51 protein-coding genes (1 of these 51 cut by a window edge) are annotated in these 57,671 nt (G+C 39.0%); 26 read left to right on the top strand and 25 right to left on the bottom strand.

Features of this window, described 5'->3' with window-relative positions:
• The first annotated feature begins 194 nt into the window (after positions 1 to 194).
• Positions 195 to 2,075: a tRNA uridine-5-carboxymethylaminomethyl(34) synthesis enzyme MnmG gene (gene mnmG / locus EG365_RS01160; RefSeq protein WP_000559183.1), complete on the top strand. Its 1,881-nt coding sequence runs from the start codon at positions 195 to 197 to the stop codon at positions 2,073 to 2,075.
• 386 nt (positions 2,076 to 2,461) lie between these two features.
• Here the strand turns inward: mnmG and EG365_RS19355 are convergent, their stop codons facing one another.
• Positions 2,462 to 3,469 carry a helix-turn-helix transcriptional regulator gene (locus EG365_RS19355; RefSeq protein ID WP_000117146.1) on the bottom strand — a complete coding sequence of 336 codons (1,008 nt, stop codon included), beginning with the start codon at positions 3,467 to 3,469 and terminating at the stop codon, positions 2,462 to 2,464.
• A gap of 225 nt (positions 3,470 to 3,694) precedes the next feature.
• On the opposite strand from EG365_RS19355, the gene EG365_RS01150 reads away from it, so the two are divergent.
• Genes EG365_RS01150 through EG365_RS01135 form a run of 4 tightly spaced genes read left to right on the top strand, consistent with a single transcriptional unit; the run spans position 3,695 to position 7,397 of the window.
• Positions 3,695 to 5,245 (top strand): circularly permuted type 2 ATP-grasp protein, encoded by a 1,551-nt coding sequence (locus EG365_RS01150; RefSeq protein ID WP_001295011.1) that lies wholly within the window; start codon positions 3,695 to 3,697, stop codon positions 5,243 to 5,245.
• Between the two features lie 22 nt (positions 5,246 to 5,267).
• Positions 5,268 to 5,864, top strand: a complete 597-nt coding sequence (locus EG365_RS01145; protein WP_000243521.1) for an alpha-E domain-containing protein — start codon at positions 5,268 to 5,270, stop codon at positions 5,862 to 5,864.
• A gap of 2 nt (positions 5,865 to 5,866) precedes the next feature.
• Complete coding sequence (locus EG365_RS01140; RefSeq protein ID WP_000772588.1) at positions 5,867 to 6,646, top strand: transglutaminase family protein; 780 nt, start codon at positions 5,867 to 5,869, stop codon at positions 6,644 to 6,646.
• Positions 6,647 to 6,662: 16 nt separating this feature from the next.
• On the top strand, positions 6,663 to 7,397 hold the full coding sequence (locus tag EG365_RS01135) for a proteasome-type protease (RefSeq protein WP_000220477.1): 735 nt from the start codon (positions 6,663 to 6,665) through the stop codon (positions 7,395 to 7,397).
• A gap of 52 nt (positions 7,398 to 7,449) precedes the next feature.
• On the opposite strand, the gene alr is transcribed toward EG365_RS01135, so the two are convergent.
• From alr to ppsA, 12 genes are all read right to left on the bottom strand, one after another.
• A complete protein-coding gene (alr, locus tag EG365_RS01130) occupies positions 7,450 to 8,520 on the bottom strand; it encodes an alanine racemase (RefSeq protein ID WP_001248169.1) in 1,071 nt (356 codons plus the stop codon).
• A 32-nt stretch (positions 8,521 to 8,552) separates the two neighbouring features.
• A complete protein-coding gene (gene dnaB, locus EG365_RS01125; protein ID WP_000075891.1) occupies positions 8,553 to 9,998 on the bottom strand; it encodes a replicative DNA helicase in 1,446 nt (481 codons plus the stop codon).
• A 200-nt stretch (positions 9,999 to 10,198) separates the two neighbouring features.
• Entirely contained in the window at positions 10,199 to 10,645 is a 447-nt protein-coding gene (rplI, locus tag EG365_RS01120; protein WP_000382591.1) for a 50S ribosomal protein L9, read from the bottom strand.
• Positions 10,646 to 10,653: 8 nt separating this feature from the next.
• On the bottom strand, positions 10,654 to 10,881 hold the full coding sequence (gene rpsR / locus EG365_RS01115; protein WP_000090661.1) for a 30S ribosomal protein S18: 228 nt from the start codon (positions 10,879 to 10,881) through the stop codon (positions 10,654 to 10,656).
• An 11-nt stretch (positions 10,882 to 10,892) separates the two neighbouring features.
• Positions 10,893 to 11,276: a 30S ribosomal protein S6 gene (gene rpsF, locus EG365_RS01110; RefSeq protein WP_001216679.1), complete on the bottom strand. Its 384-nt coding sequence runs from the start codon at positions 11,274 to 11,276 to the stop codon at positions 10,893 to 10,895.
• 184 nt (positions 11,277 to 11,460) lie between these two features.
• Entirely contained in the window at positions 11,461 to 12,339 is an 879-nt protein-coding gene (gene cyoE, locus EG365_RS01105; RefSeq protein WP_000915319.1) for a heme o synthase, read from the bottom strand.
• A gap of 10 nt (positions 12,340 to 12,349) precedes the next feature.
• A complete protein-coding gene (locus tag EG365_RS01100) occupies positions 12,350 to 12,679 on the bottom strand; it encodes a cytochrome o ubiquinol oxidase subunit IV (RefSeq protein ID WP_000094534.1) in 330 nt (109 codons plus the stop codon).
• Positions 12,679 to 13,299 carry a cytochrome o ubiquinol oxidase subunit III gene (gene cyoC, locus EG365_RS01095; protein WP_000852577.1) on the bottom strand — a complete coding sequence of 207 codons (621 nt, stop codon included), beginning with the start codon at positions 13,297 to 13,299 and terminating at the stop codon, positions 12,679 to 12,681. The genes EG365_RS01100 and cyoC overlap by 1 nt, the downstream gene beginning before the upstream one ends.
• Positions 13,300 to 13,303: 4 nt before the next feature.
• Entirely contained in the window at positions 13,304 to 15,295 is a 1,992-nt protein-coding gene (gene cyoB, locus EG365_RS01090) for a cytochrome o ubiquinol oxidase subunit I (protein WP_000367186.1), read from the bottom strand.
• Between the two features lie 3 nt (positions 15,296 to 15,298).
• A complete protein-coding gene (gene cyoA, locus EG365_RS01085) occupies positions 15,299 to 16,351 on the bottom strand; it encodes a ubiquinol oxidase subunit II (protein WP_001250044.1) in 1,053 nt (350 codons plus the stop codon).
• Between the two features lie 316 nt (positions 16,352 to 16,667).
• Positions 16,668 to 17,423: an RDD family protein gene (locus EG365_RS01080; RefSeq protein ID WP_001167811.1), complete on the bottom strand. Its 756-nt coding sequence runs from the start codon at positions 17,421 to 17,423 to the stop codon at positions 16,668 to 16,670.
• Positions 17,424 to 17,487: 64 nt separating this feature from the next.
• Positions 17,488 to 19,875 (bottom strand): phosphoenolpyruvate synthase, encoded by a 2,388-nt coding sequence (gene ppsA, locus EG365_RS01075; protein ID WP_000853480.1) that lies wholly within the window; start codon positions 19,873 to 19,875, stop codon positions 17,488 to 17,490.
• A 146-nt stretch (positions 19,876 to 20,021) separates the two neighbouring features.
• Here ppsA and EG365_RS01070 point away from each other — a divergent pair, with 146 nt between their 5' ends.
• The 5 genes from EG365_RS01070 (at position 20,022) to pgaD (ending at position 27,219) form a co-directional block, all read left to right on the top strand.
• A complete protein-coding gene (locus EG365_RS01070) occupies positions 20,022 to 20,858 on the top strand; it encodes a pyruvate, water dikinase regulatory protein (protein ID WP_000004354.1) in 837 nt (278 codons plus the stop codon).
• Positions 20,859 to 21,243: 385 nt separating this feature from the next.
• Positions 21,244 to 23,682 (top strand): poly-beta-1,6 N-acetyl-D-glucosamine exporter porin PgaA, encoded by a 2,439-nt coding sequence (gene pgaA, locus EG365_RS01065; RefSeq protein WP_000913306.1) that lies wholly within the window; start codon positions 21,244 to 21,246, stop codon positions 23,680 to 23,682.
• Positions 23,682 to 25,511: a poly-beta-1,6-N-acetyl-D-glucosamine N-deacetylase PgaB gene (pgaB, locus tag EG365_RS01060; protein WP_001061322.1), complete on the top strand. Its 1,830-nt coding sequence runs from the start codon at positions 23,682 to 23,684 to the stop codon at positions 25,509 to 25,511. Before pgaA ends, pgaB begins: the two co-directional genes overlap by 1 nt.
• On the top strand, positions 25,511 to 26,758 hold the full coding sequence (pgaC, locus tag EG365_RS01055; RefSeq protein ID WP_000866237.1) for a poly-beta-1,6-N-acetyl-D-glucosamine synthase: 1,248 nt from the start codon (positions 25,511 to 25,513) through the stop codon (positions 26,756 to 26,758). Before pgaB ends, pgaC begins: the two co-directional genes overlap by 1 nt.
• Positions 26,755 to 27,219: a poly-beta-1,6-N-acetyl-D-glucosamine biosynthesis protein PgaD gene (pgaD, locus tag EG365_RS01050; RefSeq protein WP_000786639.1), complete on the top strand. Its 465-nt coding sequence runs from the start codon at positions 26,755 to 26,757 to the stop codon at positions 27,217 to 27,219. The genes pgaC and pgaD overlap by 4 nt, the downstream gene beginning before the upstream one ends.
• Positions 27,220 to 27,252: 33 nt before the next feature.
• On the opposite strand, the gene EG365_RS01045 is transcribed toward pgaD, so the two are convergent.
• From EG365_RS01045 to EG365_RS01020, 5 genes are all read right to left on the bottom strand, one after another.
• Positions 27,253 to 27,816: a hypothetical protein gene (locus EG365_RS01045; protein WP_000020770.1), complete on the bottom strand. Its 564-nt coding sequence runs from the start codon at positions 27,814 to 27,816 to the stop codon at positions 27,253 to 27,255.
• Between the two features lie 146 nt (positions 27,817 to 27,962).
• On the bottom strand, positions 27,963 to 28,967 hold the full coding sequence (locus EG365_RS01040; RefSeq protein ID WP_001257202.1) for an LLM class flavin-dependent oxidoreductase: 1,005 nt from the start codon (positions 28,965 to 28,967) through the stop codon (positions 27,963 to 27,965).
• Positions 28,968 to 29,101: 134 nt separating this feature from the next.
• Positions 29,102 to 29,605 (bottom strand): hypothetical protein, encoded by a 504-nt coding sequence (locus EG365_RS01035; RefSeq protein WP_000783724.1) that lies wholly within the window; start codon positions 29,603 to 29,605, stop codon positions 29,102 to 29,104.
• A gap of 234 nt (positions 29,606 to 29,839) precedes the next feature.
• Positions 29,840 to 30,262 carry a glycine zipper domain-containing protein gene (locus tag EG365_RS01025; protein ID WP_000772605.1) on the bottom strand — a complete coding sequence of 141 codons (423 nt, stop codon included), beginning with the start codon at positions 30,260 to 30,262 and terminating at the stop codon, positions 29,840 to 29,842.
• Positions 30,263 to 30,459: 197 nt separating this feature from the next.
• On the bottom strand, positions 30,460 to 31,362 hold the full coding sequence (locus EG365_RS01020; protein ID WP_000089868.1) for a LysR family transcriptional regulator: 903 nt from the start codon (positions 31,360 to 31,362) through the stop codon (positions 30,460 to 30,462).
• Positions 31,363 to 31,481: 119 nt separating this feature from the next.
• On the opposite strand from EG365_RS01020, the gene EG365_RS01015 reads away from it, so the two are divergent.
• The 3 genes from EG365_RS01015 (at position 31,482) to prmC (ending at position 34,415) form a co-directional block, all read left to right on the top strand.
• Positions 31,482 to 32,321, top strand: coding sequence for a type 1 glutamine amidotransferase domain-containing protein (locus tag EG365_RS01015; RefSeq protein WP_000735893.1), 840 nt, complete (start codon positions 31,482 to 31,484; stop codon positions 32,319 to 32,321).
• Positions 32,322 to 32,511: 190 nt separating this feature from the next.
• A complete protein-coding gene (prfA, locus tag EG365_RS01010) occupies positions 32,512 to 33,600 on the top strand; it encodes a peptide chain release factor 1 (protein WP_000648005.1) in 1,089 nt (362 codons plus the stop codon).
• Complete coding sequence (gene prmC, locus EG365_RS01005; RefSeq protein ID WP_001017503.1) at positions 33,600 to 34,415, top strand: peptide chain release factor N(5)-glutamine methyltransferase; 816 nt, start codon at positions 33,600 to 33,602, stop codon at positions 34,413 to 34,415. Before prfA ends, prmC begins: the two co-directional genes overlap by 1 nt.
• Before the next feature lie 2 nt (positions 34,416 to 34,417).
• On the opposite strand, the gene EG365_RS01000 is transcribed toward prmC, so the two are convergent.
• From EG365_RS01000 to EG365_RS00990, 3 genes are all read right to left on the bottom strand, one after another.
• Positions 34,418 to 35,257: an ABC transporter permease gene (locus EG365_RS01000; RefSeq protein ID WP_001285156.1), complete on the bottom strand. Its 840-nt coding sequence runs from the start codon at positions 35,255 to 35,257 to the stop codon at positions 34,418 to 34,420.
• 3 nt (positions 35,258 to 35,260) lie between these two features.
• The gene (locus tag EG365_RS00995) at positions 35,261 to 36,235 is read right to left on the bottom strand and encodes an aliphatic sulfonate ABC transporter substrate-binding protein (RefSeq protein WP_000054103.1); all 975 of its coding nucleotides are present in this window, start codon (positions 36,233 to 36,235) and stop codon (positions 35,261 to 35,263) included.
• A gap of 243 nt (positions 36,236 to 36,478) precedes the next feature.
• On the bottom strand, positions 36,479 to 37,507 hold the full coding sequence (locus tag EG365_RS00990) for an AraC family transcriptional regulator (RefSeq protein WP_000226533.1): 1,029 nt from the start codon (positions 37,505 to 37,507) through the stop codon (positions 36,479 to 36,481).
• Positions 37,508 to 37,673: 166 nt separating this feature from the next.
• Here EG365_RS00990 and EG365_RS00985 point away from each other — a divergent pair, with 166 nt between their 5' ends.
• The 3 genes from EG365_RS00985 to EG365_RS00975 all read left to right on the top strand — a co-directional run bounded on the left by EG365_RS00985 (position 37,674) and on the right by EG365_RS00975 (position 41,463).
• Positions 37,674 to 38,444, top strand: a complete 771-nt coding sequence (locus EG365_RS00985) for a 3-hydroxyacyl-CoA dehydrogenase (RefSeq protein ID WP_000701540.1) — start codon at positions 37,674 to 37,676, stop codon at positions 38,442 to 38,444.
• 18 nt (positions 38,445 to 38,462) lie between these two features.
• A complete protein-coding gene (locus EG365_RS00980) occupies positions 38,463 to 39,599 on the top strand; it encodes an acyl-CoA dehydrogenase family protein (protein WP_000602467.1) in 1,137 nt (378 codons plus the stop codon).
• Between the two features lie 220 nt (positions 39,600 to 39,819).
• On the top strand, positions 39,820 to 41,463 hold the full coding sequence (locus tag EG365_RS00975) for an AMP-binding protein (protein ID WP_000853316.1): 1,644 nt from the start codon (positions 39,820 to 39,822) through the stop codon (positions 41,461 to 41,463).
• Positions 41,464 to 41,507: 44 nt separating this feature from the next.
• Here the strand turns inward: EG365_RS00975 and EG365_RS00970 are convergent, their stop codons facing one another.
• The gene (locus tag EG365_RS00970; protein ID WP_000083685.1) at positions 41,508 to 42,086 is read right to left on the bottom strand and encodes a flavin reductase family protein; all 579 of its coding nucleotides are present in this window, start codon (positions 42,084 to 42,086) and stop codon (positions 41,508 to 41,510) included.
• Between the two features lie 169 nt (positions 42,087 to 42,255).
• On the opposite strand from EG365_RS00970, the gene EG365_RS00965 reads away from it, so the two are divergent.
• The 9 genes from EG365_RS00965 (at position 42,256) to EG365_RS00925 (ending at position 53,235) form a co-directional block, all read left to right on the top strand.
• Entirely contained in the window at positions 42,256 to 43,032 is a 777-nt protein-coding gene (locus EG365_RS00965; protein ID WP_000137905.1) for a HesA/MoeB/ThiF family protein, read from the top strand.
• Positions 43,033 to 43,090: 58 nt separating this feature from the next.
• Positions 43,091 to 44,389 (top strand): ABC1 kinase family protein, encoded by a 1,299-nt coding sequence (locus EG365_RS00960; RefSeq protein ID WP_000739369.1) that lies wholly within the window; start codon positions 43,091 to 43,093, stop codon positions 44,387 to 44,389.
• 15 nt (positions 44,390 to 44,404) lie between these two features.
• A complete protein-coding gene (gene folB / locus EG365_RS00955; RefSeq protein WP_000338780.1) occupies positions 44,405 to 44,785 on the top strand; it encodes a dihydroneopterin aldolase in 381 nt (126 codons plus the stop codon).
• A complete protein-coding gene (locus EG365_RS00950) occupies positions 44,742 to 45,179 on the top strand; it encodes a 2-amino-4-hydroxy-6-hydroxymethyldihydropteridine diphosphokinase (RefSeq protein ID WP_000993387.1) in 438 nt (145 codons plus the stop codon). The genes folB and EG365_RS00950 overlap by 44 nt, the downstream gene beginning before the upstream one ends.
• 258 nt (positions 45,180 to 45,437) lie before the next feature.
• Positions 45,438 to 47,147, top strand: a complete 1,710-nt coding sequence (gene kdpA, locus EG365_RS00945; RefSeq protein WP_000891197.1) for a potassium-transporting ATPase subunit KdpA — start codon at positions 45,438 to 45,440, stop codon at positions 47,145 to 47,147.
• An 8-nt stretch (positions 47,148 to 47,155) separates the two neighbouring features.
• Positions 47,156 to 49,195 (top strand): potassium-transporting ATPase subunit KdpB, encoded by a 2,040-nt coding sequence (gene kdpB / locus EG365_RS00940; protein WP_014462729.1) that lies wholly within the window; start codon positions 47,156 to 47,158, stop codon positions 49,193 to 49,195.
• A gap of 13 nt (positions 49,196 to 49,208) precedes the next feature.
• The gene (kdpC, locus tag EG365_RS00935; RefSeq protein WP_000860563.1) at positions 49,209 to 49,814 is read left to right on the top strand and encodes a potassium-transporting ATPase subunit KdpC; all 606 of its coding nucleotides are present in this window, start codon (positions 49,209 to 49,211) and stop codon (positions 49,812 to 49,814) included.
• A 38-nt stretch (positions 49,815 to 49,852) separates the two neighbouring features.
• Positions 49,853 to 52,507 (top strand): sensor histidine kinase, encoded by a 2,655-nt coding sequence (locus tag EG365_RS00930; protein WP_001191598.1) that lies wholly within the window; start codon positions 49,853 to 49,855, stop codon positions 52,505 to 52,507.
• Between the two features lie 11 nt (positions 52,508 to 52,518).
• On the top strand, positions 52,519 to 53,235 hold the full coding sequence (locus tag EG365_RS00925; RefSeq protein WP_000625744.1) for a response regulator: 717 nt from the start codon (positions 52,519 to 52,521) through the stop codon (positions 53,233 to 53,235).
• A gap of 78 nt (positions 53,236 to 53,313) precedes the next feature.
• On the opposite strand, the gene EG365_RS00920 is transcribed toward EG365_RS00925, so the two are convergent.
• Complete coding sequence (locus tag EG365_RS00920) at positions 53,314 to 54,735, bottom strand: glutamine synthetase family protein (protein WP_000103616.1); 1,422 nt, start codon at positions 54,733 to 54,735, stop codon at positions 53,314 to 53,316.
• A gap of 407 nt (positions 54,736 to 55,142) precedes the next feature.
• Here EG365_RS00920 and EG365_RS00915 point away from each other — a divergent pair, with 407 nt between their 5' ends.
• On the top strand, positions 55,143 to 55,691 hold the full coding sequence (locus EG365_RS00915; protein WP_000789247.1) for a DUF2799 domain-containing protein: 549 nt from the start codon (positions 55,143 to 55,145) through the stop codon (positions 55,689 to 55,691).
• A 46-nt stretch (positions 55,692 to 55,737) separates the two neighbouring features.
• Here EG365_RS00915 and coq7 read toward each other — a convergent pair whose 3' ends face one another.
• Both coq7 and EG365_RS00905 read right to left on the bottom strand, forming a co-directional pair.
• Positions 55,738 to 56,373 carry a 2-polyprenyl-3-methyl-6-methoxy-1,4-benzoquinone monooxygenase gene (gene coq7 / locus EG365_RS00910; protein ID WP_001216787.1) on the bottom strand — a complete coding sequence of 212 codons (636 nt, stop codon included), beginning with the start codon at positions 56,371 to 56,373 and terminating at the stop codon, positions 55,738 to 55,740.
• Between the two features lie 3 nt (positions 56,374 to 56,376).
• Positions 56,377 to 57,671, bottom strand: partial view of an MFS transporter gene (locus EG365_RS00905; RefSeq protein WP_000977592.1) — the 3' portion only. The gene runs 28 nt beyond the window's last position; 1,295 of the gene's 1,323 nt are visible here — the last part of the coding sequence; its start codon lies off the right edge, out of view — the gene reads right to left on this strand; the stop codon is at positions 56,377 to 56,379.

Genomic DNA, 57,671 nt, shown 5'->3' with positions numbered 1-57,671 from the left:
GAAGTGCTGTACGTTTTTTATTCTAAAATGAAAAAGTTTTAAAAACATTCACTTTGTATTGAATTCATGAAACAAAATGTCAAAACATGTGGCTTACCGTAAATCATGTCACGACAATTTTGTAATTATGTACATCTATAAGCAGATAATTTTGCTATAATGTTCCGTCTTTTTTTTCTGGTGTTTTTGTACTCATGCACTATCCTAAAGTTTATGATGTTATCGTTATCGGTGGCGGTCACGCAGGTACGGAAGCGGCGCTTGCTGCTGCGCGTATGGGACGACAGACTTTGCTTTTGACCCATAACATTGAGACTTTGGGTCAGATGAGCTGTAACCCAGCAATTGGTGGCATTGGTAAGTCGCACTTAGTTCGTGAAATTGATGCGCTTGGCGGTGCAATGGCTTTAGCTGCCGATAAAGGCGGTATTCAATTCCGTATTTTAAACTCGCGTAAAGGTGCAGCAGTACGTGCAACGCGTGCTCAGGCTGACCGTGTTCGCTATAAAGCTGCGATTCGTGAGACCTTAGAAAATCAAGCAAATCTTGATATTTTCCAACAAGCGGCTGATGACCTGATTGTTGAAGGCGATACAGTTAAGGGTGTTGTGACCCAAATGGGTATCCGCTTTGATGCAAAAACTGTTGTGTTAACTACTGGTACATTCTTGGGCGGTGTTATTCACGTTGGTTTAGAGAAATCAAGCGGCGGTCGTGCTGGTGATCCTCCTTCTATTGCTCTTGCTCAGCGTCTTCGTGAGTTGAAATTACCGGTAGGCCGTTTAAAAACAGGTACACCTCCACGTATTGATGCACGTTCAGTTGATTTTTCTGTTATGACACCACAACCAGGCGACTTCCCGTCTCCGGTAATGTCGTTCATGGGTGATGTGTCTATGCACCCAGAACAAGTGAACTGCTATATCACGCATACTAACGAAAAAACTCATGACATTATTCGTGGTGGCTTAGACCGTTCACCAATGTATACCGGTGTTATTGAAGGGGTAGGTCCACGTTACTGTCCTTCAATTGAAGATAAGATTCATCGTTTCTCTGATAAAGACTCGCATCAGGTATTCTTAGAGCCAGAAGGCCTTGATACACATGAGCTTTATCCAAATGGTATTTCGACTTCATTACCATTTGATGTTCAGTTTGAACTTGTGCGCTCGATTCGCGGTATGGAAAATGCCCATATCTTACGTCCGGGTTATGCAATCGAATATGACTATTTCAACCCGCAAGCTTTGAAATTTACCCTAGAAACTAAAGCAATTAACGGCTTGTATTTTGCAGGGCAAATTAATGGTACTACCGGTTATGAAGAAGCTGGTGCCCAAGGTTTACTTGCAGGCTTGAATGCTGCACGCCGTGCATGGGAACAAGAAGAATGGACACCTAAACGTGACCAAGCTTATATGGGTGTATTGGTTGACGACTTGATTACCCTAGGTACGAAAGAGCCATACCGTATGTTCACTTCACGTGCGGAATATCGTTTGATGTTACGTGAAGATAATGCCGATCAACGTTTAACAACTATTGGTCGTGAGCTTGGTTTGGTTGATGATGTTCGTTGGGCAGCTTATTGCGAAAAAATGGAAGCTGTTGAGCGCGAAACATCTCGTCTACAACATTTATGGGCGGCACCTAACAACCCAATGGGTAAAAAGTTTGTTGAAATGACAGGTGCTGATTTAAGTAAAGAATGTAGTGCGATTGACTTGCTTAAACGTCCTAATATTAATTTTGGCCAAATTGCGGAACTTACAGGTTCTGAAGTATCACAGCAAGTCGGTGAGCAAATTGAAATTGCTGTTAAATATGAAGGTTATATCAACCGTCAGCATGAAGATGTGGCTCAATTAAAACGTCTTGAAGAAACTAAAATTCCTGCTGATTTTGATTATGACGTCGTTTCAGGTTTATCTCGCGAAATTACTCAGAAGTTGAAAACAGTTCGCCCGGAAACATTAGCTCAAGCGAGCCGTATTCCTGGTGTTACCCCAGCTGCTGTTCAGCTTGTAATGATCACGATTCGTAAAAATAATATGACGAAAAAAACGGCTTAATTATTTAAGCGTGTAAAAAAGCCCGGTTAAGACTGGGCTTTTTTATTTTCTGATCAAAAAATATCTGGAATTTTCCTAAGCATCAAAAGAGATTTTGCATCCTTTTTTTCTTATTTCACAAGTTTTAAAGCGAAAGTTATATTAAATTCACGTTCAAACAAGAGGGCTTTAAACATGACAATGAAATCAATTCGCTACAATGGATATGAAATGGCATGCCAATGCTCATGTTCAACATAGCGCAAAAGAAAGAGCAGATCATTTTTGGTGGGGGAAAACATATTGATCTGAAAATAAATAAAAGTATAAATGCCAATATAAAATTAAGAAAATTACAATTCAAAATCTAAAGAGAACCATATGGTTCTCTTTTTTATATCTACTGATTATTTGCTATCAGGCTCAATTTCTCGCACAGCATTGTGTACTTGGGCTGGCTCAATATGAAGCAGTTTTTTACCAAAACTCCGTAACCACCATACGAGTTGGGACGTAAATGGAACGGTCGCCGTAACTTCGACAATATTTTCTTCAATTGGGGTAATGGTCTGATCTTTACTTAACTGACTTTCATAAAAAGTTTTAGCAGTTTGCTCGGTCATGGTTAAAGTAAGCTGAATAGATTCAGTGGGTTGGTTGTAATCTACTCTGAAACCTAAAGCCCCTGAGTCAATATAATGGTCAATATCGAAATTGACAGGGTGTAAAGCCCGACTTTCTAAAACTTTAGCAGATTTGAATCGGTGCAAGGCAAATGTTTGTACTTCAGTTTTATCATGGCGCGTACAAATTAAGTAAATCACAGCACCTTTTTGGACCAAAGCAAGAGGATTTAAAATATAAGTTTTATCTTCGCCTTGATTTACACGGGCCCGATAGACACACTCAATCTGTTTGTCTTGTAGTAGACCTTCATAAATTGCCTGCTGAGCGGCACGGTCCACTACAGGTGGAATAAGAGGTTGGCTTGCTGGCACAATACGGACACGATTAATCCACTGTCTTACATTATTTTGTGTAGATAGACTACGTTTTGCCAAATCGAACCAAGGCCCCATCTCATCAAGTAGACTGGGTGGAAGTAAATGTTTGAGATGTTCCTCAACCATCATAAAAGTTACAGCTTGAGAGCTTGTCATATGCGGTAAGCTTTGAATTGGTGCATCTGATTGCCAACGCCAGCCTTGAGGTACAGCTTTATTACTTTCAATTGGAAAACGCTGAGCAATTTGGTTTAAATCACGCTGAATAGTCCTTAAACTGATTTCAATACCTTCACGCTCAAGCATTTCTTGCAATTCTCGAGTTCCGATCCATTTACCGGTAGGAAGGCGAGATAGAATCTGCCATTGGCGATATAAACTATTTGAAGTTTCTTTTTCTGTTACAGACATAAGCGTAATACATCTATATCCAATTGCTTTGGTGTCAACACAATAAAAAAACTTTACAGATTTAGCAAGTTTGTCAGATTCGGTTTATAGCAGCTTTTACAATCAATGCTAAAATTTAGAAGAAAGTTATAACAATGATATTCAATAAGCATTATAGATATATAAGTGGCACTGAAATTGCTTATTTAAAAATGAAATATAGATAAATGATAAGACGAGGTTGCTATGTCAGAACAAGAGAAAGACCTACAAGCCGATATTGATTATTTTATACAGGAACAGGCGACCAACGCATTACTTAACCAAACTTCGTTTATAGAAAATCTTTCCGTACAGTCGAACCTATTTGAACAACTAAAATCGCAGTTTTTTAATGAGATGTTGGATGATGCGACGTCTAATGGTGTGGCCTCTAAAAAAATTGAACAATGGCTGAGCATTCGTACTTTGGATGAGTTGAAACAATTAAATGCGGAGGCTAAGCAACATTTTCTCTATCACGGCATTACATTTAACGTATACGGTGATAAGGAGGGAGTGGAGAGAACGATACCTTTTGATCTCATTCCAAGGGTTATTGAAAAAAAACAGTGGGAAAAAATCGCAGCTGGCTGTGCACAGCGAGTTAAAGCGCTTAATTATTTTTTAGATGACATCTATCATGGTCAACATATTTTAAAAGAGCAATTAATTCCGGAAAGTCAGATTATTTGTCATGAGGCTTTTCAGCCCCATATGCTTAAACACACGCTCAAAGGCAAAATTTATTCTCAAATTAGCGGAATAGATATTATTCGTGACAGTGAAGGCGAGTTTTTTGTACTTGAAGATAATTTAAGAACACCATCTGGCGTATCTTATATGATTGAATGCAGGAATATTAGTCAACAACTCATGCCTGAGCTCTGTGCTGCTAACAATCTGCAAGGTATTGAACACTACCCAAGCTTATTAAAAGAAATACTTCAAGAAAACTCTGAGATTGATCAGCCTTTTATTGTGGTCTTAACGCCAGGACGTTTTAACAGTGCTTATTATGAACACGCTTTTTTAGCACGTGAAATGGATGTGCCACTGGTCACCAATCGAGATTTATTTGTAGAAAATGATCAAGTATTTGTAAAAACGATTCGCGGCCGTCAAAAGGTTGATGTGATTTATCGCCGTTTAGATGATGATTTTTTAGATCCACTTGCATTTAGACCTGATAGTGCTTTAGGTGTGGCAGGTTTAATGTCTGCTTATTTACAGAAAAACGTAGTGATTGCCAATGCTCCCGGCACTGGAGTAGCTGATGATAAATCGATTTATCCATATGTTGATCAGATGATCCAATATTATTTGGGTGAAACACCAATTTTGAAGAATGTACCTACTTACCAGTGCCGTGAGAAAGAACATCTGGACTATGTACTGGCTCATTTAGATCAATTGGTCATTAAAGAAGCTCAAGGATCGGGTGGATATGGCATGTTAATTGGTCCTAAAGCAAGCTCATGTGAAATTGATGAATTTAGACAAAAACTGCTTGCTACACCGCATGAATATATTGCCCAGCCAACATTGGCTTTATCGGTTGCACCGACTTTAACTACAGCAGGGGTGGCTGAGCGCCACATCGACCTACGCCCGTTTGTACTCAGTTCTCCTTATCGGACCGAAATTGTGCCCGGAGGTTTAACACGAGTAGCCATGCAGGCAGGTTCTTTAGTCGTTAACTCCTCACAAGGAGGAGGTATTAAAGATACATGGGTCGTTGAAACGCTACATTCTTAATGGTTGGTTAAAGAGGAAATTTATGGTTTTACTCAATTCGAGTGCGCACCACATTTATTGGTTGGGTCGTTATTTAATGCGAATTCAATTTGCTGTATCACATTTGCCATTTACAGATGATGCTAAAGCAGCCCAATTTGCAGCAGCATTTGGGCTAGTCATTGATCAAGCAGAATTACTGAATTGCTATATGTTGGATACGAAACAAACATATTCATTACTGAATCAGTTCGCTATTGCTAAAGATAATATTCAAGAGTTAAGAGGAATATTATCTTCAAATGCCTATGCAGAATTAAATCATGCGATTAAGGGAGTCCAAGCTCATCCTGATTCATTAAAGCAGGCTTTAGCGAAATGTAATCAAATACTTGATACTGAACATGAAGATATAGCGTTATTTCTGCATTTAGGACAAAAGATAGAATTATTTGATATACGACTACGTTTTCAGCAAGACCTTACACAGCTCTTGCAGGAGTTAGAACAATTACTTCAACAGCTGAATGACTTAGGGTGGAATAAATTAACTCAACCATGGCAATTATTAAAAGATCATCCAAATTGGGAAGCTTATTATAATTTTACCCAGCAGTTGGAATATATGTTCGAGGCATAATTATGAAATTGATGGTTAATCATCAAACGCATTATAACTATACTGAAACTGCTAAAAACAGTATTCAGTATATCAAGATGATGCCTCAAACATCGCTGCATCAACATGTTATGAATTGGGCAATCAGCGTGCCTGGTGACAAGACGCTCAAAAGAGATATTTTTAATAATATTTGGATAACGGCTAGCCAGCGTTATGAGTATCAGCACCTTACTTTTATGGCACAAGGTATTGTAGAGCTTCTAAATACAGAAATAGGAGGAGTAGATATATCTATACCAATAAATCTATTTCTCCAAAGTACAGAGGCCACTAAATATGATGCTGAAATGTTGGATTTTGCCCAGAGAATTGTAACTGTCAAAGATCGACAACATATTGCTTTGCTCAGTGAAAATATTTTGCAAAAGATGCCATATCAACCGGATAGTACATCTGTTCATACAACGGCTACGCAAGCCTTTCAGGCAGGTCAGGGGGTGTGTCAAGATCATGCACATGTTTTAATCGCTATGTGCCGTGCGTTACAATTACCAGCACGTTATGTCTCTGGTTATCTATTTGATCAAAATTCTCCACACCTTGCCAGTCACGCTTGGGCGGAGGTATTTTTAGATAATCAGTGGTATTGTTTTGATGTGAGCAATCAATTGTTTACACCAAAGCATCATATTTATCTTGCTGTTGGTCGGGACTATCTCGATGTTGCGCCCATTAGGGGAGTGCGAGAAAAAGGTGGTACTGAAAATATGATGTCTGTGGTTCAAGTGCTGGCTTGTTGAATGTAAAGAGAACGAAATGACCTATTGTTGTGCGCTGAGATTGGAACAGGGTTTGGTGTTTATAAGTGACACTCGAACTAATGCCGGGGTCGATCATATTTCTGTGTTCCGTAAACTGCATACTTTTGGAGTAACGGGAGAGCGGTTTATTGCCTTGCAAACAGCAGGCAATTTAGCAACTACACAAGCGGTTATCGGGCATTTGCAAAATGCACTTATTTTGCAACAAGAGCCTAATTTATATAGCATTAATACTATGTTTGAGGTGGCTGATCTAGTCGGTAAAACCTTGAAAAGCGTTTTAGAAGATATCAGTTCAGATACCCAAGAACAAATGAATTATGCCTGTAGTATTTTAGTGGGTGGGCAAATCAAAGGCGGAGATATGCAGCTTTATAATGTTTATCCGCAAGGCAATTTTATTTGTGCCACCACAGATACGCCTTACTTTCAAATTGGCGAAAGTAAATATGGCAAACCTATTTTAGATCGAGCTTTATATTATGCGATGCCATTAGATGATGCTCTTCGTTGTAGTTTAATTTCATTTGATTCTACATTGCGTTCTAATGTCTCTGTTGGTTTGCCGTTAGATGCATTGGTTTATAGTAAAGATAGTTTTGTGATCCCTATGGGTAAGCGAATTACTGAAGATGATCCATATTTTTCACAAATTAGTCGTCAATGGTCAGATACGTTACGCCGTGGTTTACAGGAAATGCCAAAACCTACAGATGATTATTGGCGCTAAAATTTATTCAAAAAAAATCCAAGCAGTGCTTGGATTTTTTATTTAGTGAACTTTAAGTACCCTGACGGACTGGGCGAGAACTTAGACGGCAAAGTAATTCATAGCCGATCGTGCCATTTGCTTCAGCCACATCATCAACTAAACGGTGATTTCCCCAAAGTTCAACTTGGGTGCCAAGTTTTACTTGAGTATTTGTGACATCAATCGCAATCATATCCATACTTACCCGGCCCACAACTGGGCAAAGTTTGCCATCAATAGCGACAAAATTTTGCTTAACATAAGCTCTTGGATAACCATCACCATAGCCAATAGAAACAATGGCGATATCCATAGCCTGTTGAGCACAAAAAGTAGAGCCATAACCTACGTGTTCACCAGCTTCAATATGGTTTAACGCTATTATTTCTGCAGTAAAAGTCATGACAGGTTTCAAATCAAGATCATGCACTGTTTTATCTGCAAAAGGTGAAGCGCCGTAGAGCATAATACCAGGACGTACATAGTCAAAATTTAGTTCTGGCCATTTAAAGATGGCAGCTGAATTACAGCATGATGCTAAAATTGGATCGCAAGTTTCTTTAATATGCAAAAATTGCTGTTTTTGTTGTTCATTTAAAGGGTGATCTACATCTGCATTTGCAAAATGCATAGCAAGTACACATGTAAAACCTTCAGACTTTAATGTCTTAATCACTTCAATAATTTCTGGGTCTTTAAAACCTAAACGGTTCATACCGCTATTTAATTTAACCCATACTTTTAAGCCTTGGGCAATATATGCTTGTTTGTGTTTAATTAACCATTCAAACTGTTGTTGATGGTGAATGACGCATTCAAATTTTTGTTCAATTGCGACGGGCATTTCATCTTCAGAAAATACCCCTTCAATTAAAGTAACTGGTTGTTCGAAACCGAGTTCACGGATTTCTAATCCTTCTTGTAGGCAGGCTACACCAAAGGCATCTGAGGCATTTAAGGCTGCTAAACAGTCTTTGACTCCATGTCCGTATGCATTGGCCTTTACCATGCTTACGATTTTTGAATTTGCTGCGAGTTGTTTGACACGGTTTAAATTATATTGAAGCGCTTGGCGATCAATATAAACTGTTGCTTGACGCACCCTCATTTACTCCTTTGGGCTAGAGATAGAGTTTATTCTTCATCATCATATTGGCTGTAATACTCAGGAGAGAGATTACTAAAACGAGTATATTGGCCTTCAAAGGCAAGGCGAACGGTACCAATTGGACCATTACGCTGTTTACCGATGATAATTTCTGCGGTGCCTGCTTCTTTCGATTCTTTGTTATAGACTTCATCACGGTAAATAAACATGATTAAGTCGGCATCCTGCTCAATCGCACCAGATTCACGTAAGTCAGACATTACTGGACGTTTATTCGGTCGGTTTTCCAGACTTCGGTTAAGCTGAGATAGTGCAATCACAGGACAGTTCATTTCTTTAGCTAAAGCTTTTAAGCTACGTGAAATTTCCGAGATCTCACCAACACGGTTGTCACCCATGCCCGGAACTTTCATTAACTGTAAATAGTCGACCATGATACAGCCGATTTTACCATCATGCATTTTTGCGATACGTCTAGCTCGGGCACGAACTTCAGTAGGTGGTAGGGCAGAGGAATCATCAATATACAAATGCATTTGTTGAAGTTGCAGAATGGTACCCGTTACTTTAGTCCATTCATCAGCATCCAAATTACCTGAACGTAAATGCCCTTGATGCACTTTACCCATAGCTGAAATTAGACGCATCGCAATTGAGTCTGCTGGCATCTCCATAGAGAAGACGAGAGCTGGGAGTTTATTGTATTGTAAAACACTTTCAACCAAGTTCATGGCAAAAGTAGTTTTACCCATAGATGGACGTGCTGCGACAATAATCAAATCACCCGGTTGCATACCAGAAGTTTTATTATCGAGCTCTAAAAAGCCAGTCGTTAAACCAGTAATATTTCCGTCTAATTTTGAAAGTTCATCAAGTTTACTAATTACATCGGCAGTTACAGAACTAATTGCTTTAGGACCAGAATCTTTTTTATTGTTGTTATGTTGTTCTGCTAAAGAGAAAATACTTGTTTCGGCTAAATCTAAAATTTCACTTACACCTCGACCTTTTGTGTCATAAGCATTTTGTAAAATTTCAGTACTTACCTTAATCATACTGCGTAGTGTAGAAAATTCTTTAATTTTAGTCGCATAAGTTTCAAGATTATAGAAACTCGAAGGTGAGTCAGCCATAAGCTGCATCAAATATTCTTCACCGCCAATCGCATCGAGTAAGTTTTGTTTTAAAAGCCAGTCGTTGACCAAAACCGCATCATACGGTGAGTTTTCCTGTGCTAATTTTTCAATTGCACGATAAATATATTTATGACGAGTGGCATAAAAATCATTTTCTTTGAGTAAGTCACTGACTTGTTCAAAAGATTCAGCAACAGTCATCAGCGCAGCAAGTACAGCTTGCTCAATGGCTAAATTGTGTGGGGGAGTGCGAAACTCTTTAAGTTGGCCTGATTCACTCGTCTTATTTTCTGTTGGAGATGAAAGGGTTAAAGAAGTGGCATTCGCCTGAGACATAATTAGACCTGATGATAAAATGTGTACACAAAAAGGGTTTTAAGCCGAGAACTATCTTAAAACAAAACTAAATAAACTACCTAATTAAAAAACCAATTAAACTGAAGAACTGATCAGGAATTAATATATCTAATTTTATTGCTTAAATTTAAGAGATAAAAAAAGAGCATGCGTAAGCATGCTCTTTTTTTGATGAGAAATTACTCAGATACGATAGTAACGAGAACTTCTGCAACAACATCATGGTGCAATTGAATTGCGATGTTGAATTCACCAGTGTGACGAAGCGCACCGTTTGGTAAACGAACTTCTGCACGGTCAACTGTAAGACCAGCATTCGTTAACGCGTCAGCGATGTCACGAGTACCGATAGAACCGAAGAGTTTACCTTCGTCACCAGCTTTAGCAGTGATAACGATGTTAACTTCGTTCAATTGTTCAGCACGTGCTTGAGCAGCAGCTAATACTTCAGCTTCTTGCTTCTCAAGTTCAGCACGACGAGCTTCGAAAGCAGCAGTGTTAGCTTCAGTAGCTGCAACTGCTTTACCTTGAGGGATAAGGAAGTTACGGCCGTAACCAGCTTTAACTGATACTTTATCGCCTAATTTACCAAGGTTCTTAATGCGTTGTAATAAGATAACGTCCACAGATCACCTCACTTATGGTTGTCAGTGTACGGAATCAAAGACAAGTAGCGAGCTTGTTTGATAGCAAGCGCTAATTGACGTTGATAACGAGCTTTAGTACCAGTGATACGGCTAGGAACAATCTTGCCGTTTTCAGTGATGTACTGTTTTAAAGTATCGATATCTTTGTAGTCGATGTACGCAACATTCTCAGCTGTAAAGCGGCAGAACTTGCGACGACGGTAAAAACGTGCCATTGATGTTCTCCTTATTCAGCTTCTTGAGCAACTTGCTGTGCTTCTTCACGTTGAGCTTTACGCGCACGCTTTTCTTCAGCACTCTTAGCAAGCAATGACTCTTCAGTGATTGCGTGTTCACGACGGATGATAAGGTTACGAATGATCGCGTCGTTATAACGGAATAATTCTTCTAACTCATCAAGCGTAGATTGACCACATTCAACATTCATAAGAATGTAGTGCGCTTTGTGAATTTTGTTAATTGGGTAAGCCAATTGACGACGGCCCCAATCTTCTAAACGGTGAATTTGACCATCAGCTTCTTTGATCTGAGAGATATAGCGTTCAACCATACCTACAACTTGATCGCTTTGGTCTGGGTGTACCAAAAGTACGATTTCGTAATGACGCATTGTCAGCTCCTTACGGTTTAAACAGCCCCTAATAAAATTAGAAGCAAGGAGTCATAGCTAAAAATATAAATAGCTACGTCGCAAAAAATGCGAAGGCTGAATTATAGGTAAAAATTAGACTAAAAACAAATCTTTTGATGAGAAATATAAAAGTTATTTGAGAGAGGAGGAAATCCTCCCTTAATTAAAAGAGAGGAAGATTTGGAGCAGGGGATTGATAGGTAAAGCTAAAACTTAAACTTAGCAAAGTAATTAAGATTACTGAGTAAAGGAAAAAGCGTTTAGCCCAAAGTTGGTCGTTTTCAGCTTTAAATCCAATAATTGATAAATAAAACCAGTATGCGGTCAAAGCATTAAAGGTAATCAAGAAAAATACATTGGTGTAGCCAAAACAATATAACCCATTCAAAACAGCTGCAAACAACAGGATATAGATTACACATTCAATTTTCGTGCGATAAATGGAACGTGCTACAGGCAAGATAGGAATTCCCGCATTTTTGTAATCATCAAAACGATAAATTGCAATTGCCCAAGAGTGAGGCATTTGCCATAAAGCGTATGCTAAAAACAAAAGCAAGGCTGCCACATCAAATTGATGAGTTACTGCTGTATAACCAATAACAGGAGGGCTCGCTCCGGAGATACTACCAATGACGGTTTGATGGATTGAGGTACGTTTAGTCCACAAACTATAAAAACCGACATAGACAATAAAACCAATCATTGCAAACAAAAATGCGTAACCATTTACACCAAACCACAAAATGCTAAAACCCATTACTCCGAGTACGAAAGCATATACAAGCGCAACAGTAGGAGAGATGGTTTTTTTAACGAGTGCACGGTTTTGAGTGCGCTGCATCTTTGTATCAATATCTTGATCTATAACATTATTAACCACACAACCTGAAGCAACAACTAATGTTGTTCCAATGAGAGTGAGCAATAATAATAAGATGTCTATAGAGCCTTGGGCGGCTAAGAAGAAGCCGCCCAAGGTGGTAATGAAATTACCGAAGAGAATTCCTGGTTTAGTCAGGAATAAATACTTTTTCAACATGACAATCAGTTTAGATCATCATATTGTAGTGAAGGTAATTCATAATCCACACAGAACCGATTAAAAGTACAGCGATACATAGGATTGTGTAGATAAATGCAATCATATTCCAACGTTGTTCAGATGATGTATTCATGTGTAAGAAATACACAAGTTGTACAAGAACCTGAGCAACGGCAGTGATTGCAATCACTGTAACCAAAAGACCGCGGCTGAAACCACCCGCCATCACCATCCCGAATGGGATGATGGTAAGGATGACAGAAAGAATAAAGCCAACAGTGTATTGCTTAAAGTTACCGTGTGACGCACCAGCAGCATTATGCTCATGACTACTCATTAGAGAACTCCCAGTAAGTAAACGACGCTGAATACACAGATCCAAACGATGTCAAGGAAGTGCCAGAACAAGCTTAAGCAAGCAAGACGACGTGTATTCGGTAAAGTCAAACCTTTAGTTTTGATTTGATACATCAGTACCAACATCCACACTAAACCAGAAGTTACGTGGATACCGTGCGTACCTACCAAAGTAAAGAACGATGATAAGAAAGCACTGTGTGTTGGACCATGACCTTCTTCTACAAGGTGATGGAATTCATAGAGTTCCATCCCGATGAAGGTTGCACCAAAAAGGAATGTAATAAATAACCAAGTGATCACTTGATTTACATTCTTTTTATAAGATGCAAGTACCGCAAAACCGAAAGTCACCGATGAAATCAATAAGGCAAATGTTTCAGTTAACACGTAGCCTAATGATTCATGGAACAGGTCATATGCACTTGGAGTTCCTGGTGGAACATGACTGCTTAATACAGCGAACGCAATGAAGAGTGATCCGAAAAGAATCAAGTCACTCATCAAGTATGTCCAGAAACCAAAGACCGTTAAGTCAGTATCATCATGTTCATGATGACCATCATGGCCGTGGTTGTCGTGATGAAGTACTTCAGCCATTTCCTTAGTCCTTCTTCAAGTGTTTTTCAAGTAAAGCATAGCGTTCGTTTTCAATACGCTCAACTTCTGCAGCTGGAACATAGTAATCAACATTCTTAGTGAATGAGCTTACGATCAAGCTAACAACAGCTGCAACGAATGAAACAACAACGAGCCACCAAATATGCCAGATGAGTGCAAAGCCAAGAAGAGTAATGAACATTGCAATGACAAAACCAGCAGCACGGTCAGTCGGCATGTGGATGTCTTCATATTTAGTATTACGTGCGTATGCTACACCGTTTTCTTTGTCAGTCCAGAAACGGTCAATACCGCTTGCATCTGGTTCATGAGCAAAGTTATAGAATGGAGCAGGGGAAGAAGTAGCCCATTCAAGTGTACGAGCATCCCATGGATCGCCTGTGTAGTCCATGTTTTGGTGACGTTGTAAGAAACCAACGATGATTTGCATTAAGAAACATGCAATACCAATCGCAACAAGAACAGCACCGAATAATGCAATCGCAAGGTATGGGTCCCATTCAGGGTTGTCATATGTATTCAAACGACGAGTCATACCCATGAAACCAAGGATATAAAGTGGCATGAATGCAAAATAGAAACCGAAGAACCAGAACCAGAATGCAGCTTTACCCCATGCTTCATTGAGCTTCCAACCAAACATTTTTGGCCAGTAGTAAATGATGCCGGCAAACATACCAAACACCACACCACCGATAATTACGTTATGGAAGTGAGCGATCAAGAATAATGAGTTGTGTACAAGGAAGTCCGCAGGTGGAACAGCCATAAGTACACCAGTTAAACCACCGATACCGAATGTTACAAGGAAGCCAAGCGTCCATAACATTGGAGTAGTAAAGGTGATGCGACCTTTATACATGGTGAATAACCAAGAGAAGATTTTCACACCAGTAGGAATCGCAATAACCATGGTCATGATACCGAAGAACGCGTTAACGTTCGCACCAGCACCCATGGTGAAGAAGTGGTGAAGCCATACAACAAATGCTAATACAGTAATTGCAATTGTTGCATATACCATAGACTTGTAACCGAACAACGCTTTACGAGAGAAGGTTGCAACGATTTCTGAGTATAAACCAAATGCTGGTAATACCAAGATATATACTTCAGGGTGACCCCATGTCCAGATCAAGTTCACATAAAGCATTGGGCTACCGCCAAGCTCATTTGTGAAGAAATGGAAACCGAAGTAACGGTCTAATGTAAGCATCGCAAGAGTACCTGTTAATACAGGGAAAGATGCAATGATTAATACAGCCGTACAAAGTGAAGTCCATGTGAAAATAGGCATATCCATCAATTTCATGCCAGGCGCACGCATTTTGATGATGGTAACGAAGAAGTTAACACCAGATAAAAGCGTACCTAGACCAGAAACCTGAAGTGCCCAGATATAGTAGTCAACACCTACACCAGGAGAATATTGAATACCAGACAGAGGAGGGTAAGCCATCCAACCAGTCGCAGCAAATTCACCTAATACAAGTGAAAGCATCATTAAACCAGCAGCACCAGCGAATAACCAGAAGCTTAAAGAGTTTAATAATGGGAAAGCAACGTCACGAGCACCGATCTGTAAAGGTACAGAGATGTTCATCATACCTACAACTAGACCCATTGCTACGAAGAAGATCATGATTACACCGTGTGCGGTGAAGATCTGGTCGTAATGGTCAGGATGTAAATAACCTTCACCACCGCCTTTAGCGAGGAAAAGTTGTAAACGCATCATGATCGCATCGGCGAAACCACGCAAAAGCATGACGACAGATACGATGATATACATGATACCAATCTTTTTATGGTCTACAGTTGTAAACCATTCTTTCCACAAATATCCCCATTTTTTGAAATAGGTGATACCGCCAAGCACAGCAATTGCACCAAGTGCCATAAAGACCATGGTGACAAGTACGATTGGCTCTGTCGGGATAGAGTCCCAACCCAATTTACCAAAAATCATATCCATGTCTTATTCCCCTTGAGCAGCGTGTTCAGCTGCAACATGAGTTTCTGCTGTTGTATGTGCAGCAGAGTGGTCAGCACCATGATAGTTACTCATATAGTGGTTGATAATTGTTTCAAACAATTTTGGTTCAACTGAAGAGTAATAAGTCACAGGGTGTGGCTTAGTCGGGAACGGTTTCATCGCTTCTGCTTTAGCAAGCGCTTCTTGATCACCAGCAGCTTTAGCACGATTTACTAAATGCTCGATTTGGTGCTTAGAACGATCGCCATCACGTAAGGTTGCCAATTCAGCTTGGTCAAGCGTAGTTTTTTGAACTGCTTCTGGGTTAATAGTTGTACCATTACCTGCTTTAACAGCCGCTACCCATTCGTTGAATTGTTGCTCTGTAACGCTATGCGCTTTGAAACGCATTTGAGAGAAACCATAGCCTGAGTAGTTAGAAGAGAAACCACGATATACACCAGTTTCATTTGCTAACAAATGAAGGTGAGTTTGCATACCTGCCATTGCATAAATCTGACCGCCTAACTGTGGAATGAAGAATGAGTTCATCGTGAAGTTAGAAGTGATTTTGAAACTTAACGGAGTTTTCTCTGGGAAACGTACTTCGTTAACAGTCGCAATGTTTTGTTCAGGATAAATAAAAATCCACTTGAACTGTTCAGCAATAACCTGAATAGTTAAAGGTGCTTTATCTGATTCTAAAGGACGGTATGGGTCATACTTGTGGGAACCCCACCAAGTTAACCAAGCTAAAATACCAATAATAATGACAGGAATACCCCATACTACAACTTCAATTGCAGTTGAGTGTGCCCATGTAGGTTTATAGTCTGCATCTTTATTTGACGCACGATATTTCCAACCAAACCATAATGCCATGATGATTGAAGGAATCACCACAAGTAACATTAAATAGATCGCAGTCATCATAAGGTCACTTTGACCTTGACCAACTGGACCTTTAGAGTTTAGAAGTACCATATCACCACCACACCCAGTCAAAAGTGCGGCAAGCGTTGATAAAGACAATACAGCTAAAATCGTTTGTCTCATTTTACAACCTCGGTGAAGAGTCCCATTCCCTAATTAAATATGGGATAGCGATTAAAGTGTCGCATGATTGAGAACGCTAGTCTTAAAAATTAGACTTCTCAATGATGTGACACCGCTACGTTGTAGGGCATTATGCCTCATATCGACAAACTAAGCTACACATAAAGTCGTCTGAAATAATTGTTTTAAAACCCGATTTTTTTTGTAGGGTATCTAATTTCAACAGAGCTTTTATTTAAATATCAACTCTCTATGGAAAAAAAGGAGGCGAGGTGCCTCCTTTTTTTTAGACATTAAATGAATGAGTCATTTACTATCATTTGATCACTTTTGTTCTTGCAATTTTGTCATGTAGAGCTTGTCGCTTTTGTCCTAATGCAAAAGCATAGTCAATAATTGTACTAATAGGCATAAATAGTAAGTTTAATATAATGAAAACGACACTTCTTAGAAGGAAGATACGCGTTAAATTAACTTTACCATTGGTTTCGGCATCGACAATTCTAATTCCGACAATTTTTTTACCAATACTTTGCCCAAACTTAGTCAATAAAAATGCTTGAATAGCGAGCATTATGACGACATAAAGTAGCATTGTATGCCAAGCTTCTATAGGAATAAGGGTAAAAAGCTGCTGTTGAAGTTCAGCTGCTTTAGTTGATGCAACTTCTGCAGATTGCATCTGTTTTTGTAACTCAAAAAGTTGTTTATATTGAGCTTCATTAAAGAAAAAAGACGGAATAGCTGCAATAGGTAGCCAAAGTAATAAGTCAATAATTTTTGCAAGAGCACGAGACGAAATTGAAGCAAGCTCGTGTGTTTTAGTTTCTACACGAATGTGCTGAATGGTCTCATTATAAGGCGTATTTGTATTTGCTGAAAAAGCAGAATAACCAGTAGGTTGATATACAAGTTTACCTTGGGTTAATTCTCCTAAAGCTTTCCATTCTGTCATGCCTTCATGCCAAGCTAAATCAGTAAGCAAAACTTGTTGACTTGCCAACATTTGATTTAGTTGTTCTAAGGTATAAGGCCCAGCTTGTTGATTATTACGTGCCAAGTAAATTTGCATAAGTAAAAATTCTCTATTCTAAAGATGAAAAAAGACCCACGGATGGGTCTTTTTTTATAACAAATTAGATTTGCTTGATTTTTTCTTCAGCAAGGAAGAACCATGTGTCTAAAACCGAGTCAGGGTTAAGAGATACTGATTCAATGCCTTGCTCCATTAACCATTTTGCAAGGTCTGGGTGGTCTGATGGTCCTTGACCACAGATACCGACATATTTACCAGCTTTACGACAAGCATGAATTGCCATTGAAAGGAGAGCTTTTACAGCAGCATCACGCTCATCGAACAAGTGAGAAACAATACCAGAGTCACGGTCAAGACCAAGTGTTAACTGAGTTAAGTCGTTAGAACCGATAGAGAAGCCATCGAAGTGTTCAAGGAATTGTTCAGCTAACAATGCATTAGTTGGTAATTCACACATCATGATGACTTTTAAGCCATTCTCACCACGCTTCAAGCCATTTTGAGCTAATAACTCAATGACGCGTTTTGCTTCAGACACTGTACGTACGAATGGGATCATGATTTGGATGTTAGTTAAACCCATTTCATCACGAACTTTTTTAAGTGCGCGGCATTCAAGTTCGAAACAGTCACGGAAATTGTCCGAAACATAACGGCTTGCACCACGGAAGCCAAGCATTGGGTTTTCTTCTTCTGGCTCGTATAACTTACCGCCAATAAGATTCGCATATTCATTTGACTTAAAGTCAGACATACGAACAATAACTGGTTTGTCAGCAAATGCTGCTGCAAGTGTAGCAATACCTTCAACTAGTTTTTCAACATAGAATTCTACAGGTGATGCATAACCAGCTGTACGGGTCATTACCGCAGCACGAGTTTCGCGAGGCAAGCTTTCAATGTTCAGAAGAGCTTTAGGGTGAACACCGATCATACGGTTAATAATGAACTCTAGACGAGCAAGTCCAATACCTTCGTTTGGAATTTGAGCAAAGTCAAAGGCACGGTCAGGGTTACCTACATTCATCATGATTTTGAATGAAAGTTTAGGCATAGATTCGATAGAGTTACGTTGAACTTCAAAATCTAACGCGCCTTCGTAGATGAAACCAGTGTCGCCTTCAGCACAAGAAACAGTAACTTCTTGACCATCAGTCAATACTTCAGTTGCGTTACCACAACCTACGATTGCTGGTACGCCAAGTTCACGGGCAATAATTGCAGCGTGACAAGTACGGCCACCACGGTTAGTAATGATGGCAGCAGCACGTTTCATTACTGGTTCCCAATCTGGGTCAGTCATGTCTGATACAAGTACGTCACCGTCTTGTACTTTGTCCATTTCTTTAATTGAGTTAACAATACGGACTTTACCAGAACCAATACGTTGACCGATTGAACGGCCTTCACAAAGTACAGTACCTTTTTGCTTGAGTAGGTAGCGTTCCATGGTGCCGACATTTTGACGGCTCTTTACAGTTTCAGGACGAGCTTGAACAATATAGATTTGACCATCATCACCATCTTTTGCCCACTCGATATCCATTGGAGCGCCATAGTGCTTTTCGATAATAAGCGCTTGTTTCGCTAACTCTTGTAACTCGTGATCATTTAACGCGAATTGTTGACGTTCTTGTTTTTCAACGTCTACAACTACAACAGATTTACCCGCTGAACCTTCTTCACCATAAATCATTTTCTGGTGCTTAGAACCAAGGTTACGGCGTAATACCGCATGTTTACCTGCATTTAATAATGGTTTAGAAAGATAGAATTCATCCGGGTTAACGGCACCTTGTACAACCATTTCACCTAAACCGTAAGATGCAGTAATAAATACAACATCACGGAAGCCAGACTCAGTATCAAGGGTAAACATTACGCCTGCAGCGCCAGTTTCAGAGCGAACCATACGTTGAACACCAGCAGAAAGCGCAACTAGACTGTGTTCAAAACCTTGGTGAACGCGATATGCAATAGCACGGTCATTAAATAATGATGCAAATACTTCTTTTACAGCAATTAATACGTTATCAATACCGCGAATATTCAAGAAAGTTTCTTGCTGACCGGCGAACGATGCATCCGGTAAGTCTTCTGCAGTAGCAGACGAACGAACAGCAACAGCAATATCTGGGTTACCATTTGAAAGTGCAGCAAATGCTTCACGAATTTCTTGTTCTAAGCCAGGTGTAAGTGGAGTCTCTACAATCCATTGACGAATTTTAGCGCCAGTTTCTGCTAAGGCATTTACATCGTCAACGTTAAGCTCTGCAAGTTCTGCTTGAATTCGAGCGTTAAGACCGCTTTGGTCTAAGAACTCACGATAGGCATCAGCAGTTGTTGCAAAACCACCAGGTACCGATACACCAGCATTTGATAAATGGCTGATCATTTCACCCAAAGATGAGTTTTTCCCACCTACGAGTTCGACATCGTGTTTCCCTAATTTTTCTAGACCGATTACGCGCGCTTCCAAAGTTTTCACTCCACTTTTGCAGTATTAATGTCTATCTTGGCATGAAATTAAAAAATAAAGTGCTTAGTTGAGAATTTTACTAAGCGACAGTCATGTAAGATCAGTTTACTATAAAGATTATATAGCACTAAGACAAATGTTTAAGGAGAATTTTAATGTCAGAAAGTAAACAATTTAAGCGGAGTGTTTTTTTTATTTCTGATGGAACTGCGATTACTGCCGAGACCCTTGGACATTCGTTATTAGCTCAATTTCCTAACGTAGATTTTGATATTCACATCATGCCTTATATCACCACTGAAGAGGCCGCAATGGCAGTGGTGGTCGAGATTAACAAGTGTCAGACCAGAGATGGTTGCCTGCCATTAGTATTTGATACTTTGGTCGATCCGCATGTGCGAGAAATTATTAATACGGCTAAAGCGGTTAATCTGGATGTGTTTGAAGGGTTAATTAGTAAGCTGGAACAGGAGCTTGGAACCCCGCCTACAACTTTAGTCGGACAGACTCATGCCGTGACCGATTCGGAGTATTACAAAGCCCGGATTGATGCTGTTCATTTTGCGCTTGATAATGATGATGGAGCACGTACCCGCCATTATGACAAAGCTGATTTAATTTTAATTGGCGTGTCTCGTTCCGGTAAAACACCGACTTCTATTTATCTATCTTTGCAATTTGGTATCCGTGTTGCTAACTATCCTTTAACCGAAGAAGATTTAGACGATAATCGTTTACCGGCAGTCTTAAGAGAGCACCGCAGTAAATTATTTGGTTTGATGATTGATGCAGAGCGCTTGGTTGCCATTCGAAGTGAACGTAAAGCGAATAGCCGATATGCAAGTTTTAGCCAGTGTCAGATGGAGTTGCGAGCTATTGAAGGTATTTATATTTCTGAGGGAATTAAATACTTAAATGTTACCGAAATGTCGATTGAAGAAATTTCTACTCGTATTTTACAAATGACAGGTTTAAAACGTCGTATTGGTTAATTAAGTCAATTATTTATTTTAACCATTCAATTTAAAATTTATTAATATGATTAAATTGAATGGTTTTAAATATAAAACAAATTAAAAATAAAAGTTTTAAATATAAAACTGTTTATATAAAAATGTTTTTGATTGGTTAATGTTAGGTATGTTTTGTGCAAATTAAATATATTCAAAAAGAATAATTTTGAAAAGAAATGTATATAAAAAAATAATCTATATTTTTATAAATGTTTGTTTTTAGGTGGCTTTTAAAAAAACAAATACTTTTTTTCTCCATATTTATTATTTGTGATTAAAGTTGCTAGTTATTTGATTATTGTGATGTGTGTCACATTTTTAACTATACTTTCCCATCTCGATATGGGACTATTCGATTCTCAAAATGCTAAAGAAATGTGTTTTTTCATTGGTCTATCTCTTGCCAATTCATTTATACGCTGCTCAGGTTGATGTATTGCGTGAGCAAGCTATTCAAAATTATAGAGCAGGACAAACTCAACAAGCTGTATCTCAACTAGATCAATTGCTAAATAAATACCCGCATGATCAAAAGCTGCTTGCTGATTATCTGTTTATTATGTCAAGTGAAAAAAGGGATCTTACAAATTTTTCACGGTTTTTGGTAAATATTAATTATGTAGACTTTCCAGAATATGCAAAGTTACCTTTAATTCAAAATTTCCGTGATTTTAAGCATTTTAAAACTGCAATTGACTGGTCAAATAAGTTCAATATTCAAAAGTCAGTTGATGGCCGTATTTTATTATCGGTTTTGTATGCTGAAGCTCAAGATGTGGCGAATGCTAAAGATCAGTTGTCGAAGATCGATATTAAAGGTTTAACTGCTGATCAGTTGGTACGGGTTGCATATGCTTATCGTTTAATAAATTTACCAGTAGATGCTTTAGCTACAGTTGAGCATGCTTATCAACAACAAACAAAATCTTCATCCGTTTTACAAGAATATGTTTACGATCTAATTGCTATTGGCTCATATAAAAAGGCACAGCAATTGCTGCAAGCGAGCGAAAAAACTGAACAAACAGTGCAAATGTTGCAGACTTTACAAGTTAGTGAGTTTTCTCAACATATCAACAATGCAATTGCTCGATATAAATATTTAAATCGTGAAGGACTAGCCGATGCCGAAAGCTTTGCTGAATTAGATAAAGTGCTGGAGCAAGGACAAAAAATACATCAGCAAATGAATCCTTCCGATCCTAATTACTTACGGTTTTATTACGATTATTTATATGGATTAGATTTTAGAGGGCGTTCAAAAGCAGTTATAGAGAATTCCACCCAGTTGAATATTCCACTCGAAAAATTACCGGCATATGTACGTCATGCAATTGCTGATAGTTATTTGGCGGAGCAAAAACCGAAAAAGGCCGAGTTTGCTTATAAAACGCTTTTAACCGAAAAGAATTATCCGGATATGACCGTTTATACGGGACTGTATTATTCTTATATTGAACAAGAAAAATATAAGGAAGCTGAACAACTTCTCGCTGAAGTTGATCGGCTTATTCCAACTTATAAATATAGTCAGGCTAAGGGTGTAGATAAAATCAGCCATCCTGATCGTGATGATTATATTGCTTTACAAGGAATGCATTTAGCCTACGCTAATCATCTGGATCAAGCTGAAAAGCATTTTCAAAAAAAAGTAGAGCAGGCGCCTGCGAATGAGAGCCTGATTAATAATCTTGCGCGTGTAGAACGTTGGAGAGAAAAACCGCTAGAGGCAAAAAAAACACTTTCCCGGTTAAATGGTATAGATCCGATTGCTAAAGACACCCGCATTAATGAAATGCAAAATGCTCAAGCTTTAGGTGATATTCCGACATGGCGAAAAACCACTCAAAACTTAGTGCAATATTACCCTGATGATAGTGGGGTTATTAAAAGTCGAAAAGAATTAGAAGATCGTAATAGAGCCACAATTTCACACTCAACCACTTGGGGCCAAAGTAAGGCCGAAGGTCGCGATACTGTAAGTGAGCAGAATGGTTTAAAAGACCGTGAAATGGAAACGCGTCTTAATAGCCCTTGGATTAATGATAATTATCGTTTATTCGCTTGGCATCAAGATCGTTATGGTGAGTACCGTTTTGGCGATGTGCATGACCAGCGTTATGGGGTCGGAGCAGAATGGCAGGCGAACCGTAAGGCGTTGTCAGCAATTGTGTCGCAAAGTACGGATGGTGGACAAGCAGGAGTCCGTCTTGATTGGTCCCAATGGCTAAATGACCATTGGCAGTATCAATTGCAATATAACAGTCAGGCTGACATTCCTTTACAAGCCCTTGATGCAGGGGAAGATGGTCAATCTTACCGAGCTGCTGTCACATGGCAAAAAGATGAATCTCGCCAGATTGGCGCGAGTTACAGTTTAACTGATATTAGTGATGGTAACAAACAACAAGAATTTTCAACATTTTGGCGTGAAAGACTATTCGACGCACCTCATCATATTACTTATGGCACTGTTCGAGGTTTCTACGGTACTAACAGCCAAGATCAAACAGCTTATTTTAGTCCAAGTTCACATTACAGCGCTGAGTTGAACTTAAGTCATGACTGGGTGACTTGGCGTGAATATGAGCGTTCATTTAAGCAGCATTTTGAAGCGGGTGTAGGCCTTTATAAACAGGCCGATTACTCTGCTAAACCTACTTACTCTTTGCAATATCAACATCAATGGCAGCTATCCCGGACATGGCAGCTCAATTATGGAATTGGTTGGCAATACCATCCTTACGATGGACATGATGAACAACATACCTACGGTATTTTTGGATTTGAAGGGCGTTTTTAATGAATAATTTATTGTCGAAAATGTTGGGCTGTGCCTTGGTCTCAACATTGTTGCCTCTGCAATTTGCATATGCCCAGATAGAAAAAGATTTACCAAAAAATCATACGGTTTCTTTAACCTTTCATGATGTGAGAGATGGTGTCTTAAAAGAAGGTGATCGGGATATTTATGCAATCCAAACGAAAAATTTAGCACAGTTCTTTGACTGGTTAAGTCAATCTGACTGGAAACCAATTCGCTTAAAAGATATTGAAGAAGCACGTAAACAAGGTAAGGAATTACCTCATAATTCTATTTTGTTAACTTTCGATGATGGCGCTTTAAGTAGTTATAGCCGTGTATTTCCATTACTTAAGCAATATCAGATTCCGGCAGTATTTGCACTTCCGACCAGTTGGCTAAATGGGAATACACAAGCTGGTTATGAAGCTTATGGGCAAGGAAATCTAGTCAATTGGAAGCAAGTGCGAGAAATGCAAGCTTCGGGCTTAGCCGAGTTTGCAAGTCATAGTGATGATTTGCATCATGGAGTATTGGCTAATCCTCAAGGGAATGAACAGCCTGCTGCGACTTCTTACACGTATTTAAAATCCCAAAAGCGTTATGAAACGGATGTGGAATATCAACAACGTATTTTGCAGGACTTAAAAAAATCATACGCCGTTTTAAAGAAAGAAGTGGGTGTTGAACCTAAGGCAATTATTTGGCCTTACGGTGCTGTGAATGAGCAATTAGAAAAATTGTCTCAAGAAGCCGGCTTTATTTTTTCTTTCAGTTTAGGACGTGATGGAATGAATAGGGTGAGTGACTCGACTTTTAAACGTAGTTTGGTCACTAATAATCCTACAGCTGAGCAATTAACAGAGGGTATGATCAATATTCTCAACTTTGAAGAATTAGATTTATTTAAGCAACCTCGCCACTTTGTGAGTATGGACTTAAAACAATTAGCTGCTTCAACTAATACACAGTCAGATGAGAAACTAGGGTTATTGTTATCCAAGCTTTATAGCTTAAAAAATAACACTTTGATATTGAAACCTTTAGATGATCAAGATGGTGATGGGCAGTATGACATTGCTTATTTCCCAACAACTCAACTAAGCGTCCAGCAAGATATTTTGAACCGAACTTTATGGCAGGCACAAACTCGTGCCGGACAGTCGGTTATTTTAGAGTTGCCTGTATATCCTCAAAAAAATAAACCGTTTTTGGTGGTAGACTTAGCGAAGGATATCGCACGTTTCAATAGTAATTTAAGTGGTATTCAACTTAATGCTGGAACCACTTTAAATTGTGCTATGCAAAGCACAACAATAAAAGAAAATGCCTGTGCTGACCAATTAAAACAGCTTACATATGTGAGCCAGCTTACTCAAAAGGCTGTGAAGCCTTATTTAAACATGAGTAATCAGGCTCAGTTTAGTTTATTGCTTACACCTGATTTTGAACATATTGAAAATTTACCAACGCTTTTAAAAACGCTGTTATCCCAACATGATTTAGTAAATCTTAAGTTCAATATAGTGGGTAAGCAAAAACAGTTTAATCACGTATTAGCAATTTTAAATACGCTTGATGCGAAATATAAACAGCGCATTATGCTGACTTTATCATTACCCGAAAATAGTCAGCAAAATGCCTGGCAAGAAGTGAAACAAGGTCTTTTCAATATTCAGCGCATAGGTATTCAGAAATTTGGTATTGATGGCTATACCAATGAAAACTCAAAAAATGTTCATGAATATTTATATAACCCGATTAGTTTAAATTCGAGTTCGGTCATGTATCAGCCCTTTGCAGGTCTCGCGACTGAGGGGAAAAAGTAATGAAAGTATTACTCGATATTTTATTTGCTTTTGCCTTTTTATATCCGTTGTTGATGGCTTGGACATGGATGGTAGGAGGTCTCTGGTTTTTCTTTAAAAGGGAATATCATGAGCAGCAACTGCCTGAGCCATCAAGTGAAGGGTGCAGTATTATTATTCCTTGCTTTAATGAAGAAGCTCAGGTCCGACAAACGATTCGTTATGCATTACAAACAAAATATCCGAATTTTGAAGTCATTGCCGTAAATGACGGAAGTAGTGACAGCACTGCAGAAATTCTTGATGAACTGGCAGCTCAAGATGCCCGATTAAGAGTTGTGCACCTGGCAGAAAACCAAGGTAAGGCCGTAGCTTTAAGATCGGGAGTGTTAGTAAGTAAATACGAATATCTAGTTTGTATTGACGGAGACGCTTTATTACATCCTCATGCAGTACTTTGGCTTATGCAGCCTTTTTTAAATTTTCCAAGAATTGGTGCTGTAACTGGTAATCCTAGAATTTTAAATCGCTCAAGTATTTTAGGTAAATTACAAGTTGGCGAGTTCTCTTCAATTATTGGCTTGATTAAGCGCGCACAAAGAACATATGGCCGTATTTTTACAGTATCAGGCGTAATTGCAGCTTTTAGAAAGACAGCTTTGGTTCGCGTGGGCTTTTGGTCTGATGACAAGATTACGGAAGATATTGATATCTCTTGGAAGCTCCAAATGGACCATTGGGATATTCAATATATTCCTCAAGCACTTTGTTATATCTATATGCCGGAAACCTTTAAAGGCCTTTGGAAACAGCGTTTACGCTGGGCACAAGGTGGGGTAGAGGTATTATTAGAATATATTCCTAAAATGTTCAAACTCCGCTTGCGCCGTATGTGGCCGGTAATGCTCGAAGCGTTAGTCAGTATTATTTGGTCATATGTGATGATTATGATTTTTATTCTATTTTTTGTGGGATTGTTTGTGGATTTACCGCAACAATTTCAAATTAATTCACTCATGCCGCAGTGGTATGGCGTGATATTAGGTGGAACATGTCTTGTCCAATTTCTAGTAAGTTTATGGATAGACCATCGTTATGATCGTGGTCGGCTTTTTAGAAATTATTTTTGGGTAATTTGGTATCCATTATTTTTCTGGTTACTGACGTTATTTACCAGTGTTGTTGCAGTACCCAAAACAATATTTAACACCAAAAAACGTGCTCGTTGGGTAAGCCCTGATCGAGGCTTCCGTGGAGATCACTCATGAAAAATGATGCAAATATCGACGTAGAAGTTTTAGATATACCTGAATATATTGATCAGCCTGAATATGTGAAAAATAAAACTGCAAACTATACCTTACAAACAATAGGTTGGTTTTGTTTAATGTGGCTGCTTTTTCCACTCGTTTCATTATTTTTATGGATTTTTGAAGGGCACCTCATTTATGACTATGTGTGGGTAGATCATGTTTCAGAAGTGAAAACTTTATTGCATTTACTTCTGTTAATAGGTCTGAGCGCACTCATTTTAATTTTATGGGCAAGTTATAACTGGCTTAGATTTCATGGAGATGATCGTCGCAGCAAGGCCCCGAATAGCTCTGTTGAGTTGCTGGCCTCACAATTTATGGTCAGTACCGAATCATTATCAGAATTACAAAAGTCCCAGCGCATCATCTTACATTATGATGAGCAGGGGTATTTAACTCGATATGATTTGAAATGAGTGAGAAAAAAAGCATGGTCTATCAACCTATTTTTAAGGTGTGGTTCTAATAATGATATCAACAGGTCGTTGAGTGCCATCCATACTATAAATGGCTGTATCGGTAACTTTTACAATCGGCCAAGTTTGTAGTTTGCAATTTGCTCTTTGCAGTGCAGTATAGTAGCTATCCGATTTAAAAAATGTTTTATTTGCCCGTGCGGTATTGGGCGTCAAAAGTCGTTTAAGCCATGTTTCATTTACTTGGGTTTCAAGAAAACGTAAAGCTAAGATGCTTTTAACACGATTGTTAAATAACCTCCGGTTCTTGGCAATAAGTGGATGGGTAATTAATCGATGTATACCGATTTGACTGTGAGGTAAAATAAAGTGAGGCGTAATTTGAAATACAGTTACAAATTTTGCCTGTTGGCAGATTTTTTCTAAATGCGTTACGGTCTCCTGATCCGTTCCAATAATGGCTACATTTAAATGAGAAAAATCAAATTCTTTAAGTTGATTTGATGACAGAATTTGACCAGTGAAGGCTTCAAAATCCTCAACTGTATTTTGAAAAATAGCTGATTTAGCGACATTATTTTTAAGGTCAATACTCATTTTCCAAAAGTCCTTTTGGTTTTCATTTATGATGATTTTTATCGTTTTAATATAAATAACCAAGCAAGGAGTCTGGGTAAAGTATTTTCAGATAGGTGGTTATCTCATGCTTGATATAGATTCAAACATGAGATGTCGCGTATATATTAATTACCTGATTTTACTTGCATTAATTGGGTGAAACTATCTAAGCGTTTAACTGTGTCGTATACATCACAAGTAAAAATAAACTCATCGACTTCATAAGTGTCCAGAAGTTTTTGCAGACCCGAACGTACTGTTTCAACTGAACCGATTTGTGCCATCGTATAGAAGTTTTCAACAGAAAGTTGTTCTGCCGTGTTCCATAATCCCTGCATAGATGTAACTGGTGGCTTAAGTTTGAGGCTTTCCCCACGAATTAATCCTAATACACGTTGATAAGCACTTGTTGCCAAGAACTGTGCCTCTTCATCTGTATCAGCAACGACAACTGGAACACCCATTGAAACGTAAGGTTTATCTAGATATTCAGAAGGTTCGAAATTCTCACGATAAAGTTCAATGGCTTGACCAAGCATACGTGGTGCAAAATGTGATGCGAATGAGTAGGGTAAGCCAAGTTTTGCAGCCAACTGGGCACTAAATAAGCTTGAACCTAACAACCAGACAGGTACATGAGTATTTTGTCCAGGTGTCGCAATAATCTTTTGGCCCACTTGAGGTGCTTTGAAATATTGCAAGATTTCTACAACATCTCTCGGGAACTGATCTTCTGTTTCCTGATGTCCACGGCGTAAGGCACGCATAGTGACTTGATCTGTACCTGGAGCGCGACCTAAACCTAACTCAATACGGTCTGGATATAAAGTAGCTAATGTACCGAATTGTTCTGCAACCACTAAGGGAGCATGGTTTGGCAGCATGATCCCGCCTGAACCTAAACGAATGCGCTGGGTATGAGCCGCGATAAAACCAAGTAAAACAGCTGTTGCCGAACTCGCAATTCCATCCATATTATGATGTTCAGCAAGCCAAAAACGGTCATAACCTAACTTTTCTGCATGTTGGGCAAGCTCTAGTGCATGACGTAATGAAAACTCAATAGTTTTATCATCACGTATAGGGGCAAGCTCCAAAATTGAAAATTTAGTATCTTGAAGTGATCGCATGCGATATTCTCGGAAAACGTTATATCGAAATAATACGATATAAAGAAGCTGTTGTATATCGTTTTTTTTCGATATGGCTTTCTTCCTAAAATAAAAAAGCACCACTAGGGTGCTTTTTTAGATTGATATATAAATTAACGATGTTTGTACCAACCACGGTGTAAACCGTTGTCATGACGGTAGTTACCACCTCTGTAATAGCGGCGATCACCATCATAATATCTACGGTCATCACGATCATAACGACGGTCATAACGGTCATCATAGTTACGATCTTGGGCAACTTTACGACCTAGAGCAGAACCACCAGCGGCACCAACTGCTGCACCGATATATCCGCCATTTGTACCGCCCATGTTTTTACCAACGGTGTAACCCGCGCCACCGCCTAAAGCACCACCAATAGCCGCTTCTGTACGGTTACGACGGTCGCTTGCTGCAGCAGCACCACCAGCACCACCTAAAGCTGCACCAATTGTTGCACCTGATGTACCGCCGATACTTTTACCGATTGCTGTTCCTACTACACTACCTAGAGCAGAAGTTGCCGCTACACGGGTACCATTATCTGCATGAGCAACTGTAACCATAGATGTTGTTGCGATTAATGCACTTGCTAACCAAACATTCATTTTCATTGTGGAACTCCATGCTCTTTTCAATAACGAGCAATCTTTATGTCTTGAGCTAAATGTAATTAAAAATTTCGAGAAAATTATGAAGAAGGCACATGCTGATACGATAGTTTTGTGTCTGCTTTGTATTGTTTCTATTAATATATGGATAAACTATGAACAACTATCCTAGAAACCAAAATTTTTAGTTATAAAAAAACACCCGAAGGTGTTTTTAAGCTGATTTCATCACGGTAATTAGTGACGATGATGACGGTGTTTTTTCTTCCAATACTTAGAAGAACGGTCTGCATCACGGTCTTTAGAAATTTTATTACCTAAAGCAGAACCACCTGCTGCACCTAAAGCAGCACCGATGTAACCACCGTTTGTACCACCCATGCTTTTACCAACAGTATAACCTGCACCGCCACCTAAACCACCGCCAATTGCAGATTCTGTACGGTGACGACGGTCACTTGCAACTGCTGCACCACCAGCACCACCTAAAGCAGCACCAATTGTTGCACCAGATGTACCACCCATGCTTTTACCAATTGCAGTACCAGCGATACTACCTAAAGCAGAAGCTGCTGCTACATGAGTTGTGTTGTCAGCATGTGCTACAGTTACCATAGAAGTAGCTAAAACAGCACTACATAATAAAGCATTTAATTTCATCATTTACTCCGTGTCCCAAGTTACAGGACCTTAATATCTTTTGTTACGGCAAATGTAACAAAACACTTCTCTTTAAATGTGGAGAACCTTCATTCGATTATTGGAGTTTAGTGTCTTCTTTGTATGCTTTCTATTAAAATAGAATATTTACTATTCACTTAGAAAAATTAAATACCATTTATATATATTCAGTTTAGCTAGTCATCATTTGAACATAAGAAATCAATTAAAGCTCGGGTAGCAGAGGACATGTGTTTATGCTGCGCATATAACAAAGAAAAAGGACGTGTATGACCTGCATATGTATTAAGTATAGGTTGTAGTTTTCCTTGTTGAATTTTTTCATTAACAATAAAGTCATAACTTTGACATATACCTAGCCCGCTTTCAGCAAGAGTTACCACACCCACAATATCCTCTTTTACTAAAATTCGATTTGTTGGTATCCATTGAATTTCCTCATTATCATTTTTTAAAAACCATGGGGTTATTTTGCCGCTACTGGGCAATTCAAAGGCAATACATTGATGATGTTTTAATTCTTCCAAATTTTTTGGAATACCCATGCGTTTCAAATAAGCAGGTGAGGCAACAAGTTTTAAAGGTGCTTGCTCTAAAGGTCTAGCAATGAGGGTGCTGTTAGGAAGTTGTCCTTGACGGATGGCTAAATCAAAACCCTCAGCAATTAAGTCAACGTTTCGATTAGAAATACTAATTTCAATTTGAATGTCCGGATATTTCAAAAGAAATTTTTCTAATAAGGGGGGTAGACGATAGTGCCCATAAGTCGTAGGTACACTTAATTTAATTTTTCCAGAAATTTGTAGCTGTTCACCTTGAACCACGCGTTCAGCATGGTCAATTAACTGAAAAGCATGTTGCATTTTTTCATAGTAAAGCTGACCTGCTTCGGTCAGACTTAAATGGCGAGTAGTTCTTCTAAAAAACTGGATACCTAATTTTTTCTCGAGTCTTGTAATTGTTCTACTAATGACCGAAGGCGTTGTAGATAAATCAATTGCAGCTGCACTAATAGAAAGCTTTTCAGCCACAATTAAAAAGACTTCAACATCGGCAAGATGGTCAAATTGGCGAGACATTTTGTCCTCAAACGCAAAAAAGATTTGTGAAATGAGTTGTTTTTCTACTTCTGGGGTAAAAATAGAATATATCCATCCCAGTTATAAATCCAGCAAATGCTTGGAATGAAGGTCGAATAATGAAGAAGTTAAATCAAATAATGTTTGCAATGATTGCAGCTTCGGCAGCATTAAGTGCAAATGCCGCTCATGTATTGGTTGTATTGTCTGATGAAGGACAGTTAGAGCTAAAGAATAAGCAGGTTTTTAAAACGGGTTTTTATCTTAATGAGTTAATGCAGCCTACAAAAATGCTTTTAGATGCAGGGCATACCGTAACATTTGCCACTCCAAAGGGGAAAGCTCCAACGTTAGATGAGTCATCAAATAATGCAATGTATTTTAATCAAGATGAAAAAGCATTAAAGCAGTATGCTGGTTTATTACATGATCTAAAGTTAACTTCTGCTCAAGATTCTCCTGTTGTAAGTCTGGCGCGTATTGAGCAAATTGGTATAGATCAATTTGATGCTATTTATATTCCGGGCGGACACGCGCCTATGCAAGACCTATTAAAAGATAAACAGCTTGGAAAAGTACTTACAGCTTTCCATAAAGCTGGAAAACCTACTGCATTGGTTTGTCATGGTCCTATAGCCCTGATGTCAACTTTACCTCATGCTGCGGAAGCCGTTAAGCAACTTGAACAAGGTAAAAAAGTTAAAACTGGAGAATGGATTTATAAAAATTATCAGATGACAGTAATTAGCAATCAAGAAGAAGAGCAAGCGAAGAGCTTATTAAAAGGCGGTGAGATGAAGTTCTATCCACAAACTGCATTAGAGTCACTTGGAGCAAAATATCAAAGTAATACGAAAGCTTGGTCGCCAAATGTAGTGGTGGATCGTGAACTTATTACTGGACAAAATCCAGCTTCGGCTGTTCTTGTCGGTAAATCTTTATTAGAAAAATTAAAATAACTATAGCGGTTAAAGAGGCTTTATAAATAAAGTCTCTTTTATCATATGGATTTGGAAAGTTAACGTTTTAAAGGATTACATATGTTATTTAATCGGCATAAACTGTAAACTATGCGCTATTTTTATGATTTGGCTTATCTTCTTATATTTATCTAGATAAGTTTTTTGGACTTTTGAGATATTTCCTCTTATGAAAGCGTCACTCCGTTTACGTCTTGATCAACTCTGTGATCGTCATGAAGAACTTACTGCATTGCTTGCAGATGCAGAAGTGATTTCCGATAACAAACGTTTCCGTAAACTGTCTCGTGAACATAGTGATTTAACTGAAATTACCGAAGTTTGGGGCAAATACCGTCAAGCAGAAGAAGATATTGAAACTGCTGAAATGATGAAGTCGGACCCTGACTTTAAAGATATGGCAGAAGAAGAAATTCAAGCAAATAAAGCATTGCTTGAAGAATTAGAAAGCCAGCTTAATATTTTGATGATTCCAAAAGATCCAAATGACTCTAATGCTGCATATTTAGAAATTCGTGCCGGGACGGGCGGTGATGAAGCTGCAATTTTCTCAGGCGATTTATTCCGTATGTATAGCAAATATGCCGAATCGCAAGGTTGGCGTATTGAAGTCCTTTCTGAAAATGAAGGCGAGCATGGTGGTTTTAAAGAAGTCATTTGCCGTGTAGATGGCGATGGTGTGTATGGCCGCTTAAAGTTTGAAAGTGGCGCGCATCGTGTACAACGTGTACCAGCAACTGAATCACAAGGTCGTGTGCATACGTCAGCTTGTACAGTAGCAATCTTGCCTGAAATTGACGTTGATACTAACGTTGAAATTAACCCGGCAGATTTGCGTATTGATACTTACCGTGCTTCGGGTGCGGGTGGTCAGCATATTAACAAAACCGATTCGGCAGTGCGTATTACTCACATTCCAACCGGTACAGTCGTTGAGTGCCAAGAAGAACGTTCACAGCATAAAAACAAAGCTAAGGCGATGGCATTGTTAGTATCACGTCTTGAAAATGCTAAACGTGCAGCAGCCGATGCGGCAACTTCTGAAATGCGCCGTGATTTGGTCGGTTCTGGTGACCGCTCTGAACGTATCCGTACTTATAACTACCCGCAAGGACGTATGACGGATCACCGTATTAACCTAACTTTATATAAGTTGGATGCCATTATGGAAGGTGATCTAACGGAATTGCTCGATAGTTTACATCGTGAATATCAGGCAGATCAGCTTGCGATGCTTGCACAGGAAAATGGCGGCTAATGAATATTGCTCAAGCGCTTGCAATTCGTGGTGAGCCTGACAGTTATGAACGACAGGAAAATGCTTGGTTACTTGAGCATTTTCTAAAAATCAATTCACTCGAATTAAAGTTCAGACTTGAGCAAGAGTTAACAGTCCAACAAGAGCAAGACTACTTGGCTGGTCTTGAACGTATCCAAAATGGTGAACCTTTAGCCTATGTGACAGGTTCGCAGCCATTTTGGACGCTCGATTTAAAAGTAACGTCAGATACTTTAGTGCCACGACCAGATACGGAAGTTTTGGTCGAAACTGTTTTAAATCTAAATTTGCCAAAGAATGCAAATATCGTGGATTTGGGAACGGGAACAGGTGCAATTGCGCTTGCATTAGCGAGTGAACGTCCAGACTGGTTCGTCACAGCAACTGATATTTACGCACCTACTTTAGACGTTGCAAAAGAAAATGCACAAACACATGGCTTGCATCATGTGAAATTTGCTTGTGGCGCTTGGTTTGAAGCACTAGAACCCCAACAATTTGATTTAATTGTTTCTAATCCGCCTTACATTGACCCTGAAGATGAACACATGCAAGCTTTGGCAACAGAGCCGCGTCGTGCGTTGGTTGCAGACCATCATGGGTTAGCCGATATTGAAATTATTATTGCTCAAGGCAAGAACTGGTTAAAACCGCAAGGCTGGATTGCACTAGAGCATGGTTACGATCAGGGACAAGCTGTGCGAAATGTATTTGCTGAGCATGGTTTTAGTGAGATAAAAACTATTCAAGACTATGGCCAAAATGATCGAGTCACTTTGGCATGTTGGATTTAAAGTTATTTTTGTAGCGTATCACGCCAACGTAACAACCAATTTTCTATAAGTTTCATTAAGGTATCGGTTATTTTACCCAATAGCGCCAATAAAATAATTGCAATGATAACAATATCTGGTCGAGACGTTTCTCGGCCATCACTGAGTAAATAGCCAATCCCTTGTGTGGCCGCAATCAGTTCAGCTGCAATCATAAACATCCACGATAAGCTTAAGCTGTTACGTAAACCCGTTAAAATGCCCGGAGAGGCTGCTGGTAAAATAATAGATATAATTCGCTGAAAAGCATTAAGCCGATAAACTTTTCCAACTTCAATGAGCTTTTTATCTACATTATGAATCGCTGCAACTGTATTGGTGTAGGTTGGAAAAAATGCTCCAATTGCAATAAGCGTAATTTTCGAACCTTCGTCAATTCCTAACCAAAGCAATAACAGTGGAATCCAAGCAAGACTTGGGATCGATTTAATTGCTGAAAAAGTTGGTTCTAAATATGCTTCTGCCTCTTTACTTAATCCAACCCAAATCGCAAAAATTAAACCTAAACCACTCCCTATAATAAAGCCGAATAGAACACGCCACGTACTAATATAAATATGGGCAAATAGGTCGCTATGAGCTAAATCTAAAAAAGATTGCCATAAACTAGATGGTGCGGGGAGTAGATAAGCATCGATATAGCCATTTCTGACTAAAAACTCGCAAGCCGCTAAAAAAATAAGTGGAATGAGTAGCGCTTTAAACCACCGTGTAAATTTGTGGTTTAAATGCTTTTTCTGTGATTTTAAAGCCTGCTGAGCTAAGAAGTGATTTAGTTCAGCTTTGTTAAGTGAATCACTCATATACTATTTCACGACTTTTTGAGCAAAACGTGGATCTAATAACTGATCAACCACTTGGTTGACATTGGTGCCTTTTCTAACCAAGTCTTCTTCAGTCAAAATTTTCCCAGAACGTTTTAGTGCTTGTGCTTGAGTTGCTGTTGGAATACTTTGATCAAAGTTGGTTCGGCTCAATTGTAGTTTAGCCACGGGTAGAGGAAGTTTCGATTCTTGAGCTAAAAGTGCTGCCACTTTATCTGGATTGGCTTTTGCCCATTTTCGGGCTTGTTCGTAGGCTTTAATAACTGCTTCAACCGCTTCAGGGCTTTGCTTTGCAAAGTCTTCTTTCACGCTAAGCACGCTATAACTATTAAATGCTACATTACGATAAAGCAATTTGGCACCCGATTGAATTTGAGCTGAAGCCATTAAGGGATCAAGCCCCGCCCAAGCATCTACTTGGCCACGTTCTAATGCGGTTTTGCCATCTGGATGTTGTAAATGGACCAGTTGTACATCGCGTTTACTTAAGCCTACTGTTTCTAGTGATTGTAGTGTAAATAAGAAAGGATCGGTTCCTTTTGTAGCTGCAATTTTCTTACCTTTTAAATCTTTTAGACTTTTAATGGGTGAGTTTTTTGCGACAACGAGGGCGGTCCATTCCGGTTGGCTTTGTACATAAACAGTTTTAATTGGACTACCATTCGCTCGACTTAATACAGCAGCTAATCCAGCAGTAGAAGCAAAATCGATACTATTACTGTTGAGATATTCTAATGAGCGGTTACTGCCTTGGCTGAAAACCCATTTAATTTGGGTATTTGGTAGTGCTTTTTCGAGAAGTTTTTGATCTTTTACCACCAGACTGGTTGGTGCGTAGTAGGCGTAATCAAGTTTAAGTGTAGTCGGAATTGCGGCAAAAGTAGATGAAGCAAATACAAACCCCAATGTTGATGCCAACAAAGTCTTTGGTAGAGAAAATTTTGATTTTAAAGACATGATAAAAATAAAACCGAAATGAAATAATAGATCATCCTTTCATGTGTTTAGAGGCTTACAAACTTAGTTATTTTGATTTGTAAATCAGTTTGAAAGATAAAAGTTTGGATAAAATTGTAAATCTCTGTTTTTATAGTAATTATTAATTTTTTAAATAATGCATTTATCTGAAATATTGAATTTAAAAGACATAAATATCATAAGCTTAAGCCCTAATGCCTTAAACTTCATTCGATGTATATGTTATTGCTTGAATGTAGTTAAGTTATCTCGATAAGCGCCGGGGCTAACACCTGTCCATTTTTTAAAAGCACGGTGAAATGCACTCGGGTCATGGAAATTTAAGTCTTCACTAATATCTTGTATTGAATCATTGCTTTTGCTTAAACGTTCAATTGCAATATCACAGCGAATTTCATTTTTAATTTGTTGATAACTCACTCCTTCATGTTTAAGTCGGCGTTGAACGGTAGCTTCTGAAATATTGAGCTGCTGTGCGACATCTTTGAGTTCAGGCCATTCGGCTGGGTGAAGTTTCAATAAATGACGCCGAATAACAACACTTAATGCATTTTCATTTTTAAAGCGAACTAAAAGATTTTGTGGAGTTTGCTCTAAAAAATCGTAAAGCGCTTTTTTATCTTTTTTAACTTTTATATCTAAATAGTGCGCATCAAATTCAATCTGATTTATCTCGGCATTAAAGTCTATATCTTCACAAAAGCGTACCAAATAATCTTGAATATCGTTCGGTTTTGGACAACGTACCGCAATACTGTTTAAACTAATTCTTTGATCAACTAACCAACACATAAGCCCATGTACCAACATTAAAAAGGTTGCGTAGGTAAACATACGTTTGGGTTGTTCTTGATCATGAATCACCAAATAAGCTTTTTCTTGTTCTCGAATGAGTTCTCCTCGTATATCGTCAAGCACAAAATTAAAAAACTTCAAAATATCGTAGAGTGCTTTTTCTAAAGTTTCAGCCGTACTGACGAGTTTTGTAAGTAATTTATAACTACCACGGCGCATAGGGTGACTATCCATGCCAAAAAACTCGTCATCCATGGCATTGGCAAGTTCTATCCATAATTGTGCATACGTTGCTACCGGAACACGCGCTTTAGGTGTCATAAGTAATTCAGCAGGAATGCCAGCTTTATTCAAAATAATTTGAGTATTTAGCCCTTTGGCATAAGCCACACTTAATGCTTCATTTACCAGTGCAATCGAAATTGTTCCTTTACTTAAAGAAGATTGGGCAACCATGTCAAAGACTCATTTTTTTACGTATTTCAAGTGAAATATTTCATGTTCAAAATTTGGATTGATCAAAAGCTGCAAGCATTTTGAGGTTTTTTGAAATTGTATCGGAAAAAAACAACTTTTACTCTCACTACTAAGCTTAAAGAACATTTCTATAGGACGTTACATAATGAAAATTCAAGGAAAACATTTTGTGATTACAGGTGGTGGCTCTGGCTTAGGGGCTGCAACTGCTGAGTATTTGGTAAAGCAGGGTGCCTCAGTCACATTAGTAGACATGAATGTAGAAGCAGGTGAGCAGCAGGCGAAACAACTAGGATCAAAAGCTGACTTTGTAAAACTTGATGTAACCGATGAAGCAGCTGCTGAACAGTTCTTTAAAGATGTGTTGGTTAAACATGGTCATTTGCATGGTTTGGTTAATTGTGCCGGTATTGGCCCTTCTGCAAAAGTAGTTGGCCGTGAGGGCGTTCATGATTTGGGGTTATTTGCAAAAACTTTAAATATTAATGTCACAGGTACATTTAACATGCTGCGTTTTGCAGCAGATGCAATGAGTAAAAACACGGTTGAAGAAGGTGAAGAGGACCGTGGTGTCATTGTGAACACTGCTTCTGTTGCGGCATTTGACGGTCAAATTGGACAGGCAGCTTATTCTGCATCAAAAGGCGCTATTGTGGCGATGACTTTGCCGATTGCTCGTGAGCTAGCGCGACATGCCATTCGTATTATGACCATTGCACCGGGAATTATGGAAACTCCAATGCTTAAGGGTATGCCACAAAATGTACAAGATGCTTTGGGGCAAATGGTGCCGTACCCATCTCGTTTAGGAAAACCAGAAGAGTTTGCTCGTTTGGTTGCCCATATTGCTGAAAACTCTTACTTAAATGGTGAAGTCATCCGTCTAGATGGTGCAATTCGCATGGCAGCAAAATAATAAAATAAGGATGTTGAAATGATTCTAAATGCTGAACAAAGTATGGTTCAGGAGATGATGCGTAATTATGCGCAAAATCAGTTAAAACCAACTGCTGCACATCGCGATAAGACCCATGAATTTCCGGCTCAGGAATTAAAAGACTTAGGCGCCCTAGGCGCTATGGGGATGACTGTGCCCGATGAATGGGGCGGTGCCGGAATGGATTATGTATCTTTGGTACTCGCAATTGAGGAAATTGCCGCAGGCGATGGTGCTATTTCGACAATCGTAAGCGTACAAAACTCTTTGATTTGCGGTATTACACTGGCATACGGTTCAGAGCAGCAAAAACAAACCTATTTGCCAAAATTTGCCTCTGGCGAATGGCTAGGATGCTTTTGTTTAACTGAGCCACATGTCGGTTCCGATGCGAGCGCGATTTTATGTAAAGCCGAGCGAGATGGCGACCATTGGGTTCTCAATGGCGTAAAGCAATTTATTACCAGTGGTAAAAATGCTCAAGTGGCTTTGGTATTTGCGGTTACAGATAAACAAGCTGGCAAAAAAGGGATTTCGTGTTTTCTTGTACCCACGAATACACAAGGCTACTTGGTGACTCGTATTGAAGACAAAATGGGTCAACATGCTTCGGACACCGCAACCATTACGTTAGAGGACTGCCGAATTCCTTTAGAAAATTTGGTAGGGCAAGAGGGTGAGGGTTATAAAATTGCGTTATCTAATTTAGCGGCTGGACGTATTGGTATTGCCGCTCAGTCTGTTGGTATGGCAAGAGCGGCTTTTGATGCAGCCGTGCAATATGCAAACGAGCGTAAAGCCTTCGGTGTAGAGCTGGTTCAGCATCAGGCGGTTGGTTTTCGCTTAGCCGATATGGCAACTCAGATTGAAGCGGCGCATCAGCTAGTATTGCATGCTGCAACTTTAAAAGATGCGGGACTACCTTGTTTAAAAGAGGCCTCAATGGCGAAACTCTTTGCATCAACTATGGCTGAGCGAGTATGTTCGGATGCAATCCAGATTCATGGCGGTTATGGATACGTCAGTGATTTCCCTGTTGAGAGAATTTATCGTGATGTTCGTGTAAGCCAGATTTATGAAGGTGCTTCTGATATTCAGCGCTTGGTGATTGCTCGTGAAGTGGCTCAAGTTTAGATCATAAAGTATTGAGGTTTTAAACTTAAAACTGCAAGAAGCCGCATACCATGTGCGGTTTCTTGCAATTGAAATGATGCATTTTTGCTATTAGTTTTGTTTGAAATAGATGGAAAAGTTGAAGAAATTTTCTTCGAGCTTTAGCTAAAACAATAACAGTCAGGACAGATTTTGTGGCCTTACACAAAATCAATCATCAAACGGAATGAAGGTGAGCATCATGAAAACTTTGGCAGAAGCTTATCAGCAATTTGATCTTACAAGGCTCATCGAAGAGCAACTTGTTGGGCATCCCCAAGCAATAAATGCTTATGTTGAGTGCTGTGAGCGTTATGTAGGAAAATATAAAACAGCGCTTATCTGGGAAGGGAAAAACGGACAGGCAGAGCACTATACGTTCGAACAACTTGCTGAACTTTCTGGAAAACTTGCTAACTTCTTTAAAGCACAAGGAATTCAAGCTGGAGATTGTATTGCAGGACTTCTACCAAGAACGCCTGAGTTATTAATTACAATTTTGGCAACGTGGCGTATAGGTGCTATTTATCAGCCTTTATTTACTGCCTTTGAAGCAAAATCGATTGATCACCGAATTACGACTGCTCAAACTAAATTGATTGTGACCAATGATGAACAGCGCCCTAAACTGAATACCTTGAATGTTCCGGTTATTGTAACTGTTCATCAAACAGGTCTTTTATCTGAGCATGACTTTGATTTTTGGCAATCTTTACAACGATATTCTGAGCAATGTGAGCCAGTAAATCGTAGCTTTGATGATGACTTTTTAATGATGTTTACCTCAGGCACAACTGGACTTGCGAAGTCTGTACCTGTTCCACTAAAAGCAATTTTAGCATTTAAAGGTTATATGACCCATGCCGTTGATTTGCGTGAAGAGGATATGTTCTGGAATCTGGCAGATCCGGGCTGGGCATATGGTTTGTATTATGGCATTACCGGGCCTTTAAGCTTGGGTCATGGCATTATTATGGATGAGCGTTCATTTAATGTAGATCAGGCAATAGAATTAATTAAAAAATATAAAGTAAGTAATTTAACAGGATCGCCTACAGCATTTCGCATGTTCTTTGGATTTAAGGAAAAATTTGACCCTTCAATTAAACAACATTTACGCGTAGTGAGCAGTGCAGGTGAGCCATTAACTCCTGAGGTTGTGAACTGGTTTAAGCAGGATTTAGAGGTCAATATTTTTGATCAATATGGCCAAACTGAGCTAGGGATGGTGATTGCAAATCATCATGCTCTTGAGCATCCATTAAAAGTAGGTTCAGCTGGTTTTGCAATTCCTGGACATCGTTTTGCGGTGTTAGACCAAAATTATCAAGAATTGCCAACTGGTGGTGTTGGTATTTTGGCAATGGACTCGGAGCAATCTCCATTGATGTGGTTTAAAGGTTATGGTGGCAATAATCGCAAAGCCTTTGTTGGCAAATATTATTTAACTGGTGACACGGTCACTTTAAACGAACATGGGGGCATTGATTTTGTGGGACGTGCTGACAATGTCATTACAACTTCGGGCTATAGAGTTGGACCATTTGATGTTGAAAGTACTTTGTTAGAGTGTGAGGCGGTATTAGAGTCAGCAGTAATTGGTAAGCCAGATCCGGAACGAACCGAAATAGTCAAAGCTTTTGTGGTACTTAAGCCTGCTTATCAAGCGTGTGAAACATTAAAAGATAAGTTACAGCAATATGTTCGTAACCGTTTATCTCGTCATGCTTATCCAAAAGAGATTGAGTTTGTGGACAGTCTACCGAAAACCACGAGCGGAAAAATTCAAAGAGGACTGTTGAAGCAGCAAGAAATTGCAAAAATGCAGCAAGCCTACGCAAGCTAATTTGAACAAAGGGAAATATTTAGAATTTCCCTTTATTCTTTATATTAAAGATCGGCTTTCACTTCCTCGCCAATTAAATAAAATGTGCCACCAGCAATATAGTGCAGGCTACGAAGTTCTTTTGGTACATGTTGAAAATGCCAATGCCCATCTCTAAAAACGCGGCTATCTGCCCATGCACCTACAACAGAACCAATAAATAGGTCATGAGCTGACTGATTATGTGGTTCAGGAATAAGTTTACATACCAGCCATGCGATACAACCTGATACAAGCGGACTGGTCAGATCTTTTTGATAAAACAGCTCAACCCCGCAGTGTTCAAGTTTTTGTGGGTCATCTAATTTGCTAATGGTACCAAGTTGCTTGGTCATATTGAGCTGTGCATAGCAAGGAACTTGTAGTGTGAAATAACCACTTTGCTCAACCAGCTGTCGGGTTTTAGTACTTTTATCTAAAACGACCGTCACTTTGGCAGGTTTAAACTCTAAGGCACATGCCCATGCGGCAGCCATCACGTTACGGTCATCACCATGCTGAGCAGAGACTAGTACAGTTGGACCATGATTTAACAAACGATAAGCTTTTTCTAACTCTACAGGTGCAATATATGATTGGGACATATTTAGCCTAAGTAATACAGAAAACAGATAGCTTTATTGTTGCAGAAAGTGTGAGAGAAGTAATGTGATAGGGTATTAACTGAATAAAAAAGTTGTTTCCATTTTATAGCTTTCCTAATGACGAACTTAGTCATAAAATCACTTGGCTTCTAAGTGAAAGGATTAACGTGTGACCGAGCTTCAAGATATCGATTTTGTAGAGTTAAGTGATGAAGAAATGCATCTCTATAGCCGTCAGATTTTACTTGATGGATGGGATATTGAAGCTCAGGAAAAACTTAAACTGGCCAATGTATTGATTGTCGGTGCTGGCGGAATAGGCTGTAGTAGCGCGGAACTACTTGCACGAGCAGGAGTCGGGAAAATTACCCTCATTGATGCAGATACCATTGAGATAAGTAATTTACAACGACAAATCGCATTTGGTCATGAAGATATTGGACGTTATAAAGCTGAAGTTTTAGCTAAACGGTTACAGAAAATTAACCCTTATATCTGTGTTGAATACTTTAATGAACGTTTAGACGGACATAACATTGATAAACTAGTTGAACATCAAGACGTCGTTTTAGATGGCTGTGATAACTTTACAACGCGTTATTTAGTGAATGCAGCTTGTAAAAAGCATCAGGTCGCATTAATTAGCGCTTCTGCAATTGGTTTTCAGGCGCAAATGTTTATGGTTGAAGGTGATTCAGCTTGTTATGAATGTTTGTTCCCGAAAGAACAACATGCCAATGAAGGGCTGCGATGTGCGGAATCTGGTGTGCTTGCGACTACACCTGTAATGATTGCGTCATTACAAGCACATCACACTTTATTGTATTTAGGACTAAACAGAACGCCGCTAAAACAAAAACTGTTACTTTGGGATGGGTTAAATATGACGCAACGCATTGTTAGTTTTGATAAAGACATAAATTGTCCACTTTGTCAGGCAAGCTAATCAGCAAATAAACCAAAATTTGCTACACTTGATTTGAATATTCTGGTTTTAAAGAAATATGAAAAAAAATATTTTATTTGATGGATTGCGCTCCGTTGCCCGCATCGGTGAAACCGCAGTAGTTGCGGCTAAAGCCGGTATTAAGTATGCAACTGATAAGCCAAGTAATGCCAAACTCATGCGTGAGACTTTTGAGTCGCTTGGTTCAACATATATTAAACTTGGTCAGTTTATCGCGAGTACCCCATCGCTATTCCCACGTGAGTATGTAGAAGAATTCCAAGGCTGTTTAGACCAGACCCCAACTTTACCTTTTAGCTATATTCAAGGTGTACTTGCGTCTGAGTTTGAAGGGCGTGATTTAAGCCAGATTTTTAGTTATATCGATGAAACACCACTAGCTTCTGCCTCAATTGCTCAGGTTCATGCGGCTAAACTAACTACTGGTGAAGATGTCGTTATTAAAGTACAAAAACCGGGCGTTGAAACCATTTTGTACACTGACCTAAATGTGGTGCATTGGGCTGCTAAATTACTTGAACGTGCGGTACCTAAAATTAAATTTGCCGCTCTTTCTGAAATTGTTGATGAAATTAAAACCCGTATGGTGCGTGAAGTCGATTTCATTGAAGAAGCACAAAATTTAGATGACTTTGTGGAATATTTAAATATTTCCCAAAATCAAGCTGCTACTGCACCTAAAGTTTATCATCAGTTTTCTACGCGCCGTGTTTTGACCATGCAGCGTTTATATGGGGTCCCTTTGACAGACTTTAGCGTGGTTAAACAATATGCTAAAGATCCATCGCAAGTACTCATTACTGCCATGAACACATGGTTTGGTAGCTTAATGTTATGTAAGAGCTTCCATGCGGACTTACATGCTGGAAATCTAATGCTGCTTGAAGATGGCCGAATTGGTTTTATTGATTTCGGTATTGTAGGGCAGTTAAAACCGGAAGTTTGGACAGCATGCATTGCATTTATGGATGCTTTACAAAAAACTGATTATCAGGCAATGGCTGAAAACATGCTCAAAATGGGTATGACCCATAATAAAATTGACGTTCAGGTTTTAGCACAAGATCTAGAGCGTTTATTTAATGGTGTGTTAATGGCTGATCCACAGCAGATTTTGGCTTCTAATCCAGCCGATTTAAACGACATCATGATGGATATGGTGGCTGTTGGTGAGCGTCATGGTATTAAATTCCCTCGAGATTTTGCCTTATTATTTAAGCAAATGCTTTATTTCGATCGTTTTATGCGCGTACTCGCACCTTATACTGATATTTATGCAGACCAACGTTTGAAAATGGTTCAAAATATGGAACCTGCTTCGTTGTTAAAGCACTAAGGTCAGTTTAAATTTATGGATGCCATTATTATTGAAGGCTTGAAGGTTGAGACAGTGATTGGCTGTTTCAACTGGGAAAGACAAATCATTCAACCTTTAATGTTGGATTTAACCATCCATAATGATTTGAGCCGAGCTGCAGCGTCTGACAAGCTTGAGGACACACTCAACTATGCCCAGATTTGTGAGTTATCGGCTCAAACCATTCAGAAAGCCAAGCCTGAATTAATTGAGCATGCAGCACATCTCGTTCTGCAATGTCTGTTTGAAACCTTTCCAACAATTGAAAAAATTACCATAACCATCCGTAAGCCAGCCATCATTGCAGAAGCAAATGCTGTAGGAATTCGTCTTGAACGCACCAGAAATAATTTTTGCGCTCGCTCTAGCGAGTAATTTAGACGCAGCACAACACTTTACTTTTGCTTATACGCAATTAGCAACTTTGGGGAAAGTGCAGTTTTCATCTGTTTATCAAATTCCATGCCGAGATGGTATTGGAGATGATTACTGGAACTCAGCGTGTCTATTAAAAAGCACCTTATCATCTGAACAAATTGAATCTTTTTTAAAGAAACTTGAGTCAGATTCTGGGCGTGTTCGACCATCACATCATATTTCTTTAGATGTAGATTTGATTGCATGGGGAAGTGATCTGGACCATATGCAATTTAATTCTAAAAAATTGCCGTTAGCACTCGATGTAAAAATTCCTTTATATGAACTTTGGGATTGTGAAACCTTAAAGGCTGATAGCACACTTTATCCAGTCGTTAATTTTAAAGTTTAATGCCTTTCAAACTAAATTTTACGCAAACTTTACGCGGGTTTTGACTTCTTCAATAGAGAATTTACGGGCATTTTATCGATACTGAAATTCACTAAATTAGTGTTATTTCAGGACAATAAAGATGCTTATAAATTCTCAAATGCGCATCTTGCATCAGTCTGGCATTGTCTTATGCCGACTAAAAACAAATGATATCTCTTCATCTCTCCTTATTTCCAATTTGGCAAATCAAGCCAAGGGGTATAGAGGAGAATAGCCATGTTAGAACTTATCCTTGTTTTATTTATTGCTATTTTTTTAGCATGGTGCCTCGCTAAATATCTATCCAAAGTGATGACAAATCAGCCGATGGTTGGAGATGGATTATTTCGTTGGATTGAAAATCCTGTTTATCGCTTGTTAGGTATATCTCCACAACAACAAATGAATTGGAAACAATATTCTCTAGCATTTGTTGTGAGCTGTGTTTTTCTAGCTGTGGCCGTTTTTGCTATTTTTATGACACAAGCATGGCTACCATTAAATCCAAATCATGCACCAAATATGAGTTGGGATTTAGCATTACACACGGTTATTTCATTTTTAACTAATACCAATCAACAGCATTATTCTGGACAAGCTCAATTATCTTATTTGTCGCAAATGACAGGTATTGTAGGTTTGCAAGTCATTACTCCAATGATGGGGCTGGCTTTAGTTGTCGCGACCTTAAGAGCTTTCTTTTATCAGCGCCCAAGCCATATTGCAGCCGATGTTGCCGAGCAGCCAGACCAAATTTTAATTGGGAACTATTGGGCAGATGTAATTCGCCCTACAGTCCGATTCTTACTTCCGCTCTGTTTTGTCTGGTCTTTATTGCTCAATAGCCAAGGCGTACCAGCGACTTTCCGAGGGGGACCAGAAGTACAGCTGATTGATAAAGCCAATACAGTTCAAACCCAAAAAATTCCTTTAGGACCAGTTGCACCAATGGTAGCGATTAAGCAATTGGGGAGTAATGGTGGTGGTTGGTATGGTCCAAATAGTAGTGTGCCTTTAGAAAATCCGACACCACTTTCTAATTTATTAGAAATGATTGCGATATTACTTATTCCACTTACCGTGATTTTTATGGTTGGGCATTTTACCCAGCGTAAAAAGTTTGCTTACTTTGTGTTTGGTAGCATGCTTTTCATATCGATTATTTCAGGTGCGGCGGCTGTCTGGTCTGAGAGTATGTCATCGACAGCATCTCAACTTGCCGTAATGGAAGGTAAAGAACAACGTTTTGGACCAGCCGCATCAGCAGTTTGGGCAGCGATCACTACGCAGGTGAATAACGGTTCGGTCAATATGATGCATGATTCTTCTGCGCCGCTTACCGGTTTAGTCGAACTCATTAACATGCTGATTAATGCTATTTGGGGTGGTGTGGGCTGTGGTCTGCAACAGTTTATGATTTATCTGTTACTCGCAGTATTTATTGCAGGTTTAATGACAGGTCGTACCCCTGAATTGTTTGGACGCAAGATTGAAGCGGCAGAAATTAAGTTGCTCGCGATTATTATCTTGATTCAACCTTTAGTCATTCTTGCGTTTACTGCATTAAGCCTCAGCATTCCAAGCATATCTGGAATTAGTAATCCAGGACCACACGGTATTAGCCAAGTGTTCTATGAATATGTTTCTGCGTTTGCTAATAACGGTTCAGGTTTTGAAGGTCTTGGAGACAACACTGTATGGTGGAATGTCACTTGTAGTATCGCTCTACTGTTAGGACGTTTTCCGACCTTAATTTTGCCATTAATGATTGCCACACGTTTAGCAGCAAAAAGAAAAGCACCCGAAACATCAGGTAGTCTTCAGGTTGAAACACCAACCTTTGCCTTAACGCTGATTACGATAGTTGTGTTGCTTACCTTATTACAATTTATGCCAGTTCTTGTCCTTGGGCCTATTGCCGATCAACTTTTGTTGGTTAAAGGCTAAGGAGGCGAGTGAAAATGAATACACAAACTCATGTAAATAGCCATAAACAAACCATGGCAGTGCCAAATTTTGAAGTTTGGAAAAATGCATTTGTGAAACTGCTACCACAGCATGCAATTAAAAACCCTGTGATGGCAATTGTATGGCTTGGAACAGTGGTTACAGGCATTAGTACAATCTTAGGTTACACCACGCTGATATTTGGTTTAGTGGTTACAGCAATTCTGTTTATTACCATTTTATTTGCTAACTATGCCGAAGCTGTTGCAGAGGCCAGAGGTCGTGGACAGGCATCTTCATTACGTGCAGCAAGAGAAAATTTAACGGCTCGAAGACTCAACTCTTTGACAGACCGTCAAGCGACTCAAGTTGCAGCGACTGAACTTCATTTAAATGATTTTATTGAAGTACATGCAGGTGAGCTTGTTCCAGCCGACGGTGAGATTGTAGAAGGCTTTGCAACTATTAATGAATCGGCTGTTACAGGTGAGTCAGCACCTGTGCTACGTGAAGCTGGAACAGACCGTTCAGGTGTTATTGGCGGAACCAAAGTACTTACAGATCGTATTGTTGTGCAAGTGACTGCTGAATCTGGTCAAAGTTTCTTAGACCGTATGATTGCTTTGGTTGAAGGTTCAAATCGCCAAAAAACTCCGAATGAGATTGCGCTTGGCTTTTTGTTAATGGTGATGACAATCACGTTTTTAATTGTCGTGATTAGCTTGCCATTTATTGCCAAGTATTTGCATATTGAACTTGATTCAGTTGTGCTCGTGGCATTATTGGTCTGCCTGATTCCTACAACCATTGGTGGCTTGTTACCTGCGATTGGTATTGCAGGGATGAACCGTGCCCTCAAAGCCAATGTTTTGGCGAAATCAGGTAAAGCGGTAGAAGTCGCGGGTGACATTGATGTGCTTTTACTCGATAAAACAGGAACCATTACTTATGGTGACCGTCAAGCGACCTCTTTTTATCCTTTAACTTCGGTAACCGAGTCTGAGTTGAGAGCTGCTGCTTGGGTAAGTTCACTTGCTGACCCAACACCAGAAGGGAAGTCGATTGTTAAGTTAGCAAAAGAGCAAGGTTTAAAACAGCAAGAACCTGAGCAAGCCGAATTTATCTCTTTTAGTGCTTCGACTCGAATTTCTGGTGTGAATTTACCGAATGGTGAGCAAATTCGTAAAGGTGCTTTAGATGCGATCTTAAAGTTTGTAGATGAAGATTATTCTCAAGATTTAGAGTTAAAAGCACGTGTTGAACAAGTTGCTAAAAAAGGTGCAACACCATTGGTTGTCGCAAATCAACATCATGTATTGGGTGTGATTGAGCTTTCAGATGTAATTAAACACGGCATTAAAGAACGTTTTGCCCGTTTAAGAGAAATGGGTATTAAAACTGTCATGGTTACAGGTGATAACCCATTAACTGCGGCCGCGATTGCTGCTGAAGCAGGGGTAGATGACTATATTGCCGAAGCAAAACCAGAAGACAAATTGGCTTGTATTCGCACCGAACAACAACGAGGTCGTTTAGTTGCAATGGTCGGTGACGGAACCAACGATGCGCCGGCATTAGCACAAGCTGATATTGGTCTAGCCATGAACTCGGGTACACAAGCTGCAAAAGAAGCCGGCAACATGGTTGATTTAGACTCAGATCCAACCAAATTACTTGCTGTGGTCGAGATTGGGAAACAACAGCTGATTACCCGTGGTGCTTTAACAACATTTTCGTTAGCAAACGACGTCTCTAAATACTTTGCCATCTTGCCTGCATTGTTCGCTGCTGCGATTCCACAAATGCAAGTATTGAATGTGATGCACTTAGCAAGTCCAAACAGCGCGATTTTATCTGCATTAATTTTTAACGCGATTATTATCCCGCTATTAATTCCAATCGCACTCCGAGGCGTCAAATTTAAACCTTCAACTGCAACTCAGTTACTACGTCGAAATATGTTGATTTATGGAGTGGGTGGTGTGGTTCTACCATTTATTGCCATCAAAGCGATTGATGTAGTGATTGTTCAATTATTTGGTTTGTAATCTGGAGTTTGAAATGAAAACTTATGCACAAAATTCAGAAGCAAATTTGGGTCAGACCTTAAGAGCATCTTTCGGACTTCTAATTTTTACCCTTGTCGGCTGTGGTGCTGTTTATAGTGCGATTGCTACAGGTGCGGGACAGGTGTTATTTAATAATCAAGCGAATGGTAGTTTGATTGAAATAGATCATAAAGTTTTAGGGTCAAAATTAGTTGCTCAGCCATTTGTTGGAGAGGCTTATTTTCATCCACGTCCTTCAGCAGTTGCTTATGACCCGATGGCGATGGCAGGTACAAACTTAGCGCGTACTAATCCTGAACTACAGCAACAAATTGATGCTCAGATTCTTGCGGTGAAAAAACAAGACCACACAGGTAATAACCCTATTCCAAGTGATTTAGTGACTAAATCTGGTAGTGGTATTGATCCGCATATTAGTCCTGAATCTGCTCAGTTACAGGTTGCTCGAGTGGCCCAAGCGCGTCATTTAGACCCTAAGATTGTGGAAGAGCTTTTGCAAAAGTATGTTGAACCGAAGCAGTTTGATGTATTGGGGCAAGCCCGTGTTAATGTATTACAGCTCAATATTGCTTTAGATCAATTACAATCTACACATTAACTTAAAAATAAAGTTGTTAGTTTACCGGATGATATCAAGTGCAAAGCAATCGCGAAAATCAGGCTGAGGCCTTATTAAATCATGTCAACAGATATCAAGCCGGTCGACTAACGGTCTTTCTTGGTGCGGCACCTGGTGTAGGAAAAACTTATGCCATGCTCGCCCGCGCCAAAGAATTATTTCAACAGGGCACAGATGTTGTTGTTGGTATTGTTGAAACCCATGGAAGAATCGAAACTCTAAAAATTTTGGAAGGGTTGCCTCAGATTGCTAGAAAAGAAATGCAATATCAGGGGCATATTTTAGAAGAAATGGACTTGGATGCTATTTTACTTAGGCATCCGCAAATCGTTTTGGTTGATGAATTGGCTCATCGCAACGTCCCAAATAGTCGTCATGAACGACGGTGGCAAGATGTTAATGAGTTGCTAGACGCTGGTATTGATGTATTTACCGCTATAAATATTCAACATTTAGAAAGCCTAAATGATGTGGTCTATCAAATTACAGGCATTCGAGTAAATGAAACAGTACCAGATCGGGTATTTGACCGTATTCGAGATATTCGCTTAATTGATTTACCCGTCAGTGAACTCATTGAAAGGCTCCATCAAGGAAAAGTCTATGTACCAGAGCAAGCAAATCTGGCATTACAAGGCTTTTTTAGCATTTCAAATTTAACAGCATTACGTGAACTCGCAATGCAATGCGTTGCTGAGCATGTCGATTCAGACTTAAAAGAGAGTTATGCCTCAAAGGGATTGAAATCTATCTCGCTGCAAAATGAACTGATGATTGCGATAGATGGCCAAGGCTCATCTGAATATTTAGTACGGGCAGGTTGTCGTTTAGCTGAACGCTATGGGGCAACATGGACTGTAGTGAATGTTGCTAAAAGTTTAGACTTTGGACAGAGTTCGGGAAATTCATATAAAAAAGAATATATTGAGATTGATCGGGCGTTTGAGCTGGCTCGACAACTCGGTGGTCGAACAGAAATCTTATATGGCCATCGAGTTGCGTCAGTATTAATGGATGCCGCGGTTGACCGAGGTATTTCCAATCTGGTTATTGGTAAAAGTATTTCACCGTGGTGGTTAAAGTTATTTAAGAAAAATTTAGCTCAGCAATTATTAAATCAAGAAAACTCGATTGCTTTAACCATTTTGCACCCAGAACAGGGCACTAAAAAGATTAATCAGCTCGAAAAACCTTCATTTTTATCATTAAAAGAAAGTGTTTTTGTTTTAGCTGTTACATGCGCAAGTATTTTTATAGCTCACTTCGCAGAAGTTCTATTTGGTATTGAAGACTTCTCTGTCATTTTTATTATTTCTGTTTTAATTGTTGCAACTAAGACCCGAATGCTCGCTGCAGTAGTGGCTGCTCTTATTTGTTTCTTAGCCTATAATTTTTTCTTTATTGCCCCGCGTTATACCTTTCAGATTTCAGCACACCAAGGGGTAGTCACCGTTGTTGCTTTTTTTGCAGCAGCTTTAATTGCTGGCCGTTTAGCTTCTCAGTTACGCCAGCAAGTTTTGTCTTTAAAAGCTGCGAATGCCTACACTACGGTAATGCAAGACTTGGCACGTAAGCTTTCTAGTGCAGTAAACCTTGAAGAAGTCATGCAAACAGGACGTATGACTTTAGAAACCCAGCTTCAGACTAAGGTGTGGATTTCTATTCGAGATAAAATAATTTCATCTGATATTGAGCTAAATGATAAAGAAAAAGTAGCTGCAGAATGGTGTTTGAAACATCAGCAGCCATGCGGGCGTTTTACCGATACTCTGAGTCAATCAAACTGGTGGTTTTTACCTCTTTTAGAGCAGAAAAATAGCTTAGGTATTGTGGGAATTTACTTTAAGGATGAAGTGGTTTCCTTAAATTTTGAGCAAAAGAAATTGACTGAAAGTGTAATTGAGTACATTGCACAGGCAGCACTTCGAACCCAATTGGTCAATGAGCTAGAACAAGCAAAAGTCACCAGTGAAACAGAGCGCTTACGTTCTGCTTTATTATCTTCGGTATCGCATGATTTACGCTCGCCACTCGCTTCTATTATTGGGGCAGCAGACACACTTGCCAATTTTAAAGCTGAAATGACAGAACAAGACCAACAAGATCTGCTTGAAACAATTCATTTAGAAGGTGAGCGCTTAGACCGTTATATTCAAAACTTGCTTGATATGACGCGGTTGGGGCACGAAGGTCTAACTTTAAAAAGAGACTGGATTGGGGTAGATGAATTAATTGGTTCGGCAACCCGCCGTTTAAAGCGTTATAAACCAGATACGCAAGTGGTCGTTCAGTTACCTGAGCAATCGATTAGTTTGTATGTTCACCCAGCGCTGGTAGAGCAAGCCATTTTTAATGTTTTAGAAAATGCCGCAAACTTTTCACCTCCAGATGAATCTGTCATGATTCGTGCTCAACTTTCGTCAGAAGATGAGGTGAAAATAGAAATTGAAGATAAAGGTGCAGGAATCCCTGAAGACGAAAGACACCGCATTTTCGATATGTTTTATACTATAGAGCGTGGAGACCGTGGAAAATTCGGTACAGGTTTAGGGCTAACAATTGTAAAAGCGATTATTGGTGCTCATATGGGTACAATAGAAGCATTTTCAGGGCGCCAAAATAAAGGTACTTTAATTCAAATCAAATTACCCATTCATCCAGTAAAAGAATAAGTTGCAAATTCATGATAAGTTCAGAAACATCACCTGTAGAAACACGTATTGTGATTATTGATGATGAGCCTCAAATTCGTAAATTTCTAGACATTGCTTTAAGAACTCAAAAATATAAAACCACGCTCTGCGAAACGGGATACAAAGGCCTAGAGGCTTTGGCAACCCAAGGGGCTGATTTGGTTATTTTAGACTTAGGCTTACCCGATTTAGATGGAAAAGAAGTGCTTCAGGAATTACGTAGCTGGTCGAATGTTCCCGTTATTGTGTTATCTGTACGTGCTGATGAATATGAAAAAGTTGCCTTGCTAGACGCAGGGGCAAATGACTACATGACCAAGCCTTTTAGTGTGCAAGAGCTTTTGGCGCGCATTCGTGTCATCTTAAGAAATCAACCAATCCAGCAAGAAGCACATATTTATGACGATGGTTATCTTAAAGTCGATGTCACGCAACGTTTAGTTTGGATCGAGCAACAGCCAATTACTTTAACTCGAAAAGAGTTTCAACTTTTGACGTTATTAATGCGCTACCAAGGGCAGCTTTTAACACAGCCACAGCTCTTAAAAGAGCTATGGGGACCCACCCATCAGGAAGATACGCACTATTTACGTATTTTGGTGGGTAAATTGCGCAGTAAGTTGGGAGATAACGCGATTCAGCCACGTTATATTGCTACTGAACCAGGTGTTGGGTTACGTTTTTTAGCTAAACAGAAAAATCATTAATGAGATATAAAAAAACCCTTAGGGTATTTCTCCCTAAGGGTTTGCAAAGTGGTTTATAGTTTTTTTGCTCTTTTTATTTTATATATCCCAATGTTGTTCTGCTTCAGTCATTTGACTGTAAATATTTTGATATTCAGCCTGTTTAACCGTGTACCAATGTTCGACAAAGTCTGCCCCTAAATACCCTTTTAAAATAAGACTTCCTTTAAATATTTTTAAGGCCTCTGGTTGGTTGTTAGCTAATAAAATGTGCTCGTCTGGAAATTTTAAAAGATGTGCAGGTTTTGGCAGTGGTAACTTATGAGATAAGCCATAAGACGCGCCCGCTAAAATAGTCGCTGTTACCAAATAGGGATTACAGTCCGCTCCAGCAACACGATATTCTAAGCGTTGATTTTGTACGTCTGAGCATGGAATTCGGATTGCAACATTCCGGTTGTTAGTATCCCAATTGGCTTCTAATGGCACGTGATGACCAATTTTAAAACGTCTATAAGAATTAATATTAGGCGCTAAAATCGCCATAGATGCAGGCATTAACTCAATTAGGCCACTAATCGCGCTCAATAATTTGGCTGAAAGCTCATCTTTTTCTTCTGAGCTAAATATATTTTGATGGTATTGATTCAGCATGCTCATATGAAAATGCATGCCACTACCAGCCTTTGCCAAGTTTGGTTTCGCCATGAAACAAGCGGTTAAGTCATGCTTTCTTGCGACTTGTTTTACAATTCTTTTTAAAGCATTAATTTGATCGCAGAGTTTTAAAATGTCATGGCTGTGTTGAAGATTTAATTCGTATTGTCCAGGGGATGATTCCGCAACAATTGCGGTAATTTCAATTGATTGTAGTAAGGCTGCTTTTTCAACTTCATCTAGGACTTGTTGATAGTTATTTGGCGCATCTATATCAAAACATTGGTTTTCTGAACATGTCTCGAATTGATGCTGAGGTGAGAAAAGGTAAAACTCTAGCTCGGCAGCCATGACAGGGAAATAATTATTAGCATGTAACTGATTTAATAATTTTTTTAATATATTACGTGGTTCATAGCGACAGTCTGAACCATCTTCTTCTTGCATGGATAGGTAAAGCTGAGCATTTAATTCTGGGGATAAGGCACTGGGTTGCAAGCTGTCTAAAATGGGCAGGCAAAGTCTATCTGGTTCACCAATATATTTTCCCAGACCTGTTTCTTCAATCACTTTTCCATCAAGGCTCATGGCATAAACAGAAAGAGGAAAATAACATCCATTCGATAGATTTTTTAGACTCTTAACGTCAATACGTTTGCCACGAATATGCCCGTTTAAGTCATGTAGACAAATATCAATGTGCTGAGTGTGAGGATATAAACTTAAATATTCATCAACTTCTTTCAAAAAAAGCTCTGAGTTGAACGTATGAATTTGCGTTTGTGGAATAAAATCATCTGATATTTTAAATGCCTTAAAGTGAGGATCTTTTAAGTTTAAATTTGGGTAAATATGAGTACTCATTATAAAAACCTTGGTGGTTATTTAGCTCAAATCCTACCGTAGCCTTTGGCGTTAATCCCGTAAAAAAAGAGTAAAAAGACAAAGGGTTTTTTTATAAATAATTTTGGATTTTTATATTAATAATCAATAAGTTAATTGTTATTTTTGTGGTAAGGTTTTAAAGTAAAATTAACGTATAAGGGCCATCAAAGAGTTGTCTGATCGTTCATGATTTCGCTTTTAAAATTAAACATAATTAAGAATTGTGATCCTTAAATTTGGTGAGATGGTCAAACTGCTTTAAACTTAAAATCTTATCCAGTTAAACATTTATGTATAAATCTTGAATTGAGCAAGACTTATATAGTGTATGTACTGGAATTTTATTTTTTGCGTTTTTTTAATTTTTATTTTTGAGTTCTCTTAATATGAAAAATATCGGTTTAGCCATTTTAGCAATCAGCCTTTCAGGTTGTGCTGCAATGAGCGTAGAAGAATGTAAGACTGCGAATTGGTCATTAGTGGGTGAGAAAGATGGTTCGAAAGGTTCTTCGCCACGTTTAGATCAATATTACAAAGCATGTGGAAAAGCCAATATTGTTCCAGATCAAAAGTCATATGAACGTGGGTATAAAGAAGGCCTTGGTTATTATTGCCAGCCAGCAAATATTTTTTATAATGCTTTAGAAGGTAACGGTAATATTAATGTATGCCCAGTTGAGCAGCGTAATCGTTTAAGACCTTATTATCGAGCTGCCTCAGATTACTACAATGCAAAAGCTGAATATGATCGTTATGACGAGAAGTTTAAGCAATATTCTGATAGCGCTTATAACGAAAAATTAAAGCCAGAAGAGCGCGAACGCTATCGTAAACTTTTAAGAGAATTACAAATTGATCGTGACCGTATTAACAGAAACTATTGGAACTCAATTCGAGATATCGAACGTTTTAAATATGATCATGGATTAAAATAATATTTTAAAAAAGGATTGATCTGTTTGAGATCAATCCTTTGTTTTTTTAAAGATAATAACTCGTTTTTGTCATTAACTTTGAAATAGCAGTCATCGTGATTTTTACTGCATATGGTAATTCAACACCACCTGCTTCAAGTGCAGTATGACGGTGATGCAATTCATCTTCATTCATTTGCTCTAGAATTTTGCGCGAGCGTTCATCTTGAGCTGGTAACTGGTTTAAGTGATCTTGCAAATGTAGACTAACTTGACGTTCAGTTTCAGCAACAAAACCTAAGCTATATTTATCACCTGCAATACCGGCAAGAGCACCCATACCATATGAAAGGCCATACCAAATCGGGTTCAATAAGCTTGTATGACTATTTAGCTCTTTTAAACGGTCTTCACACCAAGCTAAATGGTCTTGTTCTTCAATCGCTGCCTGTTGCATTTCGCGGCGTACATTTGGCAATTTCGCTGTCAATGCTTGCCCATGATAAAGTGCTTGAGCACACACTTCACCACTGTGGTTAACACGCATTAAACCTGCAACATGGCGAGCATCTTCTACACCAAGTTTTGCTTCTACTGTTTCAGCTGGATTTTGGCGCTGCGCTGCTGTTGCACCCGGAACAAGACTACGTAATGCTTGATCAAAAGAGTTAATAAGTTGATCAATTCCAGTATAGTGGCGCATAAATTAGTCCTCCAAAGAAAGATGTGCTGTGGCAAGCATTGGTTTTAGTCGGGCAAGAAGCCATATACTAAAGATTGCACTAAGTACAGCTGTAATAATAAATAGTATTTTAATATCAATTTTTAAAACACTTAAGATTAAGATTGAGAAAATTGCAGAAGAAACCATAAAAACGGCATTTAAGATGTTATTTGCTGCAACCACTCGGGCACGATGTGAGCGTGGTGAGTAAGCCTGCATCATGGCATATAGAGGAACAATATAAAAACCGCCACTAATACCCAATAAAGTCACAGCAATCATGACATGGTAGTAAGCCCAGCCTTGGGTAAAAACATCTTTTAAAGTCAGTAATGCTCCAGTTCTTTCAGGTACAAAAGCCAGACTGGCTGCAAGGTAGAGCGCAAAAACAGTAAGGCCAACTGCACCGATTGGCACCATTTTAATATTAATTTCTGAACCACCAATTTTGCGGCAAAGAAGAGAACCCACACCAATACCGACTGAAAAGAAAGTGAGTAATAGGCTAACCACATTTTCCGATGCATGAAGGTTTTGTTGAGTCAACTGCGGAATTTGGGTTAAATAAGTCGCTCCATAAAACCAGTACCATGAGTTACCTAACAAAATTGTAAACACTAACGGTAAGCTTTTGGTATATTTGATAGTTTGAAAGCTTGTACGAACAAAGTTCCAGTCAATATCTAAATCAGGTGCGGCAACTTTTTGTGGCAAGATGAAACGGCTGAATAAATAGCCTATGCAAGCAATCGCTACTACAGTAATACTAATCCACAATAAGTTTCCATCTGATGATGCAATTACGGCACCCCCCAAGATCATTCCGAATAAGATGGCCATGGATGTACCAGACTGAAACAGGGCATTGCCAGACATGAGTTCATGTGGTTTTAAGATTTCTGGCAAAATGGCATATTTAATGGGACCAAAGAAAGTTGAATGTGTGCCCATCAAAAATAGGGCTAAAAGAAGCAACCATAAATGCCCCAATAAAAAACCGGCAGAACCGATGAGCATAATAATGATTTCTAAAATTTTTATGCCACGGACAAGTTGTGAGCGTTCATACTTATCAGCAATTTGTCCGGCAGTTGCTGAAAAAAAGAAATATGGCAAAATAAACAACAATGCTGCTAAATTATTGAGTGTGCTTACTGGTGCAGATTGTTGCTGAATCCAACCATAAGTAATGACTAACAATAAAGCTTGCTTGTAAACATTGTCATTTAATGCGCCAAAAAACTGGGTAAAAAACATCGGTACAAACCGACGTGATG

Origin of the sequence: Acinetobacter sp. FDAARGOS_494 (genome assembly GCF_003812225.1) — a bacterium.
Taxonomy (GTDB): Bacteria; Pseudomonadota; Gammaproteobacteria; order Pseudomonadales; family Moraxellaceae; genus Acinetobacter; species Acinetobacter baumannii.
Note: the sequence above shows the minus strand (reverse complement) of the source record. Positions and strands in the feature narration are given on the sequence as shown.

Coding starts and splice junctions, on each gene's coding strand:
- EG365_RS19355 (WP_000117146.1), bottom strand. CDS start 3,469: ATGTCTGTAACAGAAAAAGAAACTTCAAATAGTTTATATCGCCAATGG.
- rpsF (WP_001216679.1), bottom strand. CDS start 11,276: ATGCGTCATTACGAAATCGTACTTTTGGTACACCCAGACCAAAGCGAT.
- cyoA (WP_001250044.1), bottom strand. CDS start 16,351: ATGAGACAAACGATTTTAGCTGTATTGTCTTTATCAACGCTTGCCGCA.
- pgaC (WP_000866237.1), top strand. CDS start 25,511: ATGAAAGTATTACTCGATATTTTATTTGCTTTTGCCTTTTTATATCCG.
- EG365_RS01070 (WP_000004354.1), top strand. CDS start 20,022: ATGTCAGAAAGTAAACAATTTAAGCGGAGTGTTTTTTTTATTTCTGAT.
- EG365_RS01140 (WP_000772588.1), top strand. CDS start 5,867: ATGAAATTGATGGTTAATCATCAAACGCATTATAACTATACTGAAACT.
- EG365_RS01045 (WP_000020770.1), bottom strand. CDS start 27,816: ATGAGTATTGACCTTAAAAATAATGTCGCTAAATCAGCTATTTTTCAA.
- EG365_RS01100 (WP_000094534.1), bottom strand. CDS start 12,679: ATGAGTAGTCATGAGCATAATGCTGCTGGTGCGTCACACGGTAACTTT.
- EG365_RS00985 (WP_000701540.1), top strand. CDS start 37,674: ATGAAAATTCAAGGAAAACATTTTGTGATTACAGGTGGTGGCTCTGGC.
- kdpA (WP_000891197.1), top strand. CDS start 45,438: ATGTTAGAACTTATCCTTGTTTTATTTATTGCTATTTTTTTAGCATGG.
- EG365_RS00980 (WP_000602467.1), top strand. CDS start 38,463: ATGATTCTAAATGCTGAACAAAGTATGGTTCAGGAGATGATGCGTAAT.
- EG365_RS01135 (WP_000220477.1), top strand. CDS start 6,663: ATGACCTATTGTTGTGCGCTGAGATTGGAACAGGGTTTGGTGTTTATA.
- EG365_RS00915 (WP_000789247.1), top strand. CDS start 55,143: ATGAAAAATATCGGTTTAGCCATTTTAGCAATCAGCCTTTCAGGTTGT.
- EG365_RS01015 (WP_000735893.1), top strand. CDS start 31,482: ATGAAGAAGTTAAATCAAATAATGTTTGCAATGATTGCAGCTTCGGCA.
- kdpC (WP_000860563.1), top strand. CDS start 49,209: ATGAAAACTTATGCACAAAATTCAGAAGCAAATTTGGGTCAGACCTTA.
- EG365_RS00990 (WP_000226533.1), bottom strand. CDS start 37,507: ATGGTTGCCCAATCTTCTTTAAGTAAAGGAACAATTTCGATTGCACTG.
- cyoE (WP_000915319.1), bottom strand. CDS start 12,339: ATGTTGAAAAAGTATTTATTCCTGACTAAACCAGGAATTCTCTTCGGT.
- EG365_RS00925 (WP_000625744.1), top strand. CDS start 52,519: ATGATAAGTTCAGAAACATCACCTGTAGAAACACGTATTGTGATTATT.
- prmC (WP_001017503.1), top strand. CDS start 33,600: ATGAATATTGCTCAAGCGCTTGCAATTCGTGGTGAGCCTGACAGTTAT.
- dnaB (WP_000075891.1), bottom strand. CDS start 9,998: ATGTCTCAGGCGAATGCCACTTCTTTAACCCTTTCATCTCCAACAGAA.
- EG365_RS01000 (WP_001285156.1), bottom strand. CDS start 35,257: ATGAGTGATTCACTTAACAAAGCTGAACTAAATCACTTCTTAGCTCAG.
- EG365_RS00975 (WP_000853316.1), top strand. CDS start 39,820: ATGAAAACTTTGGCAGAAGCTTATCAGCAATTTGATCTTACAAGGCTC.
- EG365_RS00995 (WP_000054103.1), bottom strand. CDS start 36,235: ATGTCTTTAAAATCAAAATTTTCTCTACCAAAGACTTTGTTGGCATCA.
- prfA (WP_000648005.1), top strand. CDS start 32,512: ATGAAAGCGTCACTCCGTTTACGTCTTGATCAACTCTGTGATCGTCAT.
- EG365_RS01150 (WP_001295011.1), top strand. CDS start 3,695: ATGTCAGAACAAGAGAAAGACCTACAAGCCGATATTGATTATTTTATA.
- EG365_RS01080 (WP_001167811.1), bottom strand. CDS start 17,423: ATGCAAATTTACTTGGCACGTAATAATCAACAAGCTGGGCCTTATACC.
- EG365_RS00960 (WP_000739369.1), top strand. CDS start 43,091: ATGAAAAAAAATATTTTATTTGATGGATTGCGCTCCGTTGCCCGCATC.
- mnmG (WP_000559183.1), top strand. CDS start 195: ATGCACTATCCTAAAGTTTATGATGTTATCGTTATCGGTGGCGGTCAC.
- EG365_RS01035 (WP_000783724.1), bottom strand. CDS start 29,605: ATGAAAATGAATGTTTGGTTAGCAAGTGCATTAATCGCAACAACATCT.
- EG365_RS01025 (WP_000772605.1), bottom strand. CDS start 30,262: ATGAAATTAAATGCTTTATTATGTAGTGCTGTTTTAGCTACTTCTATG.
- EG365_RS01145 (WP_000243521.1), top strand. CDS start 5,268: ATGGTTTTACTCAATTCGAGTGCGCACCACATTTATTGGTTGGGTCGT.
- rpsR (WP_000090661.1), bottom strand. CDS start 10,881: ATGGCACGTTTTTACCGTCGTCGCAAGTTCTGCCGCTTTACAGCTGAG.
- EG365_RS01020 (WP_000089868.1), bottom strand. CDS start 31,362: ATGTCTCGCCAATTTGACCATCTTGCCGATGTTGAAGTCTTTTTAATT.
- folB (WP_000338780.1), top strand. CDS start 44,405: ATGGATGCCATTATTATTGAAGGCTTGAAGGTTGAGACAGTGATTGGC.
- pgaA (WP_000913306.1), top strand. CDS start 21,244: ATGCTAAAGAAATGTGTTTTTTCATTGGTCTATCTCTTGCCAATTCAT.
- EG365_RS00920 (WP_000103616.1), bottom strand. CDS start 54,735: ATGAGTACTCATATTTACCCAAATTTAAACTTAAAAGATCCTCACTTT.
- cyoB (WP_000367186.1), bottom strand. CDS start 15,295: ATGGATATGATTTTTGGTAAATTGGGTTGGGACTCTATCCCGACAGAG.
- EG365_RS00970 (WP_000083685.1), bottom strand. CDS start 42,086: ATGTCCCAATCATATATTGCACCTGTAGAGTTAGAAAAAGCTTATCGT.
- cyoC (WP_000852577.1), bottom strand. CDS start 13,299: ATGGCTGAAGTACTTCATCACGACAACCACGGCCATGATGGTCATCAT.
- pgaB (WP_001061322.1), top strand. CDS start 23,682: ATGAATAATTTATTGTCGAAAATGTTGGGCTGTGCCTTGGTCTCAACA.
- pgaD (WP_000786639.1), top strand. CDS start 26,755: ATGAAAAATGATGCAAATATCGACGTAGAAGTTTTAGATATACCTGAA.
- EG365_RS01040 (WP_001257202.1), bottom strand. CDS start 28,967: ATGCGATCACTTCAAGATACTAAATTTTCAATTTTGGAGCTTGCCCCT.
- coq7 (WP_001216787.1), bottom strand. CDS start 56,373: ATGCGCCACTATACTGGAATTGATCAACTTATTAACTCTTTTGATCAA.